The organism is Dactylosporangium sp. NPDC000555, assembly GCF_040300025.1.
GTDB lineage: Bacteria > Actinomycetota > Actinomycetes > Mycobacteriales > Micromonosporaceae > Dactylosporangium.
Genome location: NZ_JBEPDB010000003.1, coordinates 110141 through 165317, shown reverse-complemented (window position 1 = coordinate 165317; position 55177 = coordinate 110141). Strand labels below are relative to the sequence as shown.

The 55177-nt window shown below is 70.5% G+C and carries 70 protein-coding genes (1 of these 70 only partly in view); 51 read left to right on the top strand and 19 right to left on the bottom strand.

All coding sequences use genetic code 11. From position 1 onward, the window contains the following. The 48 genes from ABT297_RS04245 to ABT297_RS04010 form a co-directional block, all read left to right on the top strand. Positions 1-644, top strand: the 3' portion of a protein-coding gene (locus ABT297_RS04245) for a hypothetical protein (protein ID WP_350544491.1). 463 nt of this gene lie to the left of the window's left edge; only the last 644 of its 1107 coding nucleotides appear in the window; the start codon falls outside the window, past its left edge; the stop codon is at positions 642-644. After that, the gene (locus ABT297_RS04240; protein ID WP_350544489.1) at positions 641-1183 is read left to right on the top strand and encodes a hypothetical protein; all 543 of its coding nucleotides are present in this window, start codon (positions 641-643) and stop codon (positions 1181-1183) included. The genes ABT297_RS04245 and ABT297_RS04240 overlap by 4 nt, the downstream gene beginning before the upstream one ends. Then, the gene (locus tag ABT297_RS04235; RefSeq protein ID WP_350544487.1) at positions 1180-1872 is read left to right on the top strand and encodes a hypothetical protein; all 693 of its coding nucleotides are present in this window, start codon (positions 1180-1182) and stop codon (positions 1870-1872) included. Before ABT297_RS04240 ends, ABT297_RS04235 begins: the two co-directional genes overlap by 4 nt. Further along, the gene (locus tag ABT297_RS04230) at positions 1869-2621 is read left to right on the top strand and encodes a hypothetical protein (RefSeq protein ID WP_350544484.1); all 753 of its coding nucleotides are present in this window, start codon (positions 1869-1871) and stop codon (positions 2619-2621) included. Before ABT297_RS04235 ends, ABT297_RS04230 begins: the two co-directional genes overlap by 4 nt. Continuing rightward, positions 2618-3010, top strand: a complete 393-nt coding sequence (locus tag ABT297_RS04225) for an SsgA family sporulation/cell division regulator (protein ID WP_350544482.1) — start codon at positions 2618-2620, stop codon at positions 3008-3010. The genes ABT297_RS04230 and ABT297_RS04225 overlap by 4 nt, the downstream gene beginning before the upstream one ends. A gap of 112 nt (positions 3011-3122) precedes the next feature. Then, a complete protein-coding gene (locus ABT297_RS04220) occupies positions 3123-3335 on the top strand; it encodes a hypothetical protein (protein WP_350544479.1) in 213 nt (70 codons plus the stop codon). After that, positions 3332-3751 carry a hypothetical protein gene (locus ABT297_RS04215; protein WP_350544476.1) on the top strand — a complete coding sequence of 140 codons (420 nt, stop codon included), beginning with the start codon at positions 3332-3334 and terminating at the stop codon, positions 3749-3751. The genes ABT297_RS04220 and ABT297_RS04215 overlap by 4 nt, the downstream gene beginning before the upstream one ends. Continuing rightward, the gene (locus tag ABT297_RS04210) at positions 3748-4290 is read left to right on the top strand and encodes a hypothetical protein (protein ID WP_350544473.1); all 543 of its coding nucleotides are present in this window, start codon (positions 3748-3750) and stop codon (positions 4288-4290) included. The genes ABT297_RS04215 and ABT297_RS04210 overlap by 4 nt, the downstream gene beginning before the upstream one ends. Then, entirely contained in the window at positions 4287-5297 is a 1011-nt protein-coding gene (locus tag ABT297_RS04205) for a hypothetical protein (protein WP_350544470.1), read from the top strand. The genes ABT297_RS04210 and ABT297_RS04205 overlap by 4 nt, the downstream gene beginning before the upstream one ends. After that, entirely contained in the window at positions 5294-6370 is a 1077-nt protein-coding gene (locus ABT297_RS04200) for a hypothetical protein (RefSeq protein ID WP_350544467.1), read from the top strand. The genes ABT297_RS04205 and ABT297_RS04200 overlap by 4 nt, the downstream gene beginning before the upstream one ends. Further along, entirely contained in the window at positions 6363-6782 is a 420-nt protein-coding gene (locus tag ABT297_RS04195; protein ID WP_350544465.1) for a hypothetical protein, read from the top strand. The genes ABT297_RS04200 and ABT297_RS04195 overlap by 8 nt, the downstream gene beginning before the upstream one ends. After that, complete coding sequence (locus ABT297_RS04190; RefSeq protein ID WP_350544463.1) at positions 6779-7372, top strand: hypothetical protein; 594 nt, start codon at positions 6779-6781, stop codon at positions 7370-7372. The genes ABT297_RS04195 and ABT297_RS04190 overlap by 4 nt, the downstream gene beginning before the upstream one ends. 41 nt (positions 7373-7413) lie before the next feature. Next, positions 7414-7563 carry a hypothetical protein gene (locus ABT297_RS04185; protein WP_350544461.1) on the top strand — a complete coding sequence of 50 codons (150 nt, stop codon included), beginning with the start codon at positions 7414-7416 and terminating at the stop codon, positions 7561-7563. Between the two features lie 12 nt (positions 7564-7575). Then, positions 7576-8586, top strand: a complete 1011-nt coding sequence (locus ABT297_RS04180; RefSeq protein WP_350544459.1) for a TerD family protein — start codon at positions 7576-7578, stop codon at positions 8584-8586. Positions 8587-8621: 35 nt separating this feature from the next. Then, positions 8622-9395: a VWA domain-containing protein gene (locus tag ABT297_RS04175; RefSeq protein ID WP_350544457.1), complete on the top strand. Its 774-nt coding sequence runs from the start codon at positions 8622-8624 to the stop codon at positions 9393-9395. Then, entirely contained in the window at positions 9392-10480 is a 1089-nt protein-coding gene (locus ABT297_RS04170; RefSeq protein ID WP_350544455.1) for a DUF475 domain-containing protein, read from the top strand. Before ABT297_RS04175 ends, ABT297_RS04170 begins: the two co-directional genes overlap by 4 nt. A gap of 434 nt (positions 10481-10914) precedes the next feature. Further along, positions 10915-12186, top strand: a complete 1272-nt coding sequence (locus ABT297_RS04165) for a hypothetical protein (RefSeq protein WP_350544453.1) — start codon at positions 10915-10917, stop codon at positions 12184-12186. After that, the gene (locus tag ABT297_RS04160; protein WP_350544452.1) at positions 12183-12734 is read left to right on the top strand and encodes a hypothetical protein; all 552 of its coding nucleotides are present in this window, start codon (positions 12183-12185) and stop codon (positions 12732-12734) included. Before ABT297_RS04165 ends, ABT297_RS04160 begins: the two co-directional genes overlap by 4 nt. Continuing rightward, entirely contained in the window at positions 12731-13096 is a 366-nt protein-coding gene (locus ABT297_RS04155) for a hypothetical protein (RefSeq protein ID WP_350544450.1), read from the top strand. The genes ABT297_RS04160 and ABT297_RS04155 overlap by 4 nt, the downstream gene beginning before the upstream one ends. Next, entirely contained in the window at positions 13089-14006 is a 918-nt protein-coding gene (locus tag ABT297_RS04150) for a hypothetical protein (RefSeq protein WP_350544448.1), read from the top strand. Before ABT297_RS04155 ends, ABT297_RS04150 begins: the two co-directional genes overlap by 8 nt. A gap of 194 nt (positions 14007-14200) precedes the next feature. Continuing rightward, positions 14201-14461, top strand: coding sequence for a hypothetical protein (locus ABT297_RS04145; protein ID WP_350544445.1), 261 nt, complete (start codon positions 14201-14203; stop codon positions 14459-14461). Beyond that, entirely contained in the window at positions 14458-14820 is a 363-nt protein-coding gene (locus ABT297_RS04140; RefSeq protein WP_350544443.1) for a hypothetical protein, read from the top strand. The genes ABT297_RS04145 and ABT297_RS04140 overlap by 4 nt, the downstream gene beginning before the upstream one ends. Then, on the top strand, positions 14817-15254 hold the full coding sequence (locus tag ABT297_RS04135; RefSeq protein WP_350544440.1) for a hypothetical protein: 438 nt from the start codon (positions 14817-14819) through the stop codon (positions 15252-15254). Before ABT297_RS04140 ends, ABT297_RS04135 begins: the two co-directional genes overlap by 4 nt. Then, the gene (locus ABT297_RS04130; RefSeq protein WP_350544437.1) at positions 15251-16414 is read left to right on the top strand and encodes a hypothetical protein; all 1164 of its coding nucleotides are present in this window, start codon (positions 15251-15253) and stop codon (positions 16412-16414) included. The genes ABT297_RS04135 and ABT297_RS04130 overlap by 4 nt, the downstream gene beginning before the upstream one ends. A 37-nt stretch (positions 16415-16451) precedes the next feature. Then, a complete protein-coding gene (locus ABT297_RS04125) occupies positions 16452-16694 on the top strand; it encodes a hypothetical protein (RefSeq protein ID WP_350544435.1) in 243 nt (80 codons plus the stop codon). Then, positions 16691-16954, top strand: a complete 264-nt coding sequence (locus ABT297_RS04120; RefSeq protein ID WP_350544432.1) for a hypothetical protein — start codon at positions 16691-16693, stop codon at positions 16952-16954. The genes ABT297_RS04125 and ABT297_RS04120 overlap by 4 nt, the downstream gene beginning before the upstream one ends. Positions 16955-17052: 98 nt before the next feature. Further along, positions 17053-17280 carry a hypothetical protein gene (locus ABT297_RS04115; protein ID WP_350544430.1) on the top strand — a complete coding sequence of 76 codons (228 nt, stop codon included), beginning with the start codon at positions 17053-17055 and terminating at the stop codon, positions 17278-17280. 682 nt (positions 17281-17962) lie between these two features. Beyond that, a complete protein-coding gene (locus ABT297_RS04110) occupies positions 17963-18556 on the top strand; it encodes a helix-turn-helix domain-containing protein (RefSeq protein ID WP_350544428.1) in 594 nt (197 codons plus the stop codon). Continuing rightward, positions 18528-20156 (top strand): terminase large subunit domain-containing protein, encoded by a 1629-nt coding sequence (locus tag ABT297_RS04105; RefSeq protein WP_350544426.1) that lies wholly within the window; start codon positions 18528-18530, stop codon positions 20154-20156. The genes ABT297_RS04110 and ABT297_RS04105 overlap by 29 nt, the downstream gene beginning before the upstream one ends. Before the next feature lie 11 nt (positions 20157-20167). Continuing rightward, on the top strand, positions 20168-21550 hold the full coding sequence (locus ABT297_RS04100; protein WP_350544424.1) for a phage portal protein: 1383 nt from the start codon (positions 20168-20170) through the stop codon (positions 21548-21550). 28 nt (positions 21551-21578) lie between these two features. Then, positions 21579-23486, top strand: coding sequence for an ADP-ribosyltransferase (locus ABT297_RS04095; RefSeq protein ID WP_350544422.1), 1908 nt, complete (start codon positions 21579-21581; stop codon positions 23484-23486). Between the two features lie 8 nt (positions 23487-23494). Then, positions 23495-24724 (top strand): HK97 family phage prohead protease, encoded by a 1230-nt coding sequence (locus ABT297_RS04090; protein ID WP_350544420.1) that lies wholly within the window; start codon positions 23495-23497, stop codon positions 24722-24724. A 12-nt stretch (positions 24725-24736) separates the two neighbouring features. After that, entirely contained in the window at positions 24737-25993 is a 1257-nt protein-coding gene (locus ABT297_RS04085; RefSeq protein ID WP_350544418.1) for a phage major capsid protein, read from the top strand. Positions 25994-26072: 79 nt separating this feature from the next. Then, positions 26073-26483: a hypothetical protein gene (locus ABT297_RS04080; RefSeq protein WP_350544416.1), complete on the top strand. Its 411-nt coding sequence runs from the start codon at positions 26073-26075 to the stop codon at positions 26481-26483. Between the two features lie 40 nt (positions 26484-26523). Beyond that, positions 26524-26958: a hypothetical protein gene (locus ABT297_RS04075; protein ID WP_350544414.1), complete on the top strand. Its 435-nt coding sequence runs from the start codon at positions 26524-26526 to the stop codon at positions 26956-26958. Continuing rightward, positions 26955-27260 carry a hypothetical protein gene (locus tag ABT297_RS04070; protein WP_350544412.1) on the top strand — a complete coding sequence of 102 codons (306 nt, stop codon included), beginning with the start codon at positions 26955-26957 and terminating at the stop codon, positions 27258-27260. The genes ABT297_RS04075 and ABT297_RS04070 overlap by 4 nt, the downstream gene beginning before the upstream one ends. Before the next feature lie 198 nt (positions 27261-27458). Continuing rightward, the gene (locus ABT297_RS04065) at positions 27459-28322 is read left to right on the top strand and encodes a hypothetical protein (protein WP_350544410.1); all 864 of its coding nucleotides are present in this window, start codon (positions 27459-27461) and stop codon (positions 28320-28322) included. Between the two features lie 18 nt (positions 28323-28340). Beyond that, positions 28341-28790 (top strand): hypothetical protein, encoded by a 450-nt coding sequence (locus ABT297_RS04060; RefSeq protein WP_350544408.1) that lies wholly within the window; start codon positions 28341-28343, stop codon positions 28788-28790. A gap of 1 nt (position 28791) precedes the next feature. Continuing rightward, complete coding sequence (locus ABT297_RS04055; protein ID WP_350544406.1) at positions 28792-29079, top strand: hypothetical protein; 288 nt, start codon at positions 28792-28794, stop codon at positions 29077-29079. Then, complete coding sequence (locus ABT297_RS04050; protein ID WP_350544404.1) at positions 29076-29843, top strand: hypothetical protein; 768 nt, start codon at positions 29076-29078, stop codon at positions 29841-29843. The genes ABT297_RS04055 and ABT297_RS04050 overlap by 4 nt, the downstream gene beginning before the upstream one ends. Before the next feature lie 79 nt (positions 29844-29922). After that, on the top strand, positions 29923-30339 hold the full coding sequence (locus tag ABT297_RS04045) for a phage tail protein (RefSeq protein WP_502885484.1): 417 nt from the start codon (positions 29923-29925) through the stop codon (positions 30337-30339). A 2-nt stretch (positions 30340-30341) separates the two neighbouring features. Then, positions 30342-30830, top strand: a complete 489-nt coding sequence (locus ABT297_RS04040; RefSeq protein ID WP_350544402.1) for a hypothetical protein — start codon at positions 30342-30344, stop codon at positions 30828-30830. After that, a complete protein-coding gene (locus ABT297_RS04035; RefSeq protein ID WP_350544400.1) occupies positions 30827-31261 on the top strand; it encodes a hypothetical protein in 435 nt (144 codons plus the stop codon). Before ABT297_RS04040 ends, ABT297_RS04035 begins: the two co-directional genes overlap by 4 nt. A 143-nt stretch (positions 31262-31404) precedes the next feature. Continuing rightward, complete coding sequence (locus tag ABT297_RS04030) at positions 31405-34014, top strand: phage tail family protein (RefSeq protein ID WP_350544398.1); 2610 nt, start codon at positions 31405-31407, stop codon at positions 34012-34014. Between the two features lie 10 nt (positions 34015-34024). Then, on the top strand, positions 34025-36796 hold the full coding sequence (locus tag ABT297_RS04025; protein WP_350544396.1) for a hypothetical protein: 2772 nt from the start codon (positions 34025-34027) through the stop codon (positions 36794-36796). A gap of 9 nt (positions 36797-36805) precedes the next feature. After that, a complete protein-coding gene (locus ABT297_RS04020; protein ID WP_350544394.1) occupies positions 36806-37303 on the top strand; it encodes a hypothetical protein in 498 nt (165 codons plus the stop codon). 85 nt (positions 37304-37388) lie between these two features. Further along, positions 37389-38288 (top strand): hypothetical protein, encoded by a 900-nt coding sequence (locus tag ABT297_RS04015; protein WP_350544392.1) that lies wholly within the window; start codon positions 37389-37391, stop codon positions 38286-38288. A gap of 59 nt (positions 38289-38347) precedes the next feature. Then, a complete protein-coding gene (locus ABT297_RS04010; RefSeq protein WP_350544390.1) occupies positions 38348-38614 on the top strand; it encodes a hypothetical protein in 267 nt (88 codons plus the stop codon). Between the two features lie 56 nt (positions 38615-38670). On the opposite strand, the gene ABT297_RS04005 is transcribed toward ABT297_RS04010, so the two are convergent. Next, positions 38671-39075 carry a hypothetical protein gene (locus tag ABT297_RS04005; protein ID WP_350544388.1) on the bottom strand — a complete coding sequence of 135 codons (405 nt, stop codon included), beginning with the start codon at positions 39073-39075 and terminating at the stop codon, positions 38671-38673. Between the two features lie 197 nt (positions 39076-39272). On the opposite strand from ABT297_RS04005, the gene ABT297_RS04000 reads away from it, so the two are divergent. Together ABT297_RS04000 and ABT297_RS03995 are read left to right on the top strand one after the other, a co-directional pair. Beyond that, positions 39273-39554 carry a hypothetical protein gene (locus ABT297_RS04000; protein WP_350544386.1) on the top strand — a complete coding sequence of 94 codons (282 nt, stop codon included), beginning with the start codon at positions 39273-39275 and terminating at the stop codon, positions 39552-39554. A gap of 23 nt (positions 39555-39577) precedes the next feature. After that, positions 39578-39973: a hypothetical protein gene (locus ABT297_RS03995; protein ID WP_350544384.1), complete on the top strand. Its 396-nt coding sequence runs from the start codon at positions 39578-39580 to the stop codon at positions 39971-39973. Between the two features lie 71 nt (positions 39974-40044). Here ABT297_RS03995 and ABT297_RS03990 read toward each other — a convergent pair whose 3' ends face one another. The 15 genes from ABT297_RS03990 to ABT297_RS03920 all read right to left on the bottom strand — a co-directional run bounded on the left by ABT297_RS03990 (position 40045) and on the right by ABT297_RS03920 (position 50352). Beyond that, positions 40045-40425, bottom strand: coding sequence for a hypothetical protein (locus ABT297_RS03990; protein ID WP_350544381.1), 381 nt, complete (start codon positions 40423-40425; stop codon positions 40045-40047). A 1-nt stretch (position 40426) separates the two neighbouring features. Continuing rightward, positions 40427-40903 (bottom strand): hypothetical protein, encoded by a 477-nt coding sequence (locus ABT297_RS03985; RefSeq protein WP_350544379.1) that lies wholly within the window; start codon positions 40901-40903, stop codon positions 40427-40429. Continuing rightward, on the bottom strand, positions 40900-41583 hold the full coding sequence (locus tag ABT297_RS03980; protein ID WP_350544377.1) for a hypothetical protein: 684 nt from the start codon (positions 41581-41583) through the stop codon (positions 40900-40902). Before ABT297_RS03980 ends, ABT297_RS03985 begins: the two co-directional genes overlap by 4 nt. Before the next feature lie 11 nt (positions 41584-41594). Then, a complete protein-coding gene (locus ABT297_RS03975; RefSeq protein ID WP_350544375.1) occupies positions 41595-42182 on the bottom strand; it encodes a helix-turn-helix domain-containing protein in 588 nt (195 codons plus the stop codon). 481 nt (positions 42183-42663) lie between these two features. Further along, positions 42664-43044 carry a hypothetical protein gene (locus ABT297_RS03970; protein ID WP_350544372.1) on the bottom strand — a complete coding sequence of 127 codons (381 nt, stop codon included), beginning with the start codon at positions 43042-43044 and terminating at the stop codon, positions 42664-42666. 427 nt (positions 43045-43471) lie between these two features. Continuing rightward, on the bottom strand, positions 43472-44347 hold the full coding sequence (locus tag ABT297_RS03965) for a Scr1 family TA system antitoxin-like transcriptional regulator (protein WP_350544369.1): 876 nt from the start codon (positions 44345-44347) through the stop codon (positions 43472-43474). A gap of 45 nt (positions 44348-44392) precedes the next feature. Continuing rightward, positions 44393-44911 carry a DUF6879 family protein gene (locus ABT297_RS03960; RefSeq protein ID WP_350544367.1) on the bottom strand — a complete coding sequence of 173 codons (519 nt, stop codon included), beginning with the start codon at positions 44909-44911 and terminating at the stop codon, positions 44393-44395. Continuing rightward, positions 44889-45116: a hypothetical protein gene (locus ABT297_RS03955; RefSeq protein ID WP_350544364.1), complete on the bottom strand. Its 228-nt coding sequence runs from the start codon at positions 45114-45116 to the stop codon at positions 44889-44891. Before ABT297_RS03955 ends, ABT297_RS03960 begins: the two co-directional genes overlap by 23 nt. A 215-nt stretch (positions 45117-45331) precedes the next feature. Beyond that, positions 45332-45901 carry a hypothetical protein gene (locus ABT297_RS03950; RefSeq protein ID WP_350544361.1) on the bottom strand — a complete coding sequence of 190 codons (570 nt, stop codon included), beginning with the start codon at positions 45899-45901 and terminating at the stop codon, positions 45332-45334. Beyond that, the gene (locus ABT297_RS03945; protein ID WP_350544359.1) at positions 45898-46302 is read right to left on the bottom strand and encodes a hypothetical protein; all 405 of its coding nucleotides are present in this window, start codon (positions 46300-46302) and stop codon (positions 45898-45900) included. Before ABT297_RS03945 ends, ABT297_RS03950 begins: the two co-directional genes overlap by 4 nt. 81 nt (positions 46303-46383) lie before the next feature. Further along, entirely contained in the window at positions 46384-47877 is a 1494-nt protein-coding gene (locus ABT297_RS03940) for a DNA translocase FtsK (RefSeq protein ID WP_350544357.1), read from the bottom strand. Next, the gene (locus tag ABT297_RS03935) at positions 47870-48211 is read right to left on the bottom strand and encodes a hypothetical protein (RefSeq protein ID WP_350544355.1); all 342 of its coding nucleotides are present in this window, start codon (positions 48209-48211) and stop codon (positions 47870-47872) included. The genes ABT297_RS03940 and ABT297_RS03935 overlap by 8 nt, the downstream gene beginning before the upstream one ends. A gap of 2 nt (positions 48212-48213) precedes the next feature. Continuing rightward, positions 48214-48771, bottom strand: a complete 558-nt coding sequence (locus ABT297_RS03930) for a hypothetical protein (protein WP_350544353.1) — start codon at positions 48769-48771, stop codon at positions 48214-48216. 5 nt (positions 48772-48776) lie between these two features. Further along, positions 48777-49076 (bottom strand): hypothetical protein, encoded by a 300-nt coding sequence (locus ABT297_RS03925; RefSeq protein WP_350544350.1) that lies wholly within the window; start codon positions 49074-49076, stop codon positions 48777-48779. 28 nt (positions 49077-49104) lie between these two features. Then, entirely contained in the window at positions 49105-50352 is a 1248-nt protein-coding gene (locus ABT297_RS03920; RefSeq protein WP_350544348.1) for a hypothetical protein, read from the bottom strand. Between the two features lie 124 nt (positions 50353-50476). Here ABT297_RS03920 and ABT297_RS03915 point away from each other — a divergent pair, with 124 nt between their 5' ends. After that, positions 50477-50713 carry a helix-turn-helix domain-containing protein gene (locus ABT297_RS03915; RefSeq protein ID WP_350544346.1) on the top strand — a complete coding sequence of 79 codons (237 nt, stop codon included), beginning with the start codon at positions 50477-50479 and terminating at the stop codon, positions 50711-50713. A gap of 8 nt (positions 50714-50721) precedes the next feature. Here ABT297_RS03915 and ABT297_RS03910 read toward each other — a convergent pair whose 3' ends face one another. From ABT297_RS03910 to ABT297_RS03900, 3 genes are all read right to left on the bottom strand, one after another. Next, the gene (locus ABT297_RS03910) at positions 50722-50973 is read right to left on the bottom strand and encodes a hypothetical protein (protein ID WP_350544344.1); all 252 of its coding nucleotides are present in this window, start codon (positions 50971-50973) and stop codon (positions 50722-50724) included. A 1119-nt stretch (positions 50974-52092) separates the two neighbouring features. Then, complete coding sequence (locus ABT297_RS03905) at positions 52093-52650, bottom strand: NlpC/P60 family protein (protein WP_350544341.1); 558 nt, start codon at positions 52648-52650, stop codon at positions 52093-52095. Between the two features lie 141 nt (positions 52651-52791). Next, the gene (locus ABT297_RS03900; RefSeq protein ID WP_350544338.1) at positions 52792-55107 is read right to left on the bottom strand and encodes an ATP-binding protein; all 2316 of its coding nucleotides are present in this window, start codon (positions 55105-55107) and stop codon (positions 52792-52794) included. Positions 55108-55177: the final 70 nt, after the last annotated feature.

Sequence of the window (55177 nt, the reverse complement as noted above, 5' to 3'; positions counted from 1 at the left end):
CCGCCGACGCCACCGGCTTCCTCGCTGCCGTCAACAAGCTGACCATCGAGCGGGACGAGGCGCGCGACCAGCGCGACCTCGCCCGCAAGAGCCGCGACGAGCACCACAACCGCCTTGAGGCGATCAAGGGCGAGCTGGTCAACGCCGGGTACGCCAGTCCGGACGCCGAGCCGATTTGGATCGGCAACGCCGTGCACCTGCTGGTGGAGGTGGCGGAGTCGCTGCAGGCCGCCGAGGCTCAACGACACGACTCCGGCGCCCCGATCGTGCTGTCGCTGTCCGAGGTGCCGGAGGGCGCCGTCGCGCTGATCGGCGCCGAGTCCCGCACCCGTTACCCCCGGATCAAGGTCGAGGGCATCCAGATGCCGTGTTGGCAGGACCCCGACGATGGTCGGCTCTTCGACCTCGGCGCCCTGCTGGACCGCGAGCGCTCCGTGACCGTCGAGATGGCCCCACCGCGCACCCCGCTCGACGACGTGCAGGACCTCCGCGACGAGCTGACCCGGCTCCACAACGGCGGCTACGCCGGTGCGGCCGGCCCGGCGTTCGCCCTCGTCAACCGCATCGAGAACACGCTCCGCGAACTGGGCGGCGACGCCGACCGCTCCCTCCACCCGACCAAGTCCACGGAAGGTGCTGCATGAACGTGCCCCTGCGCGAACCCACCTACGCAGCCGACGACCTCGGGCTGCCCGAGCCGGACCACCAGTACCCGGTCATCGTCACCGTGCACAAGGAGTACGTGGTCTGGGTGCCGGACGCCGCCGACCAGGCGGAGGCCCTCAGCATCATGCGCGACGACCCCGAGTGGTACGAGCTGATCAACGACCAGAAGAACCTCGCGAACTTCTGGGAGGAGATGCGCTCGCCCGGCGGAGACTCGCGCAGCTCCATCCTGGCCCAGCTCGACTGGGACCTGATCTACAAGGGCCATGGTGACGGGCCCTACGAGTCCCTCAACGCGGACGCCCACGTCCGGACGCACCAGTCCGTCCAGTGGGCTGCGGAGTACGCCGCGAAGCGCGAAGCGGAGAAGGCCGACTGCGTCGCAGCAGGCCACCCCGAGGTGCGGTTCTACTCGAGCGGCGACCCGCACTGCCAGGTCTGCGGCTCGATCAAGGCTGAGCAGCTCGTCGCGGACATCCGCGCGGCCGCGCAGCGCGCTGGGCAGGTGACGGCGTGAAGACGGTACCGATCAATTCGGCCGAGATCGAGGCAGACGTCGACGCCATCATTCGGCACTCGCGGATGCAGCCCTCTTCGGTCGAGGACCGGGCGGCTCCGGAGCAGCGCACGGTCGGCCTGGAGGTGCTCACGCCCGAGCTGCGCGAGGCGGCCGACGCCGAGCGCACCGCCGAGGAGCCCGAGTACATGCAGCGCGTCGGCCGTCAGCTGCTCGCCGGGGCGCGCGTGGCGGTGGTGCTCCGCGAGGGGGCCAAGGCCGCCGTCGGGGTCGTCGACACCGACTGGTCGAAGCTGCGCGCCCCGCTGCTGCTGGCCCGGTTGATCCAGCACGCGAAGGGCCAGGCGGACGAGTGCGGCGCCGAGCTGCTGATGCCGACGCCGGACGTGCTCGCCGCGCTGGCGGGCCGCCCGGTCGGCCGGTACACGGCCACGGTCGAGTCCCGCTGGAACGTGGTCCAGCCCGGCTGGCTCGTCCTGGTCGACACCCTCGTGGCCGGCCAGGCCGACGTGGAGTGGCTGACGGTCGACTGGCGCAAGGACTGCACCGACCCGGCCTGCGAGGTCGCGACCCGTGAGGCGTGGTCGAGCTGCGCGGTGGTCGCGGTCCGGGGGCAGGGCGTCCGGCACCGGGAGGCGTACCGGGCGATCCACGTGCGCATCCCGGCCGATACGGCGGTGGAACGGTGACGGCCCGGTACGAGGTCGGCGAGCTGGTCAATCTGGAGTTCCGTGCGGTGCCGGTGGTCCGGTTCGACGAGCGGCACCTGACGTGCGCGCTGCCCGAGGACGGCGGCCAGCTCGTCATGCCGCTGGACCACCCGGGCCTGACCGTGACCCGCGTGGCGCCGAGGGAGTGGCCGCCGCAGCCCGGCGACATCTGGGAGGACGCCCGCGGCGAGCAGTGGTTCGCGCGTAGCCACCCCGAGATCGACGGTCCGGCACTGGCGCATGTGGACGCCGTGCGGAACAGCGAGTGGGATGCGGGGACCATCCTCGACGCCCACGGCCCGATGCGCCTGGCGTACCGCAAGGGCTGGACGCCCGGACCGGCCCCGGCCGCCGCGGCGACGGAGTCTCCGACGCCGGAGGAGCCCACCATCCCCGAGGCGCTGCGTGAGCTGGCGGACATTCTCGAGGCGAACCCGGGCCTGCTGCCGTACGTCGAAATCGGCGCGATCATGCCGGACGTCGCGTCGCTCCTGCGCTTTGCGGAGGCGTTCGGTGTCGACCCGCAGGAATCCATGGCCTCGGACGGCCGCCACTGGCGGGTGCGGGTCGGGACGAAGTCCGGCGGTTTCGTGATCTCGGTCTTCCACATCGAGGACGGTGCGAGCAAGGACGATCTGCCGGTCGGCGGCTGTAACTGCGAGGACTGCGAGGACCTCCACATCGAGGACGGTGCGAGCAAGCTCGAACCCGCGCCGGAGCAGCCGTGACCAGCGATCTCCTGGCCGCCGAGGCCTACTGGACCTCCACCTGCCGCGGGCCGGCCGTCGTCGAGGTGTCCTACGCGCCGCGCATGGACCCGTATGCCCTGCAGCTCGCCATCGCCGTCACCGACGGGACGAACACGTGGCTGATCAGTCGCGACGTCGTCCGTGATGGCCTCTCGGAGGCCGCCGGCTACGGCGACGTCCACGTCACGCCCGTCGGCAACGGGCGGGTCGCCATCAACCTCGCACCCGGCGACGACACCCTCATGCTCCTCTTCGACCGTGAGGAGCTCGCCGCGTTCGTCGCCGCGACAGACGCCGCGGTCCGGCCCGGCAGCGAAACCGCACTCGTCGATTGGGATCAGCTCGCCAGGCAGTTGGCCGGCGCCTGATGGACGTCCGTGACCCGCGCTCGCCCCGCAACGATCTCCGCATCGCCGTCGCTGCGGCCGTTCTCGGCCTCATCGCGTTCATCGCCGCCCTCGCCTACAAGGGCCACCTCTGATGGCGCCAGACGACACCGCGCTGATCGCCTCCCACACCAGGCGGCGGGTCACGACCGTTGTGCTCCACCTGCCCGACCCCGACGTGACGGGCCGGCCCTACTGCCCGTGGGCCGGCTCTGTCGAGGCCACCACCGTCACCGAGGCGCTGAAGCTCCGCGCCGTCGGCTGCAACCTCTGCCCCCAGATCAAGGCACGAAGGACCAGCCCATGAGCAGCCACTGGGACGCCGTCGGCGTCGCGTTCATCCTGACCACCCTATCCATCGTCGCGCTGGTCGCGGTCGACCGCGGCTACAGCCGGGCCGCAGGCCGCCAACTCGGCCGGTTCCAGCGGCAGCTGGCCGACGAACGGCGGGCGTACTGGCGGCTCCACGCCCGGTACACCGCGCTGTGCTCCGCTGGGGTCACCGTTGACCAGGCCGCCGCCCAGGCCAAGGCCGAGGACGACCCTGCGGTGACCTCGCCGATCCCGTACCAGGTCGTTCCCGTCCCGCACACGACCGTGTTCACGACCGGGCCGCTGCTCGATAACCCCACCCGGGTCCACGGGGAGTTCGGGCAGGTTGTCCGGGACCGTTTCGGCCCGGGCGCGGCGCCGGTCGACGCGACGCCGGGTGGTGCGGCGTGAAGTACCTGGTGATCGACGAGGACGGCCCGATCCGGCTCCGCACCGCGCCCCGGTGGGATGTCGCCCGCCGCGACGTCGGCCCCGAGGGCTGGGATCGGGTCTCTCTGCCCAACGCCGCCGCGGTGTACGGGCCCGAACACGTCACCGTCGCCGGCTACGTCAACGACTGCAGCGCGCTTCCCGGCTCCCGCTACGCCCGGAACCTTGTCGGGTCGTGCGTCCTGGCGTCGCTCGGCGCACACGCCCGCCCGTACATGGGCCCGGTCCTCCTCGTCGGCTGGGACCCGGACCCGCACAGCGCCGACGTCGAGATCCGCTCCCTCACCGATGAGCAGATCGCGGCGATCCGGCAGATCCACGACGATGTGCGGCTCGTACTCCGCCTGACTCCCGGCGTGCCGAGCCGCAACGCCACGCCGGCGTGGCGGGAAGCGATGCGCGCCGTCGCGGAGATCGTCCGGACCGGGCCCGCGCCGCAGATGACCGTCCTCACCGACGACGACGCGATGGCCCACCTGTTCCGAGGGGCCCGGCGATGACCGCGACCAAGCCCGGCCTCGCCGCCGTCGTCGACCTGGAAGCGCCGTGCACGTGCCGCTGCCCGCGGTCGGGTCACCGGCTGCTCGGCGCTGGCGTGTACGGCGGCTGCCGCGTCCACGGCAAGTGCCAACGCTTCGAGCTCGACGAGCACGCCGCCGCGGCCGCGGCGACGCTGCAGCCCGTCGACCAGGCGGAGCTGTGCGGCTGCGGCGCGCGCCGCGGCCAGCACATCGGCGACGACGGCCGGCTGCGCTGCATGCACTGCGGCTGCCAGGACTTCCACACCGTCTGCGACACCAGCTGCAAGCACCGGCCGCCGGTGCTGCACCGGGCGACCGTCGCGGCGGCCACACCGGTGCAGCTGCGCGAGCACCGCCACGGCCCAGCGCCGCAGTGGGCGGCGCCAACTGACGTCCCGAAGCGGCTCATCGAGGAGCCGCTGCCACCCGCCGAGCCGGAGGACGCCGATGCCCCTGCCACGCCGCCCGCGGACGTACCCGAACTGGCTGCCCCCGCCGGCGGGCCGGCCGACGCCGGTGAAGCACAGCCGGCCGAGCCCGCCGCCGGAAGCGCCCCCGACAGCGCCGTAGGTGCCAAGTCTCCGCGTCACGACCCGCGCCCGGACACCGGTTCGCGCGACGGCGACGACGCGGACCAGGTGGTGACGGCCGCAACTGGGGCAGCGGCCGTCACCACCGCCCCCGAACCGGCGCCGGCCGCGCCGGCCACGGCGGCCGCCGCCGCTTCGCGGATGGCCGCCCGGGCGCGGCAGCGCGCCGCGGCACCGGCGCCCGGGCGGAAGCGTCCGCCGGCGAAGACGACCGGCCAGCCGAGCCCCGAACTCACGGCCGCGATCCGCCTGGTCGTCACCCAGGCCGTCGACATGTATCCCGCCTGGTACTGCCGCCGCTGCGAGCAGCGGCGCCTCCAAGACGGCAAGTGCCCGGCCTGCCACAGCCTGCTCCTGCCCGTCCACGTCCTCGTCGTTCCCAGGGAGCTTCCGTGAACCAGGACCGTCGACGTACCCACTGCCCGGACGGCCGACCGCTGTATCGGGTCGGTGAGATCCCCGACCACCTGGCCACGCAGACGATGCTCAAGCGGATGCGCCGACGGCCGGCCGACAGCCAGGAGCCAGCCGGGACGCTGTTCTACCACGGCAACAAGCACGCGCCGCTGTACGAGGTCGCCGCGGCCGTGGCGCTGCCGGAGCTGACCGGGAAGACGCTGGCACGGTGGACTGCGGCGCGCACCTGCGCCCGCTGCGGCTCGACCAGCGAGCACCCGATCGGGATCTGGCATGACCGGCGGCTCTGCGACGGCTGCTCGCGGGCTGAGCGGCTCGCGGAGGTCCGCCCGTCGCAGTTGGCGCTGCGCCTGGCCGCGGTCGACTGGGCTCGCCGGATCGTCGCGGCCCCCGACGCCGCGGTGCTGGCCTGCATCACCGTCGACCGGTGGCGCGGCCCGCTGCACCTGTACGGCGTCGGGTTCGACGGGACGGTGCTGCTCGACATCACCGCAGCCGGCAAGCAGACCGGCGGCATCCCGCCCGTCGTAACCCCCGGCGATGCGGTGCACGCCGACGAACCGCTGCACGTGCTGACGGATCTGGTCGGGCAGCGGCAGTTCGTGCACCACACGGTGCAGTCGGACGGACGCGGCTGGAACACACACTCGGTCACCCCGGTCGAGCGGCTCCTGGACGGGATCTATGACCTGGACTGGGACAAGCGCAGCCGGCTCCTCGACCTGTGCCGCACCCGAGGCCCGGAGCACGGCACCGACAACTACGAGGACCGGTGGCGGCACTGGTTGTGCCGGCCGAACCCGTCTGTGCACTGGCCGAGCCGCGGCGATAGCTGCCTTGAGTACTCCGTGGCGACCGCCCCGACCGCGCGGCGCCTCGCCGAGGACATGCTCGCCGGCGTCCGGGCGATCGCCGCCGACGAGCACCCGGACGGCCCGGCCGCCTGCCCGGTGCTGCCGGAGTCCGGCCTGGAGCCGTGCGGGTCCACGGACGTGACGCCCTCGGGTGTCTGCCCGGCGCACCAGCAGATCGAGGAGGCCGACCGTGGGTGAGCTGCAGCGCCAGATCGGCGGCCAGGCCGCTGACGCCGCGCACGTGACCGCGGAGGTGGCCCTCTTCGACGTCGAACCGGCGCCCGAGCGGCCCAAGCTGTCCGGTGACGCCCGCCGCCGCAACCGGCAGGACGAGGCTATGCGCCACGGCCAGCACCCGCTCGCCGTCACGCTGAAGACCTCGATCCCGCTGCACCCGAAGGCGCCCGCCGACGCAACGGACCGGACCGTGAAGGGCCTGCGCTGCGGCAGCTGCAGACACCGTGAGAGCGGTGCGGTGCGCGGCTTCCCGAAGTGCATGCTGCCCGGCCCGACCGGGCTGCCGCGGGTCACCCGCGGCCCGGGAACGGATTGCCGCGGCTGGTGGCCGGCGTGCGCCTCGTGGGAGCGGCGCGAGGAGCGTGCGCGGTGAGCGCCTTCGAGCGGTACGCCGTGCAGCTGCTCATCGACCAGGCCAACGCCGCCGGCGTCGACGTCCCCGACACGATCAACAAGATCGCGTCGTCCCTCGCGAACGCTGACCACTGCGGCTCCTACCCGGCGCGGACCTGGGCCGAGCAGCACCCCGACGAGGCCGACTGGCCGGTCGGCTGCTGCATCGGCAACGACCTCGGCGGGCCCGACCGGTGCACCTGCTGGGTGCCGGTGTTCGCGCTCGAGCAGCAGCCGCCGCGGCCGCCGCGGGAGCCGGCGGACATCGAACGGCAGCCGCGGATGTGCGGTGACTGCGCGTTCCGGAAGGGCTCGCCCGAGCGGGCCGACCAGTTCATGGAGGACGCGCTGTTCGACCTGGCCGCGTCCGGGCAGCCGTTCTGGTGCCACCAGGACATGCGCAGGCCGCTGTATTGGCGGCACCCGGACGGGCGGCGCGTGGAGGGCTCGACCGCGGACTGGCAGCCGCCGTTCGTCGCCGGCGTGCCGTACCGCGCCGACGGCCGGCCCGGTCTGCTGTGCGCCGGCTGGCTGGCCCGGGCCGAACGTGCGCATCGGGCGCCGCCGTGAAGGGCCGCGGCCGCGCCGCGGAACGGCGGGCCCGGCCGCACATGCCCGCAGAAGACCGGAACACCCCGGGCTGCTGCGCGATCTGCCGCCTGCCCACCGGCACCCGCAACCAGATCCACCTCGACCGGCCGCCGCCGGTCGACCCGGACATCACCGCCGCCGAGGCACGCCGTCTCGGCGAACACGACTGACAGGAGGCCCCGATGTCGACATGGTGGCAGGCCGCGCGCCGCGCCGACATCGGCCTGCGCCGCGAAGACCTCCCCGTCGACGCGTTCACCATCACCAACCGCGGCTGGTACCTGCTGTACCGGGTCCTCGAGGCGGCCGGCGCGCGGCGTGTCGACCAGATGGCCGAACCAGACACGTACATCACCGCGACCCTCGCGAACCACTGGGGCTCGGCGCTCATCTGCGCCTGCCTCGACGAATGGCTGCAGCTGGGCCGGTGGGACGGCCATGCCGTCGTCCCCGTCGGTGTCGTCCACCGCGCCGACACCGGCCAGCTCGCCGACACCTACGAACTCACGCCGCTGCCCGGCACGCCGCTGCACACCTGGCTGCAGGGCATCGGCCAGAGCCTCGCCACCACACCCTCCGGCCTCCACGTGACCGGACAACCCCGAAAGGACCCGCGCATGACCGTGAACCTCGTCAAGGGCGGCAAGGTCGACCTCACCAAGGCCGCCGGCGGCACCCTCGCCAAGGTCCGGATCGGCCTCGGCTGGGACGCCCGCAAGACCGCCGGCGCCGACTTCGACCTCGACGCCTCCGTCGTCGGCCTCACCGACGCCGGCGTCAGCGCCGGCCCCGACTGGTTCGTCTACTACAACAACCTGCAGGCGCCCGGCGGCGTCATCGCCCACCAGGGCGACAACCTCACCGGCACCGGCTCCGGCGACGACGAGCAGATCCTCATCGACCTGGCGGCCATGCCCGCCGACGTCGTCGACCTGCGCATCGTGGTCACCATCTACGAGGCACGCAAGCGGAGCCAGACGTTCGGCTCCGTCGAGAACGCCTTCGTCCGGGTCGTCGACGAGGCCACCGGCGCCGAGCTGTCCCGCTACGACCTCACCGAGGACACCGAGCCCGGCGTCAACGCCCTCGTCTTCGCCAAGCTGTACCGCCACAACGGCGGCTGGTCGTTCCGCGCGATCGGCGACGGGTTCACCGACGAGCTCGAAGGGCTCGTCCACGCCTTCAAGATCTGAAACCCCTCCCTCTCCACAACCCTGGAAGGACCCGCATGGGCCTGTTCGGAAAGACCAGGTTGACGGCGGCGCACACCGTCAACCTGCACAAGGACCCGGCCGGCGCGCCAGCCGTGAACCTCACCAAGGTCCGCGACGCCGGGCACGTCGACCTCGCCAAGCGCGCCGAGAAGACGGGGGTCGCCCTCGGCAAGCGCGGCCTGGCCGGCATCCGCGCCCAGGCGCAGCTGGTGCTCGACCACTCCGGGTCGATGTACCCCGACTACGACTCCGGCGACGTGCAGACCCTCGTCGAACGGGCGCTCGCCTTCGCGCTGCAGGTCAACGCCAGCGGCACCGTCCCCGTCATCCCGTTCGACTCGCGGATCCTGCCCACCGTCGAGGTCGGCGTCGGCAACTACGCCGGCGTCGTCAACCGGGAGATCTGGCGCGGCCGGAACATGGGCTCCACGAACCTGGCTGCGGCACTGCGCGTCGTGATGGAAACCGCGGCCGCGGCCACCGTCCCGATCTTCTGCATCGTCGTCACCGACGGCGAACCGGACAGCCGCCCCGACACCACCCGGATCGTGTGCGAACTGTCCCGGTACCCGGTGTTCGTGAAGTTCCTCGCCCTCAAACCGGTCGCGTACCTCGCCGAGCTCGACGACCTCGATGCCAGCCGCCGGCTGCTCGACAACGTCGACAGCAAGCCGTCCAGCACCGACCTGAACCTGCTGTCCTGCACCGACCTGCAGTTCGCCGACGCGATGGTCGACGAGTGGGACACGTGGATCGCCGCGGCGCAGAAAGCGGGGATCGTCGCGTGAAGACGCTCCGGATCTACGCGTTCTCGCTGCTGGCCACGGCCGCGATCTGGGCCGGGGTCGGCGCCGTCGCCGGCCTCTCCGCGCTCCTCGCGGTGATCGTCCTGACCGTGCTCGAGGTGACGTTCTCCTTCGACAACGCGGTCGTCAACTCGAAGCTGCTCACCTCGATGTCGCCGTTCTGGCAGCGCCTGTTCATGACCGTCGGCATCCTCGTCGCCGTCTTCGCGGTGCGGTTCGCCCTGCCGATCGGCATCGTCGCTCTCACCGCCGGGCTCGGCTTCGGCGAAGTCATCGACCTCGCCGTGCACCACCCGGCCGAGTACAGTGCCGAGCTCGCCAAGGCCGGCCCGCTCATCGACGCGTTCGGCGGCACGTTCCTGATCATGATCGCGATCGGCTTCTTCCTCGACGGCTCCAAGCAGGTCCACTGGATCGGCTGGCTCGAGCGGCGCCTCGCCCCGCTGGGCCGCTACGACAACGTCGGGATCCTCGCGATGATCGCTGCCGCGCTCGTCATGGTCTCCACCGTCGACGGGCCCGCCGAGGAACGGCTCACCGTGCTCATCGCCGCGGCGTGCGGGATCGCCCTGCACATGGCCTTGGACATCTTTGGTGCCGTCGTCGACGGCGACGACGAAGACGCGCCTGAGCGGCCCGCCGCCGGCAGGGCGAAGGTTCTCGTAGGCGCGGCCGCCGCGGTGATGTTCGCCCGCCTCGAGGTCCTCGACGCCAGCTTCAGCTTCGACGGCGTCATCGGCGCGTTCGCGATCAGCTCCAGCGTGCTCGTCATCATGGCCGGGCTCGGCGCCGGCGCGCTGTGGGTGCGGTCCATGACCGTCCACCTGGTCCGCGCCGGCACCCTCGCCCGCTACCAGTACCTCGAGCACGGCGCCCACTGGGCGATCGCGGTCCTCGGCGGCGTGATGCTTGCCAAGCTGTACGACGTCGAGCCACCCGAGTGGGTTACCGGCTCGATCGGCTTGGTGCTGATCGCTGCTTCGGTGTTGTCCAGCGTGGTGATGCGGCGCAGGTCGAGCGTCGTGGCGACGGACCCGGCACGGCTGGTCGAGGCTGCGGCCCGATAGCGGACGAAGGCCGCGGCCCGGGCCAGGTTCCAGGCCGCGGCTCGGCTGTGTTCCGGGAGCCGCTCCCGGCACCGCAGCCGGGTCCGCATCTGCTGGATGTGCTCGCGGCTGCGACGTGATGGCTTTGACCTGCGGAAACGTGTTGCCCGGCGCTGAGAGATCGGCGCCGGGCAACACGGCGTTTGCCTCACCACATCAGCAAAATTCGATCTTGAAGGGCGCGGGCTAGTGATCGAAATCCAGGATCGAACGGGTACAGTTACCCCCACAAACAGGGCGGAAGGCCGGGTGCTGGTAACACCCGACCTCCCTTGGGCCCTCATCCGCTGCAAGCCAACCGGAAAGGACCCCAGGCACATGATGCCACGGGCCAACCGCGCAATGCTGCGCGTCGTCACAACGCCGGCCGTCGCCACCCTGCGGGGTGGATGCTGATGGCCCGCTCCGAAGCCCGCATCGCCGTCGCCATCTGGAGCGACGAGCACTTCACCAGTCTGGGCCCAGGGGCTCAGCGCATGTTCATGTTCCTGCTGTCGCAGCCCGACCTCGCCCACGACGGCGTCATCGCCCTCCGCGAACGCCGCTGGAGCAAGGCCGCCGCAGGCCTCACCCGCGCCGACATCGAACGAGACCTGTGCGACCTGGCCGCGGCCAAGTTCATCGTCGTCGACGAGGACGCCGAAGAGCTGCTCATCAGGTCGTTCATCCGCGGCGACAAGGTGTACCGGCAGCCGAACGTGCTCCGCGCCGCCCAGGACCACCTGGAGATCGTGACCAGCCCGACGATCCGGGCAGCCATCGGTGTCGAGTTGCGCCGCATCATCGCGTCCGGCGAACTCAAGGGCGAGTCGATCCGCATCGTTGACGAGATGCTGGCCGCCATCGGGAACCCTTCCGGGAAGGGTTCCGGGAACCCTTCGCCGAACCCTTCCGCGCAGGGTTCCGGGAACCCTCCTGAGGACGTGCCGGACTCGGCCGTCGTCAACACGTCGAACCCTTCCCGCCCGACCCCGGCCGCCGAGGATCCAGCTGCGCAGGCCAAGGAGAGCCGTCAGCCCGCCCAAGCCGACACCAGCACCGCAGAAACGGCCGTATTCGCAGGTGGAAACCCTTCCGCGAAGGGTTCCGGGAACCCTTCGCCGAACCCTTCCGGGAACCCATCGGCCGCCACTCCCGGGGAAAGGGGAGTAGTTACGGCAGTAGGTAGTGGTTCCCCGTTCCCCGATTCCCCGTGCCCCGTACCCCCTCCAACCGCTGCGCGGTCGGGCGAGCCGGAGCCGGACGACGCGATCGAAGGCGAACTGCTCGGCCACCAGGTGCCCGCACTCGTCCTCGTCACCGACCTTCAGCCCCAACCGGCGCAGCAGGAAAACGCCGGGCAGATCAACAGCGCCTGGATCGACCACTGCACCAGCAGGAACGTGAAGCTCACCACCAGCGTCATCAAGCGCTACGGCGCCGGCATCAAACGGGCCCTGGCCGATGGCTTCACCACCGACATGGTCAAACGCGCCCTCGGCGAGATGCTCCATGACCGAGTCGCTTCCAGGCCGGCGCTCCTCGACAACTACCTGATCCGCATCCAGCAGGGACCTGAACTGCCGCCCCGGCGTGCCACGCAGGGCGAGGCCGCCGCCGCACGCATGTCGCCGTCCGGCTCCGACCTCGGCGCCCTCATCCACGACGCCCTGACGAGGCCCGCATGACACCCGAGGAGACCCTGACGCTCGCCCGGATCGCCGTCGTCGCCTACGACCGGCCTATGCCCGACGGGCTGCCCGAGATCTGGCACGCCGCCCTCGGCGACCTGCAGTTCGGGTACGCCCGCGACGCGCTCATGGAGCTGATCCGCACCTCGCCGTACTGGCCCAAGCCCTCCGACATCCGCGGACGCGCCCTCGAGGCCGAACGCGAACGGCGCAGCATCGAACGCCAGCAGCGTGAAGCCGAGGAGGCCAGGGCGCTCGCCGCGAGCGCCCAGCACACCGAGGACCGCTCCAACGACGTCGTTGACCTTGTCGCCGCCATCCGCGCACGGCTGCCCGAGAACGACCCCCGCAAGCTCCGGCCACGCCAGCACGCATGGCGCCAGCGGCAGCGCGGCAACGTGCCCGGCGAAGCCAACCCGCTGTACCGCGTCCCGCCGCCCGGAGGCCACCCGGTGCCCGGCGACGACGAGCCCAGCGGACTCGGCGCGGCGATCGTCGACACGTTCGCGGCCGGCTGGCCCAAGGACGAGCGGCGGACATCGTGAACGCCACCACCCGGGCACGGCGTGCCCTCGACGGCCTCGACGCCCGCCTCCAGGCCAACGTCGAGGACTGGGGCAACCACGCACCGCCTCGCCGCCCGCGCCTCGGCCACACCGCCGACTGCCCCGACAACGGCCGGCCCATGCCCCGCTCCGGACGCTGCCGGTTCTGCCGGGCTGAGGCGCTCGGCGCCGACCCGGCGCGGTCCGCCTGGCCCGTCGCGGCGCCGACCCCCGCGCGGCCCAGCACCGCGCCCGAGCGGGTCGCCGAGCTGCGCGCCTGCACCGGCCCGCACTGCTACCGGCCCACCGACCACCCCAGCGGCCTCTGCGACCGCTGCCAGCCAGGAGACGACCGTGCCTGACCAGCCCACACCCGACCAGCTCGCCGACTTCGACCAGATCCACGCCGCCCTGGACGCCAGCGTCGACACGCTCATCGGCATGTACGGCGCGGAACTGGCCGACGGGCAACACCCGGCCATCACGCTCGCCGGGCTCGCCACCTGGCTCGTGGCGCACGGCCAGCCCGAGGCGCTCGCGGAGCAGCTCGCCGTCGCGGTCCGGCGACTGCACGAGGCCGAGGTCACCTACGAGCGCGGCAAGGCCGGGGGCATCGCCGAGGGCCGCCGCCAGGCCACCGAGGGCGCCCGGGCTGGCTACGACCAGGCCGTTACCACACTCCGCGACGTCGCGGACCGGACAGGCAGTCCAGCGGCGCGGTGGGCTGCCGACTATCTCGCCGCCGACCCGGACCGGCGAGCGCCAGCCGTAGCGGTCGCCGGCCCGTGGGAGCCCGCCGAGCAGCCCGCAGGACTTGTCGTCGTCTCGGAGGCGACAACCTGCACCGTGTGTGGCGACGACATCTGGGCCACCGAACAGGCCCGCCCGATCGCGGGCGGTTTTCGGTGCCTGGTCTGCGACGTGAACCGCAAGTCCGCCGAGCAGCCCGAGCCCGCGCCCGAGCGCTGCGACCCGTCCACCGGGCGCCACACCGCACAAGGGGTGCATCCTTCGATGAGCGCCGACCTCCACCAGCGGCTGCTGGCCTACCTTGACGACCTGCTGTACAGCGTCGGACCGGACGGCGGAACCGGGGACGCCGTGCGCGCCGTCGTCGAGCTGCACAAGCCCGAGCTGTTCGGCGGCATCGTCGCCTGCCTCGCCTGCTCGCCGGGCATGCCGCCGCCGATCCTCATGCCCGCGCCCTGCTTGACTATCCAGGCCATCGCCCGCGAGCTCGGGATCGAGCAGGCCGGAGGCGACCGTGGCTGAGCGCTGCCCTGGCCTCGACCTCCCCGGCCCCAACTGGGAGTTCGATTTCTGCGACTTCCCCACCGCCTGGGCGCTCGCCCGGGAAGGGCTGCTTCACACCGACCGGCGGTGCTCGCATATCCAGACCTGGGGCGCGCTGCTCTGCGACTGCGGCGCCGTCCAGCGCGAGTGGGCACGGCGGAAAGGGGGTCGGCGTGGCTGACCTCTACGAGCAGCTGCCGGCGCTCACCGACTGGCAGCGCGACATGCTTCGAGTTCTGCTAGACAACCGTGGCGGCACCTTCAAGCCCACCGGCCGCCAGCTCCACCCGCTGCCGCCCCGCCGCGTCCGCGTGCGGATGGGCGACCGGTGGAGCGGCCCCTGCGTCGTGGTGGACGAGCTGGCCCACCTCGACGCCCCGGCGCGTGCCCGGCGCTCCTGGATGCGCGCCGCGTACCGAAGGAGGCGGGCATGAGCGAGATGAACCTCACCGGCTACGAAGGCACTGCCGCTTCCACTCTGGTCCGGATCGTCGACGCCGCACTTGGCGACTGGGACCGCGCCGAGGCCGGTCCCGGCTTGTGGGTATGGCGGTCCGAGTGGGACGAGCGCTGCCAGGTCGTCGCCGTCAATGCCCTCGCAGACCGCGTCTTCGTCCCCGTCGAGGGCTGGCCAGCCAAGGTGGGCCCGACACTGCTCGGCGGTGACAAGTACGGCCTGTTCGCCTCGGCGACCGTGCCGCACGTCTCCGACGCCAGCGAGATGCGCGAGGCGATCGCGGTCGTTGCCGTGCTGGTGCCCGACCTCGAACCTGCCACCTGGAGCACATCATGAGCGCCCGAGCGAGTAGCAGCACCTTCGAGCACCTCGGCGACCGGCTCACCGCCGCCGAGATCCAGGCGCTGCCCGACGGCGCCGAGATCATGGTCACCTGGTCCGGCGGCAACGGCCCCTGGCCGTACCGCGTCCTCGTCGACCGCTGGGGCGGACGCAACGTCGAAACCATCTACTGCGACCCGCTCACCATGACACTCGCCGGTGAGCGGTACGCCCATCACCACGTCACGGCCGGATGGTCCGACGTGGCGCGCACGTGGCATGACGCCAAGCCGCCCGTGGCGGAGCACATCGTCGAGAAATGGCGCAAGGAACGGGGCCAGCCGGCTGGCCCCGTTCTGGCGTACATCTACCGCGCGCCCGACGGCGCTCAGTACACCCTCGACCCGCAGGACGTCACCATCGTGCGAGCAGACGGAGGCAACACGTGACCGACGAGCCGACCGGCACCTGTCCCACCTGCGCACGCCGTGACCCCCGTACACCGCTCCTCTGCGACGTCTGCCGGTCCAAGCTCCGCAACTGGCTGCACGAGATCCCCGACCTCCACGCCGAGCTCGCCCGCCGCGAAACCGAAACCCACGACCACCGGCCCCACGTCATCCGCGACCAGGGCGCGCCGGCGGGCGTCCACGTCGTAACCAATCAGCCAGCCGACCCCGTTGCGCATCTTCTCCCGGCCGGCCCCCTCGGAGGCCAGGGTCGCGGCGGACCCATCTCAGGCTCCAAAGAGCCGCCACTGCCCATCCGTGTCGACCCCGTCGACCTCACCGGACCCGCCCGGCGCGTCTGGCTCCTCGGCGACGACCAGATCGGCCACGAATCCGTCGCCTCCACCCTCGACTTCTGGGTCCGCGACTGGCGCGACGCCCGCGGCGGACGCGAACGCCTCCCCGCACCCACCGTCCCCCAACTCACCGGGTGGCTCGCCCGACGTCTCGACGACGCCATGGACGCCCACCCCGCCATCGACGAGTTTTTCACCACCATCGCCCGCACCCGCACCGTCCTGCGCGCCCAGCTCGGCCTCATCGACATCCCCGAGCACAAGCACGGCATCCCCTGCCCGAAGTGCGGCACCGGCACCCTTATCCGCCACAACGGCAGCGACTGGATCGAATGCGCCACCTGCGCCGCCCACATCTCACCCAGCGAATACGACGACCACGTGAGCACCACAGCAGCAACCGAACACGCCACCAGGAGGACCGCCATGCGCAACCGGCGCGCCCAGTACCGCCTCGCCACCGCCATGCGCACCGCCGGCTGGCACCACCACGTCCACCACAACGAAGCCGGCCGCGACCCCGACGGCGCCCCCGAACACGACGGCTACCGCGTCCACACCTGGCGGCGCGGGCCCGAACACATCGAACTCTGGACCTACGCCGACGGCCAGCCCCTCGACGTCATCTGGTACGGCCACACCACCAGCCCAGACGCCGAACCCAACCTCGCCCTCAGCATCGCCACCCGCTGGATCACCGAACACGGCATCACCGCCCTCCACAAGATCGCCCGCGCAGCCGGGCTCCTTGCGGTCCAAAACGACGAGGCGGCCCACGAACAAGATGAGAGGCTGGCAGCATGAGCAGCGACATCGTGGCGTTCATCCAGGAGTGGCGGCCGTGACGAAGCGACGCCACCAGGTGATCGACGGCGAGCTCGTCGACGCCCCACGCGCGCTCAAGGCAGACGCCCGCCAGGTGCACTTCGGTGAGCTCAGCTGCGCCACACACCCCCAGTGGCTCGGCTGCCAACTCCAGCGGACCGGCTGCATCCAGTACATCCGGCTCTCTGAGCGCGACGAACGCACCTGGACGCAGCGACTCACCACATTCCGGGTCGTCGACCACAGGCGCGCCCGGTGAGCCGCGACCTCGCCCACCACGAAGCCGGGCCGCAGCCGCGCCGAGACGACTTCGGACCGCTAGAGGCCTACAACCACGCCTGGTATATCTGGCGGGCGATCTGGCGCGACGCCCACCTCACCAACGACGAGCTCGACGCCCAATTCCGAGTCCTCGCCGAACGCCTCGGCCACCTCGGAACAGGCCTCTGGGACGACGGCTCAGATCTATCAAGCAACCGGCACCAGAAACGCCACCACGCAACGCCCTTGCGTTCGTGATCAACCGCGATACACTTCCCGCAGCCACCAGTCTGCCCAGAAGCGCCCACCGGACCACCGGAATGGGCGCTTCTTGCGTTTCCCGGGAGGACCAGGCGGTGAACGACGACGCCTACGCCCCCCTCGCCCAAGTCGCCGCGCTCGCCGGCGTCCCGGCAGGGACCGTCCGGAACTGGCGCTACCGAGGCTGGATCGACCACGGCGGCGCCCGTCGCCGGATCCGCGTCCAGGGCCGCCTCTACAACGCCGTCGACGTGCTCCTCGCAGAACGCGACACGCGCCTCTCAGGCCAATCCCACCGCCAGCAGAGGCCTCTCGCGGCGTAAGCCCCAGGTCGAGGTTCCCGAAGTGGCCTACGGGTGATCCCAGCGGCGCCGGCAGGGCCCGGCGTGCGTAACAAGCGCTGGAGTAGACGTCTCGGTGACGCGCACCGGGACGCCATGGGTTCAAATCCCATCCTCGACACCCCTGAGGCAGGTGCCATGCGAGCCATCCTCAGCGAGCTGGCTGGCCATGCCCTCGAGGCCCTGCCCATGGCCTTCCTGTGCAGCGGCCTTCTTCTCATCTGGCTGGGGTCTAGGTGACAGCCCCCATTCCAGCCAGCAGGGGCCGCTCGGGCAGGCCCTGGAGACGCCTCCAGCAGCAGGTCTTCAGCGTCAGCAACGTCTGCATGCTGTGCGGCCACGCAGGCTCCCAGGACGTAGGGCACATCATCCCTAGATCCATAGCCCCTGAGCTGGCAGAGGACATCACCAACCTCGGGCCCATCCATGGTGTGGATGGCTGCCCCACCTGCCTGCGCAAGTGCAACCAGATCCAAGGGGACAAGCCACTCGACCAGGTCCTCGTCCTCAGGACCTCACGAGACTGGTACGCCGGCCCCGACTGATCAAAGCGCTCAAACACCCGGGGGGTGGGGTCGCGGCCTGGTCAGACGGCCTGGACGACCCCACGCCCAGGCTTCCGCTCTCTCCCCCCGAGGCCAGATCTTGACGGGCGGTGATCGCTTTGATCAATGATCACGGTGATCAGATCAGCGCGACGACCGCGACCAGGTTGATCGAGCTGCGGGAGCGCCTGAAGCTGACCCGGGATGCGGTGGCGGTCTCGGCCCGCGAGCACGGGGCGCCGGCGTCGTTCACCGCCGCGGTGCTGCGCAACATCGAGACCGGCCGGCCGGACGCGGCGGGGAACCGGCGGCGGATGGTCTCCGTCGACGAGCTCGTCGTGCTCGCGGCCGCGCTGGACGTGTCGCCGCTGGAGCTGATCGACACCGAATACGCGGAGCTGTTCGGCGCGCAGACGGCCCCGGTGCCCGCGCCGGCGACGAAGACGTGCGAGCGCTGCGCGAGCATCAGCGGCGGCGTGCAGTCGTCGGTGCGCGAAGACGTCGACCTGCTGGGCGCGCTCGAGGGAGTGGAGCCGTCGCTGGCCGAGCTGGCGTTCAGGCTGGCGCAGGCGATCGACGACGGCGGGGGCGAGGACGGCCGGCAGATGCCGGCGCTGGCGAAGGAGCTCCGCTCGACCCTGCTGGAGCTGCGGAAGCTGACCGCGGCGCGGCGTGCGGACGACGATGACGACGACGACTTCGGCCCGGAGTAACCCGGCGCCGGAGATCGTCCTGCACGTCGGCATGACCGCTGCGGAGATCTTCGCCGCGTACGGCCTGCACTGCCCGCCCCGGATCGGCACGCTGCGGAACCCGGCGCACAAGACGTACGGGCGGGCGGTCGCCCGGATCGCGGCGAAGCTCGGCCAGCCGCTCATGCCGTGGCAGCGGTACATCGCCGACGTCGCCCTGGAGGTCTACGACGACGGCACGCTGGTGTACCGGGAGGTCCGTCTCCTCGTCCCGCGCCAGAGCGGGAAGACCACGCTGATCCTGGCGGTCAAGTGCCACCGGGCGTTAGCGATGGGCAAGGAGGCCGCCCGGCACAACCCGGCGCAGGGCAGCCGGCAGCGCATCGTCTACGCCGCGCAGAAACGGCAGGATGCCCGGGACAAGTTCGTCGACGACCACCTGCCGATCCTGCAGGCGTCGCCGCTGGCGAAGCGGTTCCGGCCGCGGCTGACCAACGGGTCTGAGGCGCTGCTGTGGGACACCGGCGCCTGGGACGGCATCGTCTCCAACGGCGAGACGTCCGGCCACGGCAAGACCCTCGACCTCGGCGTCGAGGACGAAGCGTTCGCCGCCCAGGACCACGCGCTCGAGCAGGCGTTCTCCCCGGCGATGATCACCCGCTGGTCGCCACAGCACTGGGTCGTGTCCACGGAGGGCACCGAGAAGAGCGTCTACCTGGCCGAGAAGGTCGACAGCGGCCGGGAGATCGTCGCCCGGGGCGAGCAGTCGAGCATCTGCTACATCGAGTTCTCCGAGCCCGACGGCGACCGGAACGATCCGGCGACCTGGCGGCGGTGCATGCCGGCCCTGTGCCCGGGCAGCGGGCCGCGGTGCACCTGCGACCCGACCGGGACGTGGCGGCACACGGTCACGGTCGCGACGATCGCGGCGGAGTGCGAGAAGCTCCCGGCGGACGAGTTCGACCGGGCGTACCTGAACCGGCGTAAGCGGTACCAGCCGCCGCCGGACCCGAACGTCCCGACGGCGGAGTGGCCGCTGCGGGCCGACGCGACGGCGACGACCGACGGGGCACGGCTGGCCCTCGCCGTCGACGTCACCCCGGCCCGCGACCACGCGTGCATCGGGGTCGCAGTGTTGCGCCCGGACGGGCGGATGCACCTCGAGCTGATCGACCTGCGGCCCGGCACCGACTGGGTCGTCGGCGCGCTGCAGCGGCTACGGGAGCTGTGGAAGCCGGTCGCGATCGGCCTCGACGACAAGGGACCCTCCGGGTCGCTGCTCGTGGACCTGAAGAAGGTCGGGATCGACCGGCCGGTCGACCCTGAGAAGCCGCTGGTCGGGGACCTGTACATCCCGAACGCCAGCGAGGTCGCGCAGGCCTGCGGCAGCATCGCCGACGCCGTGCGGCAGGACAAGGTCGTCCACATCGACCAGACCGAGCTGAACCTGGCCCTGTTCGGCGCGCGGACCCGGCCGCTGACCGACGCATGGGCATGGGCGCGCCGCGCCGCGGCCGTGAACATCTCACCGCTCGTCGCGGTGACCCTGGCCCGCCGGGCGTACGAGGTCCGGGCCCCGATCGTGCAGACCGTGAGTGACCCGTCCGTGTGGGTGTTCTGAAAGGGCGGGTCATGAGTCTGTGGGGACGCGCGACCGCGGCGATCCGGGCCGCGTTCGGTACCGCCCGCAACGCGCTGTCGCTGCCCGACCTGGGCAGCGGTGCCTGGTCGTTCTACGGCTCGTACGGCAACACCGAGACGATCGAGCCGACGTTCGAGGCGTACGCCCGGGACCTGTACGCCGGCAACGCCGTCGTGTTCGGCCTGATCAGGACCCGGATCGCGTTGTTCTCCGAGGCGACGTTCAAGTTCCGGCGTCTCAGCGACAAGCGGCTGTTCGGCGACGCCGGCCTGGCCGTGCTGGAGAAGCCGTGGCCGGGCGGGTCCACGGCCGAGCTGCTGGCCCGCATGGAGCAGGACGCGTCCCTGGCGGGGAACGCCTACGTGCGCAACTGCGGTGACTGGCTCGAGCGGCTCCGGCCCGACTGGGTGACGATCGTGTCGCTCGTCGAGACCGACCCGAAGGGCCACACCCGGCGGAAGGTCGTCGGCTACTTGTACGAGCCGCACGACGCCGACCGGCCCGACGTCGAGTTTTACCTGACTGACGAGGTCGCGCACTGGTCGCCGATCCCGGATCCGCTCGCGAACTGGCGCGGCATGTCGTGGCTGACGCCGGTGCTGCGTGAGATCAAGGCCGACCGGGCGATGACCGAGCACCGGGAGGCGTTCTACCGCAACGCCGCCACCCCGAACCTGATCCTGAAGTACAAGACGAAGCTGCAGAAGGAGCAGGTCGAGCGGATCTCCGCGCAGATCAACGCGCGGCACGGCGGGCCCGCGAACGCGTTCCGGACGATGGTCCTCGACGAGGGCGCCGACCCGATGGTCGTCGGTTCCGTCCTCGACGACGACGGCGCGATGATCCAGGCCGCCGGCGAGAACCGGATCGCGGTCGCCTCCGGCGTCCCGGCGATCGTCGCCGGCCTCAAGGAAGGCCTCAGCGCCGCGACCTTGGCCAACTACAGCGAGGCCGTGAGGTCCATGGCTGACCTGCTCATCCGGCCGAACTGGCGGGGCGCGTGCGCGGCCCTCGCAATCCTGGTCAAGGTCCCGGCCGGCGCGCAGCTGTGGTTCGACACGGGCGACATCGCCGCACTGCAGGAGGGCGAGCAGGACCAGGCCGCCACGCTGCAGACGAAAGCGGCGACCGCTTCGTCGCTGATCAACGCCGGGTACACCCCGGAGTCGGTGGTGTCGGCGATCGAGGCCGGCGACATGACGCTGCTCGAGCACACCGGCCTGTACTCGGTGCAGCTGCAGCCACCCGGCAGCAAAGACCCAGCCCCACCCGCCGACCCCGCCGCCGGCGGTGCGGGCGGCGCCAGCGAACCGGCCCCTGGACAGCCCGGAACGGACGCCGGCGGCCAGCAGGACGGCACCGAAACCACCTGACAACCAACCAGGGCAGGGCGGTGACAGCGTGGCCACCGAGCACACCGGCGCGATGGTCGCGCTCATCCCCACCCGCGAGGACGCCGAGCGGATCGCCGTCGCCGGCGGCGAGGACGTCGACGGACTCCACGTCACGCTCTTCTACCTCGGCGACGCCGCCGGCTACGACGAGACCGCCCGGGCCGCGATCGTCGACCGGCTCCGCGCGCTCGTCGACGACGTGCTGCGCCCGGACCACGACCTGCCGGTCGCCGCGGACGCGTTCGCCGTCGACGTGTTCAACCCCGGCGGCGACAACACCTGCGTCGTCCTCGGCCTCACCGGCGACGACCTGCACACCGTCTGGAACCTCGCCGCGGACACGCTCGACGAGCTCGAGACGTCCCGCGGCGGATTCGTCCTGCCCGAGCAGCACAGCCCCTGGATCCCGCACATCACGATCGCCTACACCGACGACCCGGCGGCGCTCGTGGGCGAGGTCCTCGACCGGACCGGCCCGATCACGCTCGACCGGCTCAGGGTCGCGTTCGCCGGCTCGCTCGTCGACATCCCCCTCGCGGCACCGCAGCCCGGCAAGGAGGCCATGGTGGGACCGTCGTGGTCCGGCGAACGGGACCTCACCAAGCCGGCCAAGCGCCGACGCAAGGACTTCGACCCGTACCAGGCGCGCGACCCGCGCACCGGCGAATGGATCGACACCACACCGCTCGACATGGATGGTTTCGACCTCATCTCCCGGATCGGGGGGACGTTCGGCGACCTGGAGATGGGCGTCGACCCGGTGGGGGATGTCCGGCTCGCGTGGCGGGACGCCACCGGCCACAACCTCGCGATGGACCTGGGCGCGGACGACGTCCAGGAGCTGTCCTCGGTGCTGGGGCGCCTCGCCGAAGAACGCGACCAGATGGACGTCGACTTCCCGACCCACGAGGTCGTCGACGAGGAGTGGTTCGGCCACTCCCAGGAGCACAAGGTCGAGCTGTACGGCTCCGGGGTGATCACCCTCGCCTTCGCGGCGGAGGAAGACGACCCGGCTCGCCTCGACCTCGACCCTCCCGACGACGAGGACGGAACCGACGACGTGCAAGCAGTCCTTGACGGCCTCGACGACGTGCTCACCGAGACGGCCGCGGCCCTGCAGGGCGTCAAGCGATTCGACCCGCGTCAGCCGCGGGACCCGCTCACCGGCGAGTGGATCGACACCACGCCGGGCTCGGGACTCGGCGACCTTCTCCACCGCCTGGCGTCCGCCGTAACCAAGCAGGACGCGCTCGACGCGGCGCCGGCAAAGCTGAAACGGGCGCCGCGTGGACACTCCGGCGACTACACCGGTGAGGGACTGTCCGGGCCGCATGGCATGGGCTCTGTCCGGGCTCTGTCCGAGTACGAAGGCGTCGAGTATGTCGAGACCAACAGCGACCTGCGCGCGCGAGATCTCAGCGACCCGGCGGTCGCGCACCGTGTCGCCGAAATCGACAAGACGATGTCCGTGTCCCGACTCAGCAGCGACATCAGGGTGGACCGCATCATCCAGAAGGGTGCGGCCGTGTTCGGCACGGACGTCTGGCACCCGAAAGAAATGTCCGACCCCGACTTCGACGTGCAGGACGCGGCATACGAGCGATGGGTTGCCGGGGAGCGGCCGAATCTGACCGGCGTGCGCTGGACCGAACGCGGCTACTCCTCAACGACCGCGGACCCCAAGGTCGCCGAGAGCTTCGGCGGCCGATGGCGGCAGACAAACTCCACGACCGACGGCGAGCCGGTCATCATGACGATCTTCGTACCCAAGGGCACCGGCGCCGTCCAGCTGGCCGAGATGGGCCATGCCGCCGAAATCCTGCTCCAGCGCGACCTCGACATGGAGGTCATCGCCGACCACGGCGTCGACCCGGACGGATACCGGCGTATCGATGTTGCTGCGAGGCCAGCATGACATCGGACATGCGGCGAGCAGCCGAACGGATCGCGCTGGACTACCCGGTGCAGATCACCTCCATGCCGACCGCCCGCGGAGACGTCGCCGGCAAACAACGCAACGACCAGCACGCCGACGAGGCGCGGAGGGGGTACGCACAGATGGACCGGAAGTCACTGCGCACGCTGCAGATCAAGAGCGCCGACGCCGGCCTCGTCTCGGCCGTGTTTTGTACCTTCGGCGTCGTCGACCACGACGGCGACGTGGTGTACAAGGGCGCGATCGAAGACGGCAAGGAAGTCGTCATCTCGGCCTACAACCACGCGTCTTGGGGACCCGGAGCGATCCCGGTCGGTAAGGGCGTCATCCGCATCGCCGGAAACGAGGCCGTCCTCGACGGCGAGTTCTTCATGGACACGACCCCTGGCCAGGAAACCTTCAACACCCTGAAGCGGCTCGGCCGGCTCGCCGAGTACAGCTGGGGCTTCGACGTGCTGGACGGCACACCGAACCAGCACGGCGGCCGCGACCTGAAATCCGTCGACGTACATGAGGTGAGCCCAGTGCTGAAGGGCGCGAGCATCGGCACCCGCACGCTGGCGATGAAAGACCGCACCGCGGCGGCGAGCGCCGGCGCCCGCCGCCGCGCGATCCCCGTCCACGAGACGACCATCGTCTCCCGGCCGTGGGATTCCGCCGGCATGGAGAAGGCGCTCGACACCGACCGCCCGTCCGACCTGCGCAGCGTCTACGCCTGGGTCGACCCCAACGGCGACCCGGAGGTCAAGGCCTCCTACCGGTTCCCGCACCACCACGGCGTCAAGGGCCCCGCGAACCTGCGGGCCTGCCTCGGCGGCATCGCCGTCATCAACGGCGCGCGGGGCGGCACCAACCTGTCGCTCGCCGACCGCAAGGCCATCTACGAGCACCTGGCCGCGCACGTCCGCGACGCCGACCACGAACCGCCGGAGTTCCGCCCCAGCGGGGCACCGACGAAGTTCAACGACGAACTCCTCGAGACCCTGGCAGGGGTCTCGGGCCTGCTCGACAGCGCGCAACGAGTGGTCGCTCTCCGCGCTTCCAAGGGCAAGCAGCTGTCCAAGGTCAACGCCGAACTCCTGGGCTGGATCGGCGACGACCTGAAGCGGCTCAACACCCTGCTCACCACCCACCAGGACGCCGACGACGACGGCCCGGCCGAGGACGTGATCACGTCCACGATGCTGGCCGCCACCGCCGCGGTGTACGGACCGTAAAGGACACTGAGAGTGACCACTGATCTGATCGAGTTCCCGGCCCTGGTCGAGACCCGGGACAAGCTCAACGCACGGCGTGACACGCTCGCCGGCATCTTCGCCGAGGCCGGCCCGACCTACGACATGAGCCTGGTGAAGTCGCTGCAGGGCGACTCCAACGCCAAGGTCGCTGAGATCCAGAAGCTCACCGCCGAGATCAACGACCTGAAGGTCGACCTCGACAAGCACCTCGTCGTCGCGAAGGCCGCCGGCGAGGCCAAGGCACACGCCGACCGCGGCGAGCGCGGGTCGGCGCCCGACGCGAAGGGCGACCGCGAGAAGAAGGCCGGCAAGCTGCGGCCGTTCGGGCAGATGGTCGTCGAGTCCGACGCGATCAAGGGCTACCGGCCGGGCTCCGGCTCGGGCCCCGTCGCACGCCTGGACGTCGACCTCAAGACGCTGTTCTCCACCTCGAACGGCTGGGACCCCGAGGACACCCGCACAGGCCGTGTCGAGATGTACCCGACCCGACCCGCGCCCCGCGTCATCGACGTCTTCCCGCAGACCACGACCAGCCAGTCCACCGTGCTGTACATGGAGGAGACGGTCTACGAGAACAACGCGGCGGAGACCGGCGAGGGCACCCAATACCCCGAGGTGCAGCTCAAGGTCGATGAGAAGTCCTCGGAGGTCCGTAAGATCGCCGCGTTCCTGCCCGTCACGGACGAGCAGTTCGAGGACGAGGAGCGGGCCCGCGCCTACGTGCAGAACCGGCTCCCGTTCTTCCTCCGTCAGCGGCTGGACTCCCAGCTGCTCATCGGTAACGGCGCCGCCCCGAACCTGCGGGGCCTGGAGAACATCACCGGCATCCAGTCCCAGGCGCTCGGCGGCGACCCGATCCCGGACGCGCTGTACAAGTGCATGCGGTCCATCCGCGACGACGGCTTCGCCGAGCCGTCGCACGTGTTCATCCGCCCGTCGAAGTGGGAGTCCGTGCAGCTGATGCGCACGGCCGACGGCGTCTACATCTGGGGCCACCCGTCGATGCCGGGCCCGCGCACGATCTGGGGCGTCCCGGTCGTGGAGAGCACCGCCGGCAGCGCGAGCAAGGCTTCCATGGGCGACTTCACGAACTTCTCTGAGGTCGCGGTCCGTCGTGGCATCGACGTGCAGATCAGCAACAGCCACGGCGGGTTCTTCATCGAGGGCAAGCTCGCGGTCCGCGCGGACGTCCGCGTCGCGGTGATCTTCTACCGGCCCAAGGCGTTCGGGGTCGTCACCGGTCTGTGACCTGATCCACCTTCACGCCTCGGCCGGACGGCTCGGGGCGTTTTCCATGCCCCGAGCCATCACCGAGGAGTACAGATCCATGAGCTACAAGGGCGGGTTCCCCCGCGCTTCCGAGGTCAAGGCCATCCGCGCCCGCTACGACTTCTCCGTCGAAGGCGGCGCCGTCGGCGACATCGTCATCTCGGCCGAGCAGATCCCGGCCGGCGCCTACATCACCCACGGCTTCGTCGAGGTCGACACGGCGCCGACGTCGAGCGCCTCGGGTGCGCTCGCTATCAAGGTCGAGAGCGCCGGCGACATCGTCGCCGGCGCGGCCGTCTCCGGCGCGCCCTGGTCGACGGCCGGCATCAAGAGCATCGTGCCGGCCGCCACCGGCGCCACCGCGGTCAAGACGACGACGGCACGACCCATCGTGGCGACGATCGCCACCGGCGCTCTGACGGGCGGCGCCGTCGACGTCGTCCTGTTCTACGTCGTCCTGCCCGACTGACCCGTCCGCCCCCGCGGCGACCTGCACTCAAGGAGACTCCATGCCGATCATCCCGGGCGCGAAGAAGGTGGCCGCGGGCGGCCTGTTCATGGGCGAGCGCAAGATCGCCCGCGGCCTGTACAACTTCGCCACCGACGGCGGCGGCGTCGGCAGCATCACGCTGCGCGGCGACCAGATCCCGGCCGGCGCGATCGTCGTCGACGCGCTCATCAACGTCGAGACGGCCGTGACGTCCGGCGGGTCCGCGACCCTCGCGATCAGGCTCGAAGGCGCCGGCGACATCGCCGCCGCGGCGGCCGTCTCCGGCGCGCCCTGGTCGACGCCCGGCCCGAAGCGGGGCGACTTCACCGCCACCAGCACACCGATCCGGACCACCGCGGCCCGCAACGTCGTCGCGACAGTCGCCACCGCGCCGCTCACCGCCGGCAAGTTCAGCGTGCTCGTCGAGTACTACGAGCTGGCCAACCAGACGTGAGCCTCCAATACGACTACCTGCGCACACGGAAGGACACCGGGCCCGTGGAGACGATCACCGTCACCCAGCACTGGTACCTCACCGAGGACAAGACCCGTGTCGTCCCCGAGGGCGACACCAGCGGCCGCTGGCTCTGGGCAGCGCCGGGCAGCGAGGTCAACCGCGCTGAGGCCGAGCGGCTCGGCGCCGTGCCCCGGCCCGAACCGGAGCCCGCCGGAGACGACGCCTCGGGGGAGCCGGTCGAGCCGAAGCAGCGGCGCGCCCCCGCGAACAAGCAGCGCGCCAAGCCCGAGGACAAGTAGGCCGAGCGGGGTGGCGGTGCCGCTCGCTGTAGGCCAGCCCACTGCGACGTACGCCCTGGCCGCGGCGCCCGATGGCATCGCGGTGCCGGTCAGGCTGGGCACACCGACGGCTGGGGAGCGCCCGGTTGTCGCCGGCGTCCGGCCGCTGGTCACCGCCAGCCGCGTCCAGCGGATCGTCACAACGTCGGGAGGGCCGCGGTGACCACCTACGACCTCGGCGACCGGGTGCCGCTACGGCACAAGGTCTACGACGCCGCCGGGCAGTACGCCGACGCCACCGTCGCCCTCACTCTGTACGCGCCCGACGGCACGATCAGCACCCCGGCCATCACGCGGACCAGCACCGGGGTGTACGACGCGGCGCCGCTCGCCGACCAGGTCGACAGCTGGCAGTACCGGTGGGACGTCAGCGGCGCGGTGCCCGAAGACGTCGTCTGGGGCGCGTACGACGTCGGCAATCCGGCGCCGCCGCTGTACGTCGGCCTGGACCTGTTCCGATCGACGGTCGACCGGCCGGACACCGACACCGGCCGTGATTTCTACATGACGATGTGTCTCGACGCTGCAAGTCGCGGCGCCGACGCGTACTGCGGCGGCCGCCAGTTTTGGCGCGACCGGATCGCCTCTACCAGGGTCTTTCGCGCTCGTGGGCGAGTCGATGCTTCGGACAGTGACGGCGAGCTGATCATCGTCGATGACATCGCCTCCACCGTCGACATGGTCGTCGAGGTCGGCGACGGCACCACCTGGATCCAGGTCGCCGATTACGACACCGAGCCGGAGAACGCCCTCGCCAAGCGCCGCCCGATCAACGCGCTGCGCCGTCGGGGCGGCCGCTGGTCCTCCTATCGGTTCGTCCGCGTCACCGCCCGCTGGGGTTGGCCGGCCGTGCCCGCTGCGGTCATCCAGGCCACCCAGATCCAAGCCAGCCGGCTGTACAAGCGCAGGACGTCGCCGGAGGGCGTGACCGGCACCGCCGAGTGGGGCGTCGTCCGCCTCGCCAAGATCGACCCAGACGTGCAGGCGCTGCTCGCCGACCTGCAGCTGCCCAGCATCGGCTGACCAATGTGGAGGTGACGGATGTACGTCGCTCTTGTCCGCCAGCGGCTCGCCGCGGCCGCCGCCACCGTCGTCCTGCCTGCCGGGCTGCCCAAGCTGCAGACGTTCGGGTACGTGCCGGCCGACATCGACCCGCCCTGCTTCTACGCCGGCGAGGCCGAATACAACCCGCTCACCGACTTCGGCGCGACCGACACGGTGACCATCACCTGCCGGGTCCTCACGTCGACCGTCGATGACGAGGCCGGCCAGCTGCTCCTCGACCAGCTGCTGCGGCGCACCGGCCCGACCTCGGTTCGGGCGGCGCTCGAGCGGGCCCGTGGCGCGCCTGGCCAGCACGCGCTGGACGGCGCCTGCGACGACTTCGTGGTCACCCGGATTGCGGGCTATCGGCTCTACCGCGTCGCGGACAGGGCCCACTTCGGCGCCGAGATCACGGTCAAGGCCGTTGGCGACGGGACGGAGGACTGAGATGGGCCTGCTCGAACGCCTGCGTCACTACCGCGACCAGGTCGCCGCGCTCGTCAGCTACGGCAACGGCCACGGTAGCCGCGCCGCAGCCGCGTGCGCCCAGCTGGACGCCGCCGCGGCCGAGGCGCCCGCCGAGATCGAGCGACTGCTCGCCGAGGCGACAGCGCTCCACGAGGCGGGGTGCACGTCGCGCGCTGCCGAGCTGCGCGGCGAGGCCGCTGAACTCGACGACTTCCTAGCCGGCAAGCCGGGTCCGGCGCCGGTCACACGAAAGGGGCGCCGCCGATGAGTCAGCAGCACATCCTCAAGAATGTCCGGCTCTTCGCGGGCGCGGCCGACCTCACGGGGCAGAGCAACAAGGTCGAGTTGAGCGGCGAGTTCGAGGAGAAAGACGTCACGACGTTCGGGTCGTACGATCCGGCGACAGACTCGATCTGGAAAGAGGTGCGCGCCGGCCTCGGCTCGGCGAAGCTCACCGCATCGGGGCATTGGCAGGCCGGCGACGTCGGCCTGGTCGACGACGACGCATGGGCGGCGCTCGGCGGCATCGGCGCGTGGACGGTGTGCCCGGTCTCGGCCACTCCGGGCGGGCTCGCCTACATCGTCAACGGCCTGCGCAGCACGTACAAGCTCGGCGGCGGCGTCGGCGACGTCGCGCCGTGGGACGGCGCCGCGTCCGGAACGTGGCCGCTCGCGCGCGGGCTCTCGGCGCACGGCCCGGCAACGGCCCGCACGACGACCGGCGCCGGTACGGCCATCACACTGCCGGCCGTCAGCGCCACGCAGCAGCTCATCGCGAGCTTGCACGTCCTCTCGGTCGCCGGCACGGGCACACCGACAATCACGGTCAAGGTGCAGAGCGCCCCTGATGGCACGTTCGCCGCGCCGACCGACCGCCTGATGTTCTCGCCGGCGACGGTGCGCGGCGGTCAGATTCTGCGCGCGCTCGGCCCGATCACGGACACGAGCTACCGCGTCTCGTGGACGATCACCGGCACCGGGCCGTCGTTCCTGTTCGTCGCGGCGATCGGCATCAGCGGTCCGCCCGCTTAAGGCCTCACCTTCCCCTGATCCTGGCGCTGCGCGGCGTCGGGCTCTTCCGTCTGGTCAGATTGGAGGGTCAGCCATGGGTGTGCAAATGGTCCTGACCGCTACGTATGTGTCCCTCGCTGCGCCCACGCCGGGCGACATCTCGGGAGCGATCAAGAAGGCCGAGCTGTCGATCGAGGTCGATGAGAAGGATGTCACCAACTTCCTCTCGGCCGGCTGGAAGGAAGTCAAGGGTGGCCTCAAGAGTGGAAGCCTCGCGCTGACGTTCATGAATGACATGACGGCCGCGTCGATCGACGCGAGCATGTGGGCGCTGCTCGGCTCCGTCGTCACGTTCGAGGTGCGCGCGAGCAATGCGGCCGTTGGCACCTCCAACCCGAAGTACACGGGGAGCGTATTGGTCAAGCAGTGGAACCCGATCGCGGGTTCGCCGGGTGACGTCAACGAGGCGTCTTACACCTACCCGACGTCCGGCGCCGTCACCCGGGCCACGAGCTAGGCGTGCATGCCCGGATCGAGCCCGACCGGCGCAGCTTCGCCCGCGTCGCGCATGCCCTCGACGAGGAGGCGGACGGCGAGCGCCTGCGGCGTGACCTCGTCGCCGGGTTCGAGGAGATCCTCGACGACGTCATGCGCGAGCAGAAGGCCGGCCTTATGGGCATGTCCTCGGCCGGGCTGCCGCACGCCGGCGAGCCGCTGCGGACGGCGATCGCCGATCGCATGGAAGTGCAGATCAAGCTCTCGGGTCGCTCGGCCGGCGCGCGCATTGTCGCGCATCGGCGCGGCCTTCCTCGCGGTTTCGGCAACGCACCGAAGCGCACCAACGCCCGATCGTGGCGACACCGTGTCTACGGCCGCGACGTCTGGGTGACACAAATCGGCGCCCCCGGCTGGTTCGACGACCCCGTGAAGGCGCATCGCACGCGGTACCGGGCGGCAGCCCGGCGCGTGCTCGTCGACATGTCCCAGCGAATCGCGAGAGGCGCATGATGTTCCTCGTTTACAAGCCCGAAGACGGCGACGCTCAGAGGTGGACCGTCCAGCTCGGCAAGCTCCGCTCCGGCGAGATCGAGCAGATCGAGAAGCTCACCGGGTTTGACTTCGGCACCGACTACAAGACGCGGCTGATGAGGGGCAACGCCCTCGCCCGGCGCGCCCTGCTGTTCACCATGCTGCGGCGCGCGCATCCGCGCACGCGATTCGCGGACGTTGATTTCGCCGACGACGAGCTGACCCTCGAAATGGACGTCGCCGAGCTGACCGAGCTGCGCACGGCCATCGAGGAGGCCGACGCGCTGAGCGACGACGAGCGCAAGCTCGCGATCTCGCAGATCGACCGGCAGCTCGCCGAGGCGGCCGACGAAGGCCGCGAGCCCGAGGGAAAAGCCCCCACGCCCTCAAGCGACGTCGCTACTGGATAGCCCTCTGCGAGCTGCTCCACATCCGGCCGTGGGAGATCGAACAGCTCACATACGACCAGTTCGAGACTGCATGCCGATACGTCGACGAGGCCAACGAGAAGGCACGGCAGCAGACGCCGAGCGGGTGATAGGGGGCGGCCACCGTGTCTGATGTATCGCTCGTATTCAATCTGATCGGCCGCGACTCGGGCGTCAACGAGATGATCAACCGCACCTCGGCCAACGTCAAGCGGGCGAACCTGGCCTCGGCCGCGAGCACGGTCGCGTTCGGCCTCGCCATGACAAGCGCCGGCGCGTACGCGGTGACCTTCGCGGCCGGTGTCGGGCAGGCGGTCGGCGTACTCGCCACCGTGCCGTCATTCGTCCTCGGCGCCGCTGCGAGCTTTACCGTGCTGAAGCTCGCGACGAGCGGGCTCGGCGCCGCGCTGAAGTCCAGCACGGGCGGCGCCGCCCGGGCGGCGTTCGACTATGCGGCGGCCGAGCACCGGATCGAAACCGCACAGCGTGCCGCGCTACGGGCGCAGCAGGCTCTCGACGACGCCCGCCGGACGGCGGCCGACAACATCGAGAAGCTCAGCCGGCAGCTGCGCGGCGCGCAACTCGACGAGGAGGGCGCCCTGCTCGCCGTCGCCCGGGCCGAGCAGGGCTTGCGCCGCGCGCAGGCGAGCGGTACTGGCACCGACATCCGGGAGGCCGATCTCGCCCTGCGCCAGGCGGTGCAGACGCTCGACGAGGCACGCGACCGGACCCGCGACCTGGGCACCGAGCAGCAGGACGCGGCCGCCAAGGGCGTCGAGGGCAGCGACGCGGTCGTGCGCGCGATCGAGCAGCAGCGCGACGCCACATACGAGCTCGCGCAGGCGCAGCAGGCGCTCGCCAAGGGGGCCGACTCGGGCGGTGGCGGCGGTAGCGACCCGGCCGCCGAGGCGTTCGCGAAGCTGTCGCCGGCCGGGCAAGAGCTGGTGACGACGATCAAGAGCATCGGCCCGTCATGGTCCGCCATGCAACGGCAGGTGCAACAGGCCACCCTGGCCGGCGTCGCCGGGGATCTGCGCCTGCTCAGCGCCACCTACCTGCCGACCGTCGAGCGGCGCCTCAGCGGCGTCGGCTCGGCGTTCAACCGCGCAGGCCACGAGACGACCGCCTTCCTGGCGTTGCCGAGCACGGTCCGTACGGTCGACGGCGCCCTGGCCAACGTCGTCAAGACCTCGGATGCGCTCGGCCGCAGTATCAAGCCTTTCATGAGCGCGTTCCTGCAGCTCAGCGATACGGCAGGGGGCGGGCTCGTCATGCTCGCCGAGGACGTGCAGAGCCTCGCCGAGCGATTCGATCGCTTCATCACGAAAGCGCGCGAAACCGGCAAGCTCGCCGAGTGGACACAGAACGGCGTCGTCGCTTTCCGGCAGGTTATCGCCGTTGTGTGGAATCTCGGCTCGGCGCTCGTCGCGATTTTCCGCGCGAATAGCGATTCGGGCGCGAGCATGCTCACGTGGCTGGCCGATGCCACAGGCAGGATGGCGGCATTCCTGCATTCCGCCGAGGGGCAGGAGAAAGTCTCGCAGGTATTCACGACCCTGCGTGATCTGCTTGGGCAGGTGGTCTCTGGCGCTTCTCAACTGAGGGATACCGGGGGCGGGCTCAACGCCACATGGTCCGTGACGTCTGTCGTAATGAAATTTCTTGCCGAGCACCTGGGGCTCGTCGCGCAGAATTTGCCGCTCATCATCGGCCTGTTCCTGCTCTACAAGACGTCGCAGACGGCGGCGAATGTGGCTACGGTCGCGTCTGTTCCGATCCAAGCGGCGAAGGTCGCCGCGATGTTCGGGCACTCGGCCGCGTTGCGCGCTAACACGGCCGCGATGCGGGCGAATATGGTCTCTACGAATGCGTCAACGGCCGCGACAGGCGCGAACACCGCTGCGACGAACCTCGGAATTCTGGCGAAAACGCGGGCGATTGCCGAGACCGTGGCTCTGAAGGCTGCCGAGCTTGCGGGTGTTGCGGTTCGGGGTGTGGCGACGGCTGCGCAATGGGCGCTGAATGTCGCAATGTCCGCGAATCCCATCGGCCTGATCATCATCGCGGTTGTGGCGCTTGTTGCCGGATTCCTCTACCTGTGGAATCACTCCGAGGCGTTCCGGAATTTCTGGATCGGCACTTGGGAGATGATTAAGGGCGCGGCGCTTTTCGTGTGGCGCTGGATGACCGACACGCTATGGCCAGGAATTAAGGCCGTGTGGGAATGGATATCCGACAGCGCGGGCAAGGCGAAAGATTGGATCGTCGAAAAATTCGATGCATGGATCGCCTACCTGACAGGTTTACCAGGCCGGGTGTCCGCGAGCGTGCGCAATCTCTGGGATGGATTCAGGGACGGCGCGAAAAACGCGATAAACACGGTACTCGGATTCTGGAACCGGCTCGATTTCGGAATTCACATTCGCGTGCCAGATTGGGTGCCGGGTATCGGCGGATGGGCATTCAACATCGATGATATCTTCCCGGACATTCCGCTACTCGCTGAGGGTGGCATCGTGCCGGCGACCCCGGGTGGCCGCCTCCTCGTTGCGGGCGAAGCGGGCGAGGACGAGGCCGTCATCCCGCTGTCGAAGCTGGGCGGGGGGCTCGGCGGACCGGTTGTGATCGAGCTCCGCTCGGGCGGCTCGGCGCTCGACGACCTGCTCGTCGAGATCCTCCGCAGGGCCATCCGCGCGCGCGGCGGCTCCGTCGTCCGCGTCCTGGAAGCGAGATAGGAGAGCGCTCATGGCATGGCCTGCCTCGCCGATGATCATCAAGATGGAGGCCGCGTTCGGGCAGAACCCGGACGCGGCCCCCGGCTCGTGGACGTGGACCGATATTACGGCAGATGTGCGCGTCGAGGACGGCGTCACCGTCTCTCGTGGTCGGGCCAATGAGACCGACACGGCCGACCCGGCGCGCATTTCTTTCGCCCTGAACAACTTCGCCGGCGCCTCGTATACGCCGCGCGTGCCCGGCTCCGCACGAAGCCTGCGCCGAGGCACGCCGATTCGCTTCTCGGCGAATTTGACGGGCTCGCTCATCGAGCGCTTTTCCGGTTGGGTGGCCGAGGCTACGCCTCGGCATAAGAGCAAGGCTGGCACGGTCGGCACCGTGGCGGTAAACGCCTACGGCATCCTACGACGTCTCGCCGGCCGTAAAACGCCGCTGCTGTCGCCCCTCACCAGGGCGGCAAGCAAGTCCGATAACCTCGTCGCATACTGGCCGCTCGACGACGGAAAAAACGCGGAGAGTGCCGCCAATCTCGTTCCAGGCGCCGCGCCAATGGTGCAGGGCATCGATCCATATGTGCCGCGAGTCAAATTCGGCAGTTACGACGAGGCGCTCGTACCAGCCGGGATGGGGGCGATGCCCGAGATCAATGGGGGCTCCCTATCTGCGCCCGTCGTCTCTACCTCGGCGACCTCATGGCGCGTCGAATGGTCATTCGGGTTCGAGCCGGCCGGCATCCCCGATGACGTATTCATAGTCGTTCGGCATCTGGCCTGGCGGACGACCGGGGGAATCGATCTCTGGTATGCGGAGCAGGATTTCGACTCTTTTCACATTTGGGGCGAGTCGAGTAAGTCCGGACTGATGTTCGGCAGCACGCTCGTTAGCCACACGCAGCCGCGCATCGATGACGGTAAAGTCCACAGGGCCGCAATAGAGGTCGTACAGGTAAATCCAACGACCATGAATTACTGGATCTACCTAGACGGAGCGCTCGTCGTCTCCACCTCCAATACCACTGGCGCGATCATTGGGCAACCGCAGGTGGGGCCCATAACTTCGGTCGAGCTGAATCCCTGGGCGGGAGGGTTTTTGCGCACGCTCGGCGGCGTAGGCGTATGGTCGCCACGCCCGGCCGCGCCAATCAACTACACCGCTGCTCTCGGCTACGCAGGCGAGACGGCCGGCGCTCGGCTCACGCGACTCTGCGCCGAGGAGGGTATCGCGATCACCGTCGATGCCGGCGCCACGTCGACAATGGGGCCGCAGGGCGTTGACACGCTCTCTGAGCTCCTCGTGGATTGCGAGCAGACCGATCATGGCTTGCTCATTGAGGAAGGGTTCGGGCTGCGCTATATCCCGCGTGTGGCGCGGCAGAACGCCGCGCCAGTGCTCACGCTGACGGGCTCGCAGCTCGCCGACGACCCGCAGCCCGTCGAAGACGATCGCGGCATCCGCAACGACGTCACGGTGCGGCGGCCGTCCGGTTCGACGGTCCGATACGAGGACGCGGCGAACATCGCGACCGAGGGGCGATACGCCGGCAGTGCCGACGTCAACGCGCCCGACGCCGAGCTCGCATTCCACGCGCAGTGGCTCGCGTCCCTCGGCACGGTCGACGACATGCGCTATCCACAGCTCCAATTTGAGTTCGCCAACGACGCGACGCTGCCGGCGCTCGCGACGTACCTCGCCGGCGTGCTCGGCCGGCGCATCGTGATCACGAACCTGCCGGCGCGTGATCAGCCCAACGGCGTCGACGTGTTCGTCGAGGGCGTCGAGGAAAGGTATGAGCCGTACGGGTTTCCGGTCGCACTGAACTGCGCGCCAGCCAGGCCGCACGAGGTGCTCGTCGTCGGCTCGGGGCGGCTCGGGCGGCTCGACACCGGAGGTAGCAACCTGCCGAGCGGGTGTACTGCCGGCGATACGTCGTTATCAGTCGCAACGCTCGTCCCTCCACTGTGGACAACAACAGCAGCGTTCCCGGCCGATTTCCCGCTCGACGTCGAGCTCGTCGACCCCTACACACAGGCCGGCGAGCGCGTCACCGTGACGGCGATTTCACCGCTGAACGAGGCATTCAGCCGCACCGTGGGGGTTGGTTGGGGGCGCACGCCAGAGGGCTTGCTATGGACGCGCGTGGATGGCAACCCTGCCTCTGACTGCTCGGTCAATGGTGCAGTCGGGCTGATGTCGCTGAGCGGCTCGCCGGCGTCCCCTCGACGCATGCAGCTACCCAGTCTCGGTGCGCAGTTCGACGTCGCAGTGACCTCGCAGTCAACCGCACCCACGGGGGCTGGCGGTCAGATCGATCACGGTCTGCGGATGCGCTACGTCAGCAGCGCTACGTCTGTCGATATGTGGCTCTACCGCAATGTCGGCTCCAATAGCTGCATCGTCGTCCTGCGGCAGACTGTCGGCGGCGTCGAGACGTACTCGTCGTACGCCACCGTGCCCGGGGTCAACGCAGGCGCCTCTGTACGCATTCGCTTCGCGGGCGACGGGGACAGGCTGGACGGGTGGGCGTGGAGTTCCGCAGGCACGATGCCGGCCGCCCCTTTGGTCACACTCACTGGCGTTACCCACATCGCCCCGGGCCCGCTAGAGCTGTACACCGCAGCCAACAGCATCACCAATGCGCTGCCAATGTCCACCGCCTGGGACGACCTGGTTATCGCCAGTCCGCAGATATTCACCGTCACGCGCGGTGTCAACGTGCCGGCGACCGCGCATCCCGCCGGTACGGCCGTGCGCCTTTGGCGGCCGGGCAAGATCTCGCTCTAGGAGGCACGCATGCCGATGCCAGTTCTTCCGGCCGGGCACGTCGTAACGGCCGCCGAGCTGAAACAAATCACCGACCAAATCGACTCGCTGACCGCACCGGGCTGGACTCCATACGGCACGGCCGGCACGATCATCGGCGCCTCTGTTACAAATCCCGCGCTCGGAAACAGTACGTGGGCGGCGAGGTACCGGCGGGCGGCGGGTTCCGACATCGTCTTCTGCGAGGGAAGGATCGCGATCGGATCGACGTTCGCGCCCGGCAACGGCGTCTATCGGTTCGCCGTTCCATTCAACGCGTCGAGTAGCGCGGTTGCGAATGTTGTCGGGCAGGGGTTCATTTTCGACGCGGGCACGGCGAATCGACAGGGCACGATTAGATTCGAGTCGGCCGGGTTCTTCAATATTTACCTGCATGATTCATTCTCCGGCGTCACGAACGCCGGTTCAGGCACCGCGTGGGCGACGAATGACGTCATCGCGTGGTCGCTCGCGTACCAGCCGGCATAGGGGGCTTACAGGCGCTACGGCTGGGGACCTGCGCTGCTGAGCGGCGCGCATTTAGCTCAACGACCGCCCTATTCCGGAGGAGACAATGGCCTGGAGAGCTGCACGATCCCTGGTCACGCTGCACGCGCAGCTGCAGCGCGGCGCACCCCGCACGAAGCCCCCGGCGACCAGCGTGAACGAGTGGGGGCTTGTCGCCGACGCCGCCCACGACCCGACCTCGGACCATGCACCGCACGATTTCCCCGGCTGGGGCAGCCAGATCGTGACGGCAGCGGACTTCCCGAACCGGCCTGATCTCGGGCTCGACGTGCGCCAGGTCCTCGACGACATCCGGCGCAGCAAGGACCCGCGGGTCAAGTACGGCATCTCCAACGGCGAGATGTTCTCCAGCTACGCCACCAGCGCGTACCCGGCATGGACATGGCGACCGTACGGCGGCAAGGACAAGCACAAAACTCATGGCCACCTCAGCGTGGTCGGCGACGCACGAGCCGACGGCGAGCAGCCGTGGCAGACGATCGGGGCCGCCGCATCGGCCCCTACCCCCACGGAGGACGACATGTACACCGATGACGACAGGCTGCGCGACCGGCAGACCCACGCGCTCGCGAGGGCGATGTACTGGGGCTGGAACACCGACAGGGCCGGCTTCATCGGGGCCAAGGGCGACGAGAAGGTGTGGGACTACGCCGGCGGGATGGGCGCCAACGTGCAGAGCCAGCAGCTCGGCCAGCTGCTCGCCGCGGCCGCGGCGGACGAAGCCCGGGACAAGGCGACGGCTGCGGCGATCACCGCGCTGACCACGGTCATCCAGCAGGCCGGCGGAAGCGTCACCGCGGCGCCGATCATTGCCGCGGTGCGGGCGGTCGGCGACGACACCCACGCCCTGGTTGCTGGCCTGCAGCACCAGCTGGAGGCCGCTCGGGTGCGGGAGGCGAAGTTGGCTGCGGACCTGGCGGCCGCGCTCAAGGCCGCCGCGGGGTGAGCGCCCGGCGCGGCGTGGGTATCCAGCGGTCATGGACCAGAGAGGGCACGGGGACGTGAGTGAGCGAGCGCAGGCGGCGGCCCAGCCGTGGAAGGGTGTCGCGGGACACGGTGCTCCTGGCCGCAGGGCTGGCCGGGATCGCCTATCAGCAGGCGATAGAGCGGGTCCTCTGGCCGCTGCTGCTCATGTACGGCGCGATGGTGGGGCTGCGCGGGTCGCAGGCACTGCTGCGCATCCTGGCCGCACGGGTCGACCGCGAGCAGCTGGAAGGCCCTGGTACGAGTGGGCCGTCTTCGCGCTCGCGCTCGCGGTCGTCGCGGCGCTGATCGTGCAGGCTGTACGGTTCGGCAGCTAGCTCGGCCGCCGGGCCGCCGCGGTCCGACTACCGGTAGACGATCCACCAGGCGGCCACGCCGAGAGTGCCGACCAGGCACACCACGATCGGTATCAACACGATGACGAGTTCGATGCCGAGTAGCCACTGTTCCAGGCGGAGCCACCGGTCCAGCCGCTGAGCCTGCTGGTTCCACGCGGCAGCCTGCGGGTCTTGCGGTGCGGGCCGCACCCTCGGACGACTCGCCGGCATGGCGTTGCCGACCTGCTGGCGACGGTGGGCGGCGCGCTGCCGGCGCGCCTGCACACCCTTCTGGTGCTGGGCCTTCAACGCGGCGTTGCGCCGACGTGCCCACTCCCTCCGGTCGGCGCCCGAACTGCGTAGCCACTGCCCGAATGTGACCTCGATGACGTGGTCATACGTCGGGTTGTGGGGGTCTGCCGGTACGCGCATCGCGGCCGCGCTCCAATCCGGGATCAGGGTGTCTCCGGTTCCTATCGCGTCACCCTGTGTGGCCGCATCCGTCGAACGGCGCCTCAGCAGTGGCGATCATCCGATTCGGTTCCGGCGATGTCAATGAGCCGGATCGCTCGACAGTATCTCCGACCTGCGCAAATGCCGGTCGGTCCCAGCAACCAACGGAGGAAACCGTGACGGTCCGCGCCAAGTTCCGCTGCACCAGCGTCGAGCTGAGCAGCATGCAGCCGGCCACCCAGCAGCGCTACGTCGGCGGCGGCCAGCAGCCGATCGAGGTGCAGGTCTGGCCGCGCACCTTCAAGTTCTCCGCGATCTACGACACGAGCGTGCCGGAGGACCAGCGATACGCGACCGCGACCCCGTACGCGGAGCTGCGGATCCAGGTCGACAACCCGGCCGTCTCCTTCGAGCCGGGCAAGTCCTACTACCTCGACTTCACCGACGCCGAGGAGTAACTATCACGCCCTGAGGAGGGTGCATGAAGAGATTCCTGCAGCGGTTCGGCAAGGCCGCGGCCGCGGTGCTCGTCGCCGCGCTCACCATCGCCAGCTCCGCCGTCAGCGACGGCCACATCGACGCCGGCGAGGGCATCCAGATCGCGATCGCCGCCACCACGGCGTTCTCGGTGTGGTTCGTCCCGAACCTGCCCAGCGCGCCGGCCGTGAAGACCGTCGTCGCGGTCGTCCTGGCGGTGCTCAACGCGGCCACGGCGTACATCGTCGGCGGCCTGGACACGGGCGAGATCGTCAACCTGGTCATCGCTGGGCTCGGCGTGCTCCTGATCGGCGCGGCGCCGGCGCAGTCGATCGGCGACAACCTGGTGCCCCGGCCGGTCGCCGCGGCGATGTCCAGGCAGGCGTACGGCGGATCCTGAACACCCTGGAACGCAAAGCGGCCCCGGCTACCCCATCGCGGGGTGGCCGGGGCCGCTTTCGTGCGTCCGGGTTACGGTGCCACGTTGGCTTGCAGTGCCTTGAGCTCAGTACCGTCCAGCGCGCTCTCGACCAGCTGCCGCACCTCGGCCAAGTGGTCGTCGCCACGCAGGGCGACGTTGAGGATCTCGGCGAGGTCCGTGGCGACCCAGTACCTGCGGAGCCACGCCGTGGTGTGTGCCTCCTCCTCCTCGTAGGTGCGGGGGGCGTGGTGCCCGCTGCGCAGCCGGCGCTCACTCGCCGCCCGCGCGTACTCGAAGCCCGATGCCAGTTCGTAGCAGCGGTTCCGGGCGTCCGGGGTCAGCTCGAGGGCCCCGAGCTCGTCGCCCGCGACGACGGCAACAGCAGTCCACAGCGGGGCGATGGCCTGGGTCATGCTGGTGTCGGTGCCCATGTCAGCGCTCGCCGAGCGCCTGGGCGACAAGGTCGCGCACGGTGTCGGCCCGCGACTTGCCCCGCTCCTTCGCGACGGCGTCCACGCGCGGGAGCAGATCACCGAGGCGGACGTGCACGGCATTGCCGACCCCGGGCCGGCCGGGGCCGCGCTCCTCCTCGACCTCGCCGAAGTGCTTCCCGATCACGTCGTCGGAGTCGTTGGCGAGCAGCCACTCCCGGGCCTGCTCGCCGGTGAGGAACTCGTAGCGGGGCTCGACGCCCTGCCGCTGCGACCAGGTGTTGAGGACCCACCGGCCGCCGGAGGTGCGGTAGAGGCCCTGGTGCTCGTACTGGTCGGTGGTGTGGACGCTGACGTGGTTGTTGCCGTTCCAGCGGGTGTCTTCCTCGGTCAGCTCGGCCTTGTCGGCGTCGAACCAGCCGTCGAGGGTCTTCCCGCCGATCTCGTCGTAGGCGTAGATCTTGATGCGGCTGCTCACTGTGCATCCTCCTGTACTTGGGTCGGGTCGATCGCGGCGAGGATGCCGCGCAGCTCGGCCAGCTGCTGGCCGGCCTGCTCGGCGTTGCGCAGGTGCGCGGCCAGCGAGGCGCGCTCGGCGGGGACCCGCTCGAGCGCCTCCAGCAGGCGGGCCGCGGCGACGTGGGCGCGCTGTCCGGGGTTGAGCTTCGGCGGCTTGAGCTCGCGGACCAGGTCGACAACGTGGACGGCGAGGGCGTCCCAGTCGTAGGCGTCCACGCTGTGGTCGTCGCGGATCGCGACGTCGCGCTGCTGGGTCAGCATGGTGTGGACCTCGTCGGCGCCGCCGTACAGCCGGATGTGCTCCTCGCTGAGCCCGTCGAGGCTGACCGGCGCCGCGGCGGCGATCCGCTCGTCGGCCGGGATGAGCGGCGGCGGCGGGATGGCGGCGGCTATGCGGATCAGCGCCTGGGTGGTGGCCGGGTGGGTGCCGTCGAGCGGGTGCTCGATCACCTCGACGCTGGGGTGGGAGTAGTACACGTCGTACCAGCCGGCGGCGCTGCGGTCCTCGTCGCGGCGAGGGACGATGGTCAGGTCGGCCCGGTTCCGGTCGCCGGCGGCGAACAGCTCCGGGGCGAGCCGGTTGAGCGCGGCGGTGAGGGCCCGGGTGGGGGCGCCGCCGTCGTATCCCTGGATGTACACGTCAGCTCCGATCAGGCGTTGATGGTGATGGTGATAACCCAGTGGCCCGAGTCGCTCTTGGTGGCCTGGACACGGCCCTGCGCGGCCCAGCGCTGCACGGTGCGGATCGACACGCCGAGGACCTGCGCGGCCTGGCGGGTGTCGACCTCGGTGCCCTCAGGCTCGGGCAGCAGGGCGTCAATCTCGGCGATCCGCGCGAGCAGCGCCTCACGCTCGGCGAGCAGCGCGTCGACGTCGGGGGTCGCGGGCTCGGCGGGCTTGGCCATGTGGGCGGCGATCTGGTCGCGGACGAGCAGCGCCCAGCCGCGTTCCGAGCCGAGCGACCACGACTCGACCTCGGCGAGCTTGCCGTCGCGGACCTGGTAGAGGGTGACGTCGCGGCCGTCGAGCCGGCCGGAGGAGCGCACGTCCTCGATGAGGGACATGAGCCACGCGCCCTCGGCGACCTCGACGGTTTCGCCGAAGTTGGCGAAGGTGCCCTGGAAGGCGTAGCCGTCGCTCTTGCTCGTGTCGATGCCGGTGAGGGCCTTGAACCAGACCTTCGAGCGCCGCGCAGCACTGTTGGTGAGGTTGTGGTCCGGTAGCGTGATGATGGCCACGGCTTCCTCCTGGTCATACGATGTTTGGCGATATCGTTAATCCTAGGAGAGCCGTGGCCTTGCGTCAATAAGCGATATCGAAAATCTCGACCGTTGTGCCATGGATGCACACGGCGCTACCCTGAGGTCTCCCCACGCGTGGGGCTGCGCCCGGCCTTCGAGCTGGACGAGGATCGCAACATGAATGCTGGTCGGTGCAGTGCCGACGACAAAGCGGCCCGGCTACCCCTTGGGGTGGCCGGGCCGCCTTTTGCGTTCACGCTGGGGCTTATCGCTGCCGTCCGCTTCCCCCGCAGGTCGGGCAGGTGCGCGGGAACATCCTGTATATGTCGTTCTTGTCCTTCTCCCCGACCAGAACAGACCCGCGGCCACCACACCTACCGCACGGCTTGTCCGCCATTTCGCTCCTCTCGTTGGCCCTGATCGCTACAGAACGGAAGGCCCCGGACCAGGGGAAAGGCCGGGGCCTTCCGCCGGGGCGTCACTGACTCGGAGTGACGCCCATCTCTTCGGGAAGTACGGCGCCAGAAGGTGGCCGCCTTCTACGCTCGGCGCGTTCCCGAAGCACAACCGCCAGGTGGTGCAGCTCGTTGCCGGCCCGTTCGGCAGCATCGGCCGCCGCCTCGAGGTCGTTGGTCCAGCTCGTCGTCAAGGTGACGGCGGTGTCCCCGTCGCCCATGAGGATGTCGAGGTCGTCGCTGTCGACCCGCGCCCTGGCCTTCAGCTCTCTCAGGTCGAGGTCGCCGACGATCTCCCCGAATCCGTCGTTTTCCCCGCTCACCATCTGCCTCCGTTCGCCCGCCACCGCTGCGCGACGGTCATGCCGGGCCTCTCGTATGCCATCGTCGGCGCGGTCATCCACGCCGGTAGAACCGGTAGGGCCGGTGCTGGGTATGCCTCCTCGAACGGCTGCCCCTGGCACCGTTCGTACTTCCCGCGCCAGTAGAGCCGGCAGGAGCGGCACTCGTAGCGCCATCGCCGCCAGCTCCACGCCCGGACGTGCATCCTTGCCTCCCTGATGAGTGGGGGCCTCCCGCAGTAGTAGGGCGAGAGACCCCCGTCCCGTGGCTGCGGAGCCCCTCGGCGGCCACGGGTGCCTTGTGGGTGAGGGCGGCGGCCGAAGCCAGTACAACGGCCGCCGCCCCCGTCGTTGGGGAGCGCGGCGGTCGTGGCCGTGGCGGGCTCTTCAGCCGGGCGGCTGTGCTGTCGCTGGTCTTCGATCGCCGCGCTCCGGGTTCGTGGCGTGTGGCTCGCAGCCCCGCCATCGACCCTCGCGAGTGACGCTAGGGCTACGGAAGCGGCCGGTTCAACGGGTGTGCACGAGTGTGCTCAGCCGGCTTATCGAGCGCTGCGAGTGCTTCGATGATCAACGCCCGGGCGGCAGCTCCGCGAACCGCGACCGCCGCCTGTTCCGCGAACACGGTCGCGTACATGCCGACCTCGGTTGGCTGCGTGATCGTCAGGTAGCCCGACACGAGCTCCACGCCAACCTGCCGGTCGTCGTAGATCCAAAAGCTCTCAATAGGCCACGCAGCGCTTCGATCGGCACGCTGCGGGATGATGCTCAGCGACACTGAAGGCAGCGAGCTGACGGCAAGGAGCTGCCCGAGCTGGCCCGACATTGTCTCCACGCCGCCAATCGCGTTGCGGAGCACGCTCTCCTCCAGCACGATCGCGAAGCGATGGGCACCCTCGTGGATGAAGCGCTGCCGATCCTCACGGACTTGCGTAGCCGCGTCGACGTCGTTCGGAAGCCGTCGTCGCGCAGCCAGCGCGGTCAGCACCGCCGCGGTGTACGCGCGGGTCTGCAGGGGACCCGGCACGACGAACGACGAGTAGATGCGGAACGTTCGCGTGCGCTCCCACAGCGGGGTCATGGTGTCCTGGACGGCTCGTAGGCCTGTGCGTTCCAGGCGGCGCCACTCGATGAACATGCCCTCGACGGCGTGGAGGGTCGCGACGAGATCCGGGACGAGGTCCGGCTGGTTGCAGTGCAGGCACCATGTCCGGATGTCGTCTGCCGATGGCGCGGTCGTCGCGTGTTCGATCTTGCTGACCTTCGTGCGATGCCAGCCTGCCAGCTCGGCGAGACGCACCCCCGTGAGGTCCGCGCCGAGGCGGATCTCACGGAGGCGGTCCGCCAGACGTTGCCGTGCCTGCTGCACGCTCGACGACGGTGAACGCACGGGAATGCCGACTGTTCGGTGCGGTCAGGAAGGTTCGTACTCGGCGTGCGGCTCGGCGCGCTCCCAAACCGCAGCGAACGCGGACTCGCACAGCTTGGCGAGTGCCGGGTCGGTGCTGATCTCCCGGCCGGCCCCTTCTCCGTCGCCGGCGAAGTGGTTGATCAGCACGGTGTGCCCGTCGAACAGCCAGAAGTCGTTGCCGGGCAGGGCGATGTCCGACGCTCGCCGGCGCGGAAGCCACCGGACTTCTTCACCGGCGATGATGTTCATGAACGTCACGTCGTGCTCGAAGCGGATGTAGTCGCTGATGGGCTCGGACACCACTCGTGCGCGTTGCATGCGCACGCCACGCGCAACGGTGTCGGCTGTCAGCTGCCACCAGGAATCCCACCACGAGGCACTGTGCTGAGGGTCGTGGCGCTGGCCGTTCTGCCACGCGATGAATGCGGGGTCGCTGCGCATGTACCCGTCGCGTAGCTCGAGGTGCAGGGCTGAGCTGGTGCAGCCGTTCAGCAGGTCGTCAATCCGCGGGTCCCGCGCCACCTTTCACCTCCAGGAAGAACTGCAGCATGCGCCGCGGGAACTCGATCACGGTTTCGTGCTCGGGCAGGTTGAGCTGCGACAGCCGCGCGGAGTCCGTCACCTTCCACCCCTGGATGATGTAGTTCCCGGTCTCGTCGTCCAGGTAGAGCGTTGGCGATTGGTCCTGCGAGCTGTCCGGGTCTTTGCCGAGGAACTGTAGTGCCACGGGGTTCTCCCTCGCTCGGATTGTGCTCCAAGGTGCTCGACGAGTCTTGACCAACTCGGCCAACATCACAAGCAGTGCCATTCTGGTTGCCCGCAGTTGCGCTGGGCCGCGACAGTGCTGCGGGTCGCGGCGGTTTGACGGCGGCTCCAAGGCGCGCAGAAGGCGGCCCGGCTACCCCTCGGGGTGGCCGGGCCGCCTTTTCGTTGTTCCGCAGGCTACGCGTAGTCGAGCACGCGCAGCAGCTCCCCCTCGCGGATCGGGTAGCCGTCACGGCCCAGCGCGGCGTGGCTCGCCGCCCACTGCTCCGCGGCCGCCATCCCGTCCGGGGTGCACGGCCACCGGTACGGGATGGCGGCTCCGCCCTGCCAGATGATCCAGGCGATCGCCTCGGCCAGGGCCAGGGCCAGGGTCGCCGGGTCGCGCTCCAGCGTGATCCGGCAGTCGACCTGGGAGGGGACCGGCATACCGGCCTGGGCCGCGGTAACGAACTCCTCGTGGGTGAGGACGCTGCGCCAAGGCTCGCCGTGCACCGTGCGCAGCGCCTCGTCGACGCTGGCGAACAGCCACAGCCGGGTGTTGTGCCGGTCGGTCTGGTCGTACAGCGTGGCGTCGTCCGAGTTCAGGCCGCGCACCACGACGTGCTCGTCGACGGCCAGGACGACGCGGCTGTTGCGCTCGTCGACCCAGTCCGGGAGTGCCGCGATCACACCGTCGAGCCAGCCCTCGGCCGGCCACTGCACCCGCGGGTCCTGCCGGTATTCCGACTGCTCCCGGTAGGTGGTCACGACCGCACCCCCACGCTGGCCGGGCGGCCCTGCGCCTCGATGACGTAGCCGGCGCCCTCGGTGGCTCCGCGCGCGATGACCGTCCAGCGGCGGCACGCCGACGTCCACCGCGTGGTCTTGCCGGTTGCCGCCCAGCGGACGCGGAGCCGCCGGCACGCCGGCTTGCCGTCGACGTCGAGCAGCGCCTGGACGTTGATGTCGCGGCAGGGCGAGCCGACCGCAACGGTCAGTTCGCTGCTGGCCATGAGCTTGCCGGTGGGCCACGCCACGTCGACCCGCTCGAGCGGCTGCCCGTAGCAGGCCGGCTGGGTGGGCGCGGCCGCGGCCGGGTCGGTGGTGCCGAGGGACGCGGCGATCGACACCGCCCCAGCGGTGATGATGTGCCTGGTGAGCCGGTGCATGATCGTCCTTTCCGCCCCGGTGAGGGCAGGGGTCATCGCGAGGCGACCGGGCGGCCGTCTCGGAGGTCTGGGTGGGTGGTGTTACTCGGGGAGGACTTCGCGCGGGGCGGTGCCGTCGGCCGGCCCGACGACACCGCGTTGCTCGAGCTGGGCCATGAGCCGGGACGCACGCGGGTGGCCGATGCTCAGGTGCCGCTGCAGCGCCGACACCGACGCGCTGCCGGCGGCGCGCACGACGACGATGGCCCGCTGCAGCAGCTGCTCGTCGTCGCCGTCCGCCGCGGTAGCCGTCCGGGCCAGGTGGATCGGCTGGATCGCCGGCCCGGTCCCACGGGCGGCCGCGACGACCTGCCGGATCTGGGCGGCGCTGACAAACGGCCCCTGGATCCGGCGCGGCACGCTGAGGCCGGGCCCGAGGTAGAGGCCGTCGCCGGCGCCGAGGAGCTTCTCCGCTCCGCCGACGTCGAGAATCGTGCGGGAGTCCACGGCTGAGGTCGCCGCGAACGCGAGCCGGGACGGCATGTTCGCCTTGATCAGGCCGGTCACGACGTCGACGCTGGGCCGCTGGGTGGCCAGGACCAGGTGGATGCCGGCGGCCCGGCCCAGTTGCGCCAGGCGCACCACCGCGGCCTGGACCTCGTCGCCGGCGACCATCATCAGGTCGGCGAGCTCGTCGACGACGTCGACCAGATACCGCAGCCGTGGCCCGGGTTGCTCGCCGGCGTCGACGAGCCGGTTGTAGTCGTCCACGTGCGACACGCCCGCCGCGGCGAGCTGCTCGTAGCGGCGGTCCATCTCGCCGGTAAGCCGCTCCAGCGCCGAAACCGCTGCGTCGGCTTCGGTGACGATCGGCGCCACGAGGTGGGGGACGGCGGCGTACGCGATCAGCTCGACCCGTTTGGGGTCGATGAGGAGTAGGCCAAGCTCAGCCGGGGTGGCCCGGGACAGCAGCGACACGAGCAGGCTGTGAATCCACGCAGTTTTGCCCGCGCCGGTCGCGCCAGCGACGAGCAGGTGCGGCATCCGGCTGAGCCGCTCGACGACGGGCCGGCCGTAGGTGTCGCTGCCGAGCGGCACGAGCAGCGGATGCGGGTCGGTCAGCGGCGCGAGCAGCGACGGCAGCCACACCGTGTCGCGCACCGGCGCGGGCACCTCCACGGCCACGATGCCGGGCTCGCCCGTCACGACCGGGACGACGCGGACGTGCTCATCGCCGAGGCCGTGGGCGAGGTTGAGGGCCAGGCCGGTGATCTTCTCGACCTTCACGCCCGCCGCGGGCCGCAGCCGCCAGGTGGTGACGGACGGGCCGGTGACCGACCCGAGCACCTCGGCGTCAACCCCGTGCTCGGCGAGCACCCGGGCGAGTGTGGCGCCTTGGCCCTCGCCGGCCGCCGGGACGATCGGACGCACCGGGGCCGCGGCCGGGCGTGGCGTGACGATTGGCCGGGTCGGCGGCACGGGCGGCCGCGGCGGCGGCGCTACGGGTGGTTCGGCTGGCTCGTCGTCGATGCCCAGGGACCGGGCGGCACGGTTGACCGCCCGATCCACAAGGCCGGCGAGACGTTCGCTACGCATCGCGGCCACCCTGCCGCTGCACCCGGATCCAGGCTCCCGTTACGCCGTTGTCGAGGGTCTCGACGATCGGGTCGGCCCCCTTCCCCGCTCCCTCTTCCGGACCCCCTTCTGACCCCCCTCCGGGGCCCTCCCCTGACAGACCGGCAGGGGAGCTGACCTGCGGCCCGGCCGTGGCCGGCGGCTCGAGGCCGTCATCGGGGGAGAGGCCAGCCTGCGCGGCGCGGCGGGCCCGCCAGGACTGGACCGCCCACGTAAGGATCTGGCGCCACCGGATGGCCGCCCAGAACAGCAGCGGCACCGCGATCAGGACCAGGTTGTAGGACAGGCCGTGCACGATCAGCCACCTCCGAACAGGGCCGCGGGCAGTGGCGCGGCGATCGAGTCGAGCAGGGAGATGAAGCTGCGCATCAGCTCACCGACGGCGCCCTGCGGCAGTTCGCAGAGCACGCCGAGCAGCGCGGCGCAGGTCCACAGCCGCCAGTTGAGCCGGTGCCTGGCGCCGGCCGGGCCCGGGCCAGCGACAGCGACAGCGCCGTTCTTGCTGAAGGCGAGCCGCGCCCAGGGGCCGAGCCTGTTCGACCACTTGTCCGGCATGAGTACGCCGAGCGTGTAGATGAACAGGATGCCGACCATCGCGCCGATCACCGTGTTGGTGTCGGCGCCGGCGATGTACGAGTCGCCGGCGGCCGTCTTGCCCTGGTCGATCACCCCGGCGAGCAGGCCGACGGTCCACCTCTCCAACGGGCCGGCGTTGAAGCCCTCCGCGATGGCCGGCGTCGCCAAACAGAACGCGATCCGGTCCCGAATGGAGTTCGGCCCGAAACTCATGTAGTCGATTACCAACGCGAGCATCAGCAGGATCGCCACCGCGGTCGGGGACATCATGTGTTGCATGCCGCTCACCACCCCGGTGTCGGCGGCACGTACCGCCAGTCGAGGACCAGGCCGCCGGTCGTCTCGTCGCGCAGCTCGAGGCGGTATTCGCCGGCGCCGCGCTCCTGGCGGTGCTCGACCGCGGTCTGCTCGAGCAGCTGGTTGAGGTGGGCCTCGGTCCGCGGCATGCCTTCCTCGGTGAGGTCGAGCGCGCGCACGTAGCGCCGGTCAGCGAAGACCTCGCTGCTGTTGCTGACGAGGAAGGTCCGGATCCGGACCAGGCGCCGCCGCTCGGGCGGCACCTGGTCGGGGCTGTGGTTGACCACGGTTCTGCTGCTCCCTGTTTGGTGTGGGTTACGCCGCGGCGCCGGCGGCGGCGGGCTCCTGCTGGCTGACACGGTCCCGGCTGCGCCGCTCGCCCCGGGCGAGCGCTGCGCGCTGCTCCGCCTGCTCGGTCGCCGACGGGCCGCTGGCGAGCGCCAGCTCGGCGAGGTGCCGGCGGTGCTCCGGGTCGACGACGGTGCCGAGCTCGAGCGCGGCGAGCGCGTCGTCGGGGCCGAGCATGCGCGGCGGCTGCGGCGCAGCGATCGCGGGCGCTCCGCTCGTCGGGCGGCCGAGGGGCTCGAGGTAGCGGCGCACGGTGCGCACGTCCCGGCCGATTTTGTCCGCGATGATGTCCAGCGCGATGTCCGGGTTGGCGCGGTACATGCCCTGCGCGATGTAGCGGGCTTGCTCGGTGGTCAGACGGACTGCAGATTGGTCGCTTCCTGCGGTTTCGGTCTGCGCCGCCGGGGTGTCCGTCGATGTCACCACGGTGTCCGCGGCCTGTCCGGCGTCCCCGGTGATGTCCGCCGGAGTGTCCGCGGCGATGTCCGGGACACCGGCGACGGCTGCGGCGGTGAGGTCGGCGGCGAGGAGCGCGGTGAGGCCGTCGTAGTCGGCACCTGCGGCGAGCCGGGCGGCGATCTCGTCCATGTCGTAGGTCGCGATCGCGAGCTCGGCGGCGACCTCGTCCTTGCCCTGTGACAGCTTGCGGCGCAGCAGGACACCGATCGCGGCGTGACGGCGCTCACGGCGGCGGGCGTCCTTCGCTGCGGCGATCGAGCCGTGCAGGCCGAGCGTCGGCGTGGCGATCGCGAGCGCGCGGGCCTCGTGCGTGAGCACCGGGTGGCGCATCCAGCGGGTGGCGCCGTAGGCGGGCGGGACGGCGGCGAGCATGCTGCGGGCGCGCAGCTCGTCGCGGCGGCGCGCGTTGGAATCGAGGATCCAGACGCCGTAGCCGAGCGCGGACATCAGCGCGAAGAAGGCGCCGAGCATGTGGTTGGAGTGGCCGGCCCAGTTGAAGGCGACCGCGAAGCCGGCGACAGCGGCAGAGCCGGCGCGGGCCCAGCCGGCGCGCTCGCCGAGCCGCATGCGGGCAAGGGCGTGCCGGGAGAGCACGACACCACCGAACTCAAGCGCGGCGACCGCGAGCAGCGCCAGCGGCAGCGGCCAGCCGAGCCACTCACGGGCGGCGAGGCCCTGGCCGGTGAGGGCGATGAGCACGACGGCGACGTAGAAGGCGGTGAGGTCGCGGCTGGAGCCGCGGGAGGACGTCGTCATGCCCGACACTGTACGGCACTTTTGGAAGGTTAGGAAGGTGTGGAAGGATAGGAGGGAGTCGACAGGAGGGGTGCACAGTGGCGCTGAAGATCTGGAAGGATGGGCAGATCCCGGAGGTCAAGAGGTGACAGCAACGGTGGTCGGCAACGGCACATGGCTCTCGGTCGGCGAAGTCGCCGAGATCCTCGGCATCGCACCCAACACCGTGCGCCGGTACATGGCCGCTGGCCGGTTCGACGAACCCATCCGCCCAAAGACCCTGCCTGGCGGCGGTCACCGCCGGATCCACAAAGACAGCGTGGGCAGGCTTCAGGCCGAGATTGACGGCGGTACAGCCGCTCAGGACTCGCCGGCGGAGTAGCGGCCTAGCTATTCCGGCTGGACGCCGTGCGCGCGCAGGATGCGCCGCACCTGCTCCCGTGAGTACCCCGTCCGCCGGGCGATCTCAGCCTGCGACGTCTCGGCGTGCCACGCCTCAACAATGCCGAGTGCGAGCGCCTGGCGGGCGGCGGTACGTGCCTCCCTGGCCGCCTTCACCCGAGCCTCGGCCGCGCGCTCGGCGGCGGGCACCGCGCGCTCCGCGCGCCGGTACGCCGCCACAAGGTCATCGAGCGCTGCCATGCCGCAAAATGCTATGCAGCCACATCCGGAAGCCACCCTGTGGGGATCTTGAGTGGTCCACATCAACATGGCAGCGTGCATCCACATGATGTCTTGCCGATGTGGCATGGACGGCCTACCGTCAGGGGCCAGGCAGTGACCAGCTGGTCACAGTCAGATCGGCCCCCGGTAGGCGCGGACACGCCACCCGAGGGCCCTTGATCGCCGCTAGGGAGGCGACCCATGCCCGTTGTGGTGGATCCAGCTCTGCCCGTCATCGTTCCCACGGCCAGGCCGCTCGAGCGCCTGGGCCCCGGCAACTCCGGCCTGGGCTTTTAACTGTCCGCACAGCCCATTGATACCGAGACGATCAGCCCGGTATGTTCGAACGCATGTTCTAGCTTGTTCACCCGGGGTCGCCACCCGCAAGGAGGAAATCCCGTGCACAACGGACCCGCCCGTCGCCCGGAATCGCCTCGGCGCCGGACGGTGCCGCGCGCTGAGCCTGTTGCTAACCGTTAGCCGGCCAGTGTTTCGGCGCCACGAACGGCCGCGTGAGCGGCGACCGGCTCGGTAGCCAGTGGGCTACTGTCAGGGTGGGACAACGTTCGGGCCCGAAGGTGGGTAACGTTCGATCCTGCAGCCGTTAGGCGGGTTGCCAGACCAGCCGTTTTTCTGGGGGCTCTTGGCACCGCGCCCCGGCCGGCACTCACGGCGACTGCCCCTCGCCGGCCGGCTGGGGCGCGGCTGATCACTTTCTAGCAGGCACCGTGCCGTCACACCATGGTCACCGCATTCACTCACGCTCCGAATTCGACTCGTTGCTCATAGCCGTTCACCAAGATTGATCTTGGATGCTGCTGTGACAATCCGCGTGACATTGACTGCGTGAGACTGCGTTACATAGTCGCAGGCAGTCATGGCGCGAGCTGCGCAGTCTCGCGCAGTCACTGCAAAACGGTGAACTCGTAATGAATAGGTCGACGGTTCGATTCCGTCAGGCGGCTCCAGGGCAACGCCCTGGCCAGGGGACACCTGGTCAGGGCGTTGACTTTTTGGCGCGAGAGCCAGGTGTCCCCGGCCGGGTGACGAAGATCGCATCGCCTGCCGCAGGCGACCTTATGCGGGTTCGAGCTTGGTTCAGCCCTTGACGATGTGGTCGTAGCGAATCGGGTGGTAGCCGGCGTTGCGGATGTCCCGGACGTTCACGCGGGCGTGGTTCATGTCCGTGGCCGTGCTGCCCTCCTCGTAGTACCAGAAGTCGGCGTGCGTGCTCTCGTCCACCCAGCGGTCGAACAGGCGCACGTGCTCCGTGGCCAGGTTGCCGGTCGTCTTCAGCAGCGCGTCACCGGGCAGCAGGTCGTTCCAGTTGATGGTGTGTGAGACCGCCGGGAGCGTTCCGGTGTTCCGGCTGCTCGTCAGCCTCCAGGCCATCGAGATGAAGCCGGAGCAGTCCGGGCGGTACTTGTGGCCGTGGTTCTCGTCCCACACCCAGGTGCTCTCGTCGAGGTTCTGGCTGTACGGCACGTTGCGGTCGAACCAGTCTTTGGCGCGGCTGATGACGACGCTCCGCTTGACGTCCCCGCCGTAGCCGGTGGCGGCCGCGGCCGGGTTCTGAGCCAACAGCAGCGACGCCGCGACCGCGACGAGCGCGGCGATGACGCCGGCCCGCGAGCGGCGGCCGATCATGCTCCACATGGGTATGCGAATCCCTCCGGTCGAAAGCGAACTCGGTACGAAGAATTGATTCGAATCAACGCACATAAATTGTGTCGGCGACCGGTTCGCGCGGGCAATGCCCATGGTGTTCGAGTCCGTTCGGGACCGTTCGAGCGCTGTTCAGCCTGGGTGCGGCAGTCGCGAGCGGCAGCCGGACGAGGGCAAGGCGGCCCGGGTCGCCGTTCGCACTGTGCTCCAGGCTTCCTGGTCGGTGTCGGCGAGCAGCTCCAGGGCCCGGCGGCGGTGCTCGTCGGCCTCGGTGGCCCGGCCGAGCGCCGCGCACGCGTCGCCCAGCACGCGGTGGGCCAGGCCGACGCCGCGCCGGTGGTTGAACTCGCGGCACAGGATCAGAGCGTTCGCGGCCTGCTCGGCGGCGGCCTCGTGATCGCCGGCTAGCTGCAGCGTCTCGGCCAGGTTGACCAGCATGAAGCCCTCGCGGTGCCGGTCCTCGAGCTCGCGCGTGATGGCCAGGCCGGCCAGATGGTGCTCGACGGCGAGACCGTACTGCCCGGTCAGCTGGTACACCAGGCCGAGGTTGTCCAGGACCGAGCCCTCCTTGTGCCGGTCGCCGAGCTCGCGGCGGATCGCCAGGCTCGCCCGCAGGTGCCGCAGCGCGGCCGCGGTGTCGCCCTTGTCGCGCAGGGCGTTGCCCAGGTTGTTCAGGCACGACGCCTCGCCGGCGCGGTCGCCGCGTTCGCGCTGGGCGATCAGGTTGCGCTCCAGGATCTCGATGCCCTCGTCGAGCCGGCCGTCGCGGAGCAGGGCGACGGCGAGCACGTTGCGGGTCGACACCGCGCCGGCGTGGTCGCCGAGGAGTTCGGCGGCGGCGACGGCGAGGCGGCCGAACTGCTCTTGCGCGGCGATGTACCCGGAGCTCTCGACGAACCGGTAGACGACCAGAGCGAGGTCGCGCACCTCGGTCAGCGACAGGCCGGCGGCGAGCTGCTGGCGGGCAACGGCAAGCAGGTTGCGGTACTCCCGGTCGAGCCAGGCGAGGGCCTCCGCCTTCCCGGTCAGCCTGGCCGCGGCGCCGGCCTCGGGGGCATCGACGGACGGGAGGTCGTCGTGCGGGTACAGCATCCGGGCCGCGGTGGTGGCTACGGCCCGGAGGTGACCCATGAGCCGGTCCAGCGCCGCGGCTCGTTCGGCGGCGGGCTCGGTCGCTTCGGCGCGCTCGCGGGCGAAGAGCCGGACAGTGTCGTGGAAACGGTACCGTCCGTCGCCGGCCGGCTCGAGCAGGTGCGCGTCGACGAGCGTGTCAACGGCTTGCTCGGCCTCGGCGACCGTGCCGCCGAGCAGGGCCGCGCACTCGGGCGCGGCCGCGTCGGCCCAGTCCGGCACGGCCATGAGCCGGAACAGCCGCGCCGGCAGACGCGAGTCGCCGGACAGCGCGCGATACCCGAGCTGCAGACTGGCCCTGACGGAGAGATCGCCGATGGCCAGCTCATCCAGGCGCCGGCCCTCGTCGCACATCCGCTCGGCAAAGCGGGCCAGCCCGGAATCGGGGCGCGCGGCCGCGCGGGCGCCGACGATGCGCAGCGCCAGCGGCAGGCCGCCGCAGCGGTGCACGATCGCATCGACCGCCGCGCGCTCGGCCCGCAGTCGTTCGGGCCCGCACAGCCGGCCGAGCAGTTCGACCGCGGCATCGTCGGGCAGCGGGCCGACCGGGAACCGGTGGGTGGCGTCGAGGTCGGGCAGCTTCCACCGGCTGGTGACGAGCGTGGTGCAGCCGGGCCCCGCGGCCAGCAGCGGCCGCACCTGCGCGGCGGAGGCGGCGTTGTCGAGCACGACGAGGACGCCCTCGGCCGCCGTGAGTGTGCGAAACTGCGCGGCCGCCTCCTCGAGCGACGCGGGCGCCGAGCGGGCGCCGAGGGCGCGCAGGAACCGGGCGAGGACCTCGGCGGGGTCGGCCGGCCCGACCCCGGCGCTGGCGCCGCGCAGATCGGCGTGCAGGCAGCCGCCGCGGTGCCGGGCCGCGACGGCGTGCGCGACCTGTAGCGCCAGAGCCGACTTGCCGATGCCCGCGGGCCCCTCGATGACGCACACGGCGTGCTCGCGCGCGTTCGCGGCCGCCGCCAGCCGGGACGCCAGGTCAGCGCGGCCGATGAAGACCGCGGGCGGCGGAGGAAGCTGAAACGGTACCGCGTGAGGCGCCTTCACCGGCGCGGGCCCGGCGGCCCCGTCGCCGGCCAGCCGCTCCCACGAGGCCAGCCAGGCGCCCCGGCGCTCGCGTGGCACGTCGCAGGCCCGCAACAGCGCCACCACGAGCTCGCGGCGCGGTAGCGTCGAGCGCTGCAGCATCGTGGCGAGCGTGCTGGCCGGCAGGGCATCGCCGTGGTCCGCCGCGCGGCGGGCGATCGCCCGGTACGTCAGCCCGGAGCGGGCCCGGAGCCGGCGCAGTAACGCCAGGAACTCCTCGGTGGTTGCCGCGGTCATCGGGTCGATGCCGGCCTCCCTCCCCCGTGCGCGCCATTACAGCACGCGTCGGTGAACGCCGATGGACCTG

What these genes read in the sequence shown, in the direction of transcription:
- ABT297_RS04075 (WP_350544414.1), top strand. Translation starts at nt 26,524, where the DNA reads ATGCCGATCATCCCGGGCGCGAAGAAGGTGGCCGCGGGCGGCCTGTTC.
- ABT297_RS03990 (WP_350544381.1), bottom strand. Translation starts at nt 40,425, where the DNA reads ATGGGCACCGACACCAGCATGACCCAGGCCATCGCCCCGCTGTGGACT.
- ABT297_RS04080 (WP_350544416.1), top strand. Translation starts at nt 26,073, where the DNA reads ATGAGCTACAAGGGCGGGTTCCCCCGCGCTTCCGAGGTCAAGGCCATC.
- ABT297_RS04185 (WP_350544461.1), top strand. Translation starts at nt 7,414, where the DNA reads ATGCCCGCAGAAGACCGGAACACCCCGGGCTGCTGCGCGATCTGCCGC.
- ABT297_RS04025 (WP_350544396.1), top strand. Translation starts at nt 34,025, where the DNA reads ATGGCATGGCCTGCCTCGCCGATGATCATCAAGATGGAGGCCGCGTTC.
- ABT297_RS04220 (WP_350544479.1), top strand. Translation starts at nt 3,123, where the DNA reads ATGGCGCCAGACGACACCGCGCTGATCGCCTCCCACACCAGGCGGCGG.
- ABT297_RS03940 (WP_350544357.1), bottom strand. Translation starts at nt 47,877, where the DNA reads ATGCGTAGCGAACGTCTCGCCGGCCTTGTGGATCGGGCGGTCAACCGT.
- ABT297_RS04050 (WP_350544404.1), top strand. Translation starts at nt 29,076, where the DNA reads ATGAGTCAGCAGCACATCCTCAAGAATGTCCGGCTCTTCGCGGGCGCG.
- ABT297_RS04015 (WP_350544392.1), top strand. Translation starts at nt 37,389, where the DNA reads ATGGCCTGGAGAGCTGCACGATCCCTGGTCACGCTGCACGCGCAGCTG.
- ABT297_RS04090 (WP_350544420.1), top strand. Translation starts at nt 23,495, where the DNA reads ATGCGGCGAGCAGCCGAACGGATCGCGCTGGACTACCCGGTGCAGATC.
- ABT297_RS04165 (WP_350544453.1), top strand. Translation starts at nt 10,915, where the DNA reads ATGGCCCGCTCCGAAGCCCGCATCGCCGTCGCCATCTGGAGCGACGAG.
- ABT297_RS03905 (WP_350544341.1), bottom strand. Translation starts at nt 52,650, where the DNA reads ATGTGGAGCATGATCGGCCGCCGCTCGCGGGCCGGCGTCATCGCCGCG.
- ABT297_RS04205 (WP_350544470.1), top strand. Translation starts at nt 4,287, where the DNA reads ATGACCGCGACCAAGCCCGGCCTCGCCGCCGTCGTCGACCTGGAAGCG.
- ABT297_RS04100 (WP_350544424.1), top strand. Translation starts at nt 20,168, where the DNA reads ATGAGTCTGTGGGGACGCGCGACCGCGGCGATCCGGGCCGCGTTCGGT.
- ABT297_RS04140 (WP_350544443.1), top strand. Translation starts at nt 14,458, where the DNA reads ATGAGCGAGATGAACCTCACCGGCTACGAAGGCACTGCCGCTTCCACT.
- ABT297_RS04160 (WP_350544452.1), top strand. Translation starts at nt 12,183, where the DNA reads ATGACACCCGAGGAGACCCTGACGCTCGCCCGGATCGCCGTCGTCGCC.
- ABT297_RS03945 (WP_350544359.1), bottom strand. Translation starts at nt 46,302, where the DNA reads ATGCACCGGCTCACCAGGCACATCATCACCGCTGGGGCGGTGTCGATC.
- ABT297_RS03920 (WP_350544348.1), bottom strand. Translation starts at nt 50,352, where the DNA reads ATGACGACGTCCTCCCGCGGCTCCAGCCGCGACCTCACCGCCTTCTAC.
- ABT297_RS03910 (WP_350544344.1), bottom strand. Translation starts at nt 50,973, where the DNA reads ATGGCAGCGCTCGATGACCTTGTGGCGGCGTACCGGCGCGCGGAGCGC.
- ABT297_RS04020 (WP_350544394.1), top strand. Translation starts at nt 36,806, where the DNA reads ATGCCGATGCCAGTTCTTCCGGCCGGGCACGTCGTAACGGCCGCCGAG.
- ABT297_RS04240 (WP_350544489.1), top strand. Translation starts at nt 641, where the DNA reads ATGAACGTGCCCCTGCGCGAACCCACCTACGCAGCCGACGACCTCGGG.
- ABT297_RS03900 (WP_350544338.1), bottom strand. Translation starts at nt 55,107, where the DNA reads ATGACCGCGGCAACCACCGAGGAGTTCCTGGCGTTACTGCGCCGGCTC.
- ABT297_RS04215 (WP_350544476.1), top strand. Translation starts at nt 3,332, where the DNA reads ATGAGCAGCCACTGGGACGCCGTCGGCGTCGCGTTCATCCTGACCACC.
- ABT297_RS04175 (WP_350544457.1), top strand. Translation starts at nt 8,622, where the DNA reads ATGGGCCTGTTCGGAAAGACCAGGTTGACGGCGGCGCACACCGTCAAC.
- ABT297_RS04105 (WP_350544426.1), top strand. Translation starts at nt 18,528, where the DNA reads ATGACGACGACGACTTCGGCCCGGAGTAACCCGGCGCCGGAGATCGTC.
- ABT297_RS04060 (WP_350544408.1), top strand. Translation starts at nt 28,341, where the DNA reads ATGTACGTCGCTCTTGTCCGCCAGCGGCTCGCCGCGGCCGCCGCCACC.
- ABT297_RS04180 (WP_350544459.1), top strand. Translation starts at nt 7,576, where the DNA reads ATGTCGACATGGTGGCAGGCCGCGCGCCGCGCCGACATCGGCCTGCGC.
- ABT297_RS04135 (WP_350544440.1), top strand. Translation starts at nt 14,817, where the DNA reads ATGAGCGCCCGAGCGAGTAGCAGCACCTTCGAGCACCTCGGCGACCGG.
- ABT297_RS04055 (WP_350544406.1), top strand. Translation starts at nt 28,792, where the DNA reads ATGGGCCTGCTCGAACGCCTGCGTCACTACCGCGACCAGGTCGCCGCG.
- ABT297_RS04035 (WP_350544400.1), top strand. Translation starts at nt 30,827, where the DNA reads ATGATGTTCCTCGTTTACAAGCCCGAAGACGGCGACGCTCAGAGGTGG.
- ABT297_RS03995 (WP_350544384.1), top strand. Translation starts at nt 39,578, where the DNA reads ATGAAGAGATTCCTGCAGCGGTTCGGCAAGGCCGCGGCCGCGGTGCTC.
- ABT297_RS03930 (WP_350544353.1), bottom strand. Translation starts at nt 48,771, where the DNA reads ATGCAACACATGATGTCCCCGACCGCGGTGGCGATCCTGCTGATGCTC.
- ABT297_RS04005 (WP_350544388.1), bottom strand. Translation starts at nt 39,075, where the DNA reads ATGCGCGTACCGGCAGACCCCCACAACCCGACGTATGACCACGTCATC.